48 protein-coding genes and 1 tRNA gene (2 of these 49 running past the window's edge) are annotated in these 56,656 nt (G+C 70.5%); 26 read left to right on the top strand and 23 right to left on the bottom strand.

The features are described from left to right. Together DES41_RS00725 and DES41_RS00720 are read left to right on the top strand one after the other, a co-directional pair. Positions 1-975: the 3' portion of an iron-containing alcohol dehydrogenase gene (locus DES41_RS00725; RefSeq protein WP_114465015.1), read on the top strand. It extends 171 nt beyond the left edge of the window; the window shows 975 of its 1,146 coding nt (coding positions 172-1,146); its start codon lies beyond the left edge, outside the window; its stop codon occupies positions 973-975. Further along, a complete protein-coding gene (locus DES41_RS00720) occupies positions 956-3,067 on the top strand; it encodes a molybdopterin-containing oxidoreductase family protein (RefSeq protein WP_245965529.1) in 2,112 nt (703 codons plus the stop codon). The genes DES41_RS00725 and DES41_RS00720 overlap by 20 nt, the downstream gene beginning before the upstream one ends. A 321-nt stretch (positions 3,068-3,388) precedes the next feature. On the opposite strand, the gene DES41_RS00715 is transcribed toward DES41_RS00720, so the two are convergent. Next, positions 3,389-3,473: transfer RNA gene (locus tag DES41_RS00715), tRNA-Leu, on the bottom strand. 42 nt (positions 3,474-3,515) lie between these two features. Between DES41_RS00715 and cysM the strand changes: the two genes are divergently transcribed. The 3 genes from cysM to DES41_RS00700 all read left to right on the top strand — a co-directional run bounded on the left by cysM (position 3,516) and on the right by DES41_RS00700 (position 5,269). Next, positions 3,516-4,418 (top strand): cysteine synthase CysM, encoded by a 903-nt coding sequence (gene cysM / locus DES41_RS00710; RefSeq protein ID WP_114465011.1) that lies wholly within the window; start codon positions 3,516-3,518, stop codon positions 4,416-4,418. 66 nt (positions 4,419-4,484) lie between these two features. Beyond that, entirely contained in the window at positions 4,485-5,000 is a 516-nt protein-coding gene (locus DES41_RS00705) for an NUDIX hydrolase (RefSeq protein ID WP_114465010.1), read from the top strand. Positions 5,001-5,041: 41 nt separating this feature from the next. Further along, positions 5,042-5,269 carry a sulfurtransferase TusA family protein gene (locus tag DES41_RS00700; RefSeq protein WP_056661115.1) on the top strand — a complete coding sequence of 76 codons (228 nt, stop codon included), beginning with the start codon at positions 5,042-5,044 and terminating at the stop codon, positions 5,267-5,269. 36 nt (positions 5,270-5,305) lie between these two features. On the opposite strand, the gene galU is transcribed toward DES41_RS00700, so the two are convergent. Together galU and DES41_RS00690 are read right to left on the bottom strand one after the other, a co-directional pair. Further along, positions 5,306-6,208, bottom strand: coding sequence for a UTP--glucose-1-phosphate uridylyltransferase GalU (galU, locus tag DES41_RS00695; protein ID WP_114465008.1), 903 nt, complete (start codon positions 6,206-6,208; stop codon positions 5,306-5,308). Between the two features lie 105 nt (positions 6,209-6,313). Then, positions 6,314-9,193 (bottom strand): valine--tRNA ligase, encoded by a 2,880-nt coding sequence (locus DES41_RS00690; RefSeq protein ID WP_114465006.1) that lies wholly within the window; start codon positions 9,191-9,193, stop codon positions 6,314-6,316. Positions 9,194-9,459: 266 nt separating this feature from the next. On the opposite strand from DES41_RS00690, the gene sodC reads away from it, so the two are divergent. Then, on the top strand, positions 9,460-9,981 hold the full coding sequence (gene sodC / locus DES41_RS00685; protein ID WP_114466763.1) for a superoxide dismutase family protein: 522 nt from the start codon (positions 9,460-9,462) through the stop codon (positions 9,979-9,981). Positions 9,982-9,996: 15 nt separating this feature from the next. Here the strand turns inward: sodC and DES41_RS00680 are convergent, their stop codons facing one another. Genes DES41_RS00680 through DES41_RS00650 form a run of 7 tightly spaced genes read right to left on the bottom strand, consistent with a single transcriptional unit; the run spans position 9,997 to position 18,468 of the window. Continuing rightward, on the bottom strand, positions 9,997-10,482 hold the full coding sequence (locus DES41_RS00680; protein WP_114465004.1) for a MarR family winged helix-turn-helix transcriptional regulator: 486 nt from the start codon (positions 10,480-10,482) through the stop codon (positions 9,997-9,999). Between the two features lie 17 nt (positions 10,483-10,499). Beyond that, the gene (locus DES41_RS00675; protein ID WP_114465002.1) at positions 10,500-12,209 is read right to left on the bottom strand and encodes an acyl-CoA dehydrogenase family protein; all 1,710 of its coding nucleotides are present in this window, start codon (positions 12,207-12,209) and stop codon (positions 10,500-10,502) included. Positions 12,210-12,233: 24 nt separating this feature from the next. Further along, positions 12,234-13,940: a tannase/feruloyl esterase family alpha/beta hydrolase gene (locus DES41_RS00670; RefSeq protein ID WP_114465000.1), complete on the bottom strand. Its 1,707-nt coding sequence runs from the start codon at positions 13,938-13,940 to the stop codon at positions 12,234-12,236. 31 nt (positions 13,941-13,971) lie between these two features. Then, positions 13,972-14,961 carry a tripartite tricarboxylate transporter substrate-binding protein gene (locus DES41_RS00665; protein WP_114464998.1) on the bottom strand — a complete coding sequence of 330 codons (990 nt, stop codon included), beginning with the start codon at positions 14,959-14,961 and terminating at the stop codon, positions 13,972-13,974. A 35-nt stretch (positions 14,962-14,996) separates the two neighbouring features. Beyond that, positions 14,997-15,770, bottom strand: coding sequence for an SDR family NAD(P)-dependent oxidoreductase (locus tag DES41_RS00660; protein ID WP_114464996.1), 774 nt, complete (start codon positions 15,768-15,770; stop codon positions 14,997-14,999). A gap of 10 nt (positions 15,771-15,780) precedes the next feature. Further along, positions 15,781-17,670, bottom strand: coding sequence for a feruloyl-CoA synthase (locus DES41_RS00655; RefSeq protein WP_114464995.1), 1,890 nt, complete (start codon positions 17,668-17,670; stop codon positions 15,781-15,783). A 24-nt stretch (positions 17,671-17,694) separates the two neighbouring features. Continuing rightward, positions 17,695-18,468, bottom strand: a complete 774-nt coding sequence (locus tag DES41_RS00650) for a crotonase/enoyl-CoA hydratase family protein (RefSeq protein ID WP_114464993.1) — start codon at positions 18,466-18,468, stop codon at positions 17,695-17,697. 103 nt (positions 18,469-18,571) lie between these two features. Between DES41_RS00650 and DES41_RS00645 the strand changes: the two genes are divergently transcribed. The 8 genes from DES41_RS00645 to DES41_RS00610 all read left to right on the top strand — a co-directional run bounded on the left by DES41_RS00645 (position 18,572) and on the right by DES41_RS00610 (position 27,025). Beyond that, the gene (locus DES41_RS00645; protein WP_114464991.1) at positions 18,572-19,438 is read left to right on the top strand and encodes an amidohydrolase family protein; all 867 of its coding nucleotides are present in this window, start codon (positions 18,572-18,574) and stop codon (positions 19,436-19,438) included. Positions 19,439-19,542: 104 nt separating this feature from the next. Next, a complete protein-coding gene (locus tag DES41_RS00640) occupies positions 19,543-20,334 on the top strand; it encodes a 2-keto-4-pentenoate hydratase (RefSeq protein WP_114464989.1) in 792 nt (263 codons plus the stop codon). A 51-nt stretch (positions 20,335-20,385) separates the two neighbouring features. Then, positions 20,386-21,159, top strand: coding sequence for a peroxide stress protein YaaA (gene yaaA, locus DES41_RS00635; RefSeq protein WP_114464987.1), 774 nt, complete (start codon positions 20,386-20,388; stop codon positions 21,157-21,159). A 23-nt stretch (positions 21,160-21,182) separates the two neighbouring features. After that, entirely contained in the window at positions 21,183-22,046 is an 864-nt protein-coding gene (locus tag DES41_RS00630) for a 2OG-Fe(II) oxygenase (RefSeq protein WP_114464985.1), read from the top strand. Further along, a complete protein-coding gene (queF, locus tag DES41_RS00625) occupies positions 22,033-22,878 on the top strand; it encodes an NADPH-dependent 7-cyano-7-deazaguanine reductase QueF (RefSeq protein ID WP_114464983.1) in 846 nt (281 codons plus the stop codon). Before DES41_RS00630 ends, queF begins: the two co-directional genes overlap by 14 nt. 126 nt (positions 22,879-23,004) lie before the next feature. After that, positions 23,005-24,249, top strand: a complete 1,245-nt coding sequence (locus DES41_RS00620) for a PEP-CTERM sorting domain-containing protein (RefSeq protein WP_114464981.1) — start codon at positions 23,005-23,007, stop codon at positions 24,247-24,249. An 89-nt stretch (positions 24,250-24,338) separates the two neighbouring features. Next, entirely contained in the window at positions 24,339-24,902 is a 564-nt protein-coding gene (locus DES41_RS00615; protein WP_147282783.1) for a biliverdin-producing heme oxygenase, read from the top strand. After that, positions 24,899-27,025: a GAF domain-containing protein gene (locus tag DES41_RS00610; RefSeq protein ID WP_114464977.1), complete on the top strand. Its 2,127-nt coding sequence runs from the start codon at positions 24,899-24,901 to the stop codon at positions 27,023-27,025. Before DES41_RS00615 ends, DES41_RS00610 begins: the two co-directional genes overlap by 4 nt. A gap of 12 nt (positions 27,026-27,037) precedes the next feature. Here the strand turns inward: DES41_RS00610 and DES41_RS00605 are convergent, their stop codons facing one another. Beyond that, a complete protein-coding gene (locus DES41_RS00605) occupies positions 27,038-28,936 on the bottom strand; it encodes a bifunctional metallophosphatase/5'-nucleotidase (RefSeq protein ID WP_114464975.1) in 1,899 nt (632 codons plus the stop codon). 88 nt (positions 28,937-29,024) lie between these two features. On the opposite strand from DES41_RS00605, the gene DES41_RS00600 reads away from it, so the two are divergent. The 4 genes from DES41_RS00600 (at position 29,025) to DES41_RS00585 (ending at position 30,950) form a co-directional block, all read left to right on the top strand. Further along, entirely contained in the window at positions 29,025-29,876 is an 852-nt protein-coding gene (locus DES41_RS00600) for an alpha/beta fold hydrolase (RefSeq protein WP_114464973.1), read from the top strand. A 92-nt stretch (positions 29,877-29,968) separates the two neighbouring features. After that, positions 29,969-30,208 carry an antitoxin gene (locus DES41_RS00595; protein WP_114464971.1) on the top strand — a complete coding sequence of 80 codons (240 nt, stop codon included), beginning with the start codon at positions 29,969-29,971 and terminating at the stop codon, positions 30,206-30,208. Next, a complete protein-coding gene (vapC, locus tag DES41_RS00590; protein ID WP_114464970.1) occupies positions 30,196-30,612 on the top strand; it encodes a type II toxin-antitoxin system tRNA(fMet)-specific endonuclease VapC in 417 nt (138 codons plus the stop codon). Before DES41_RS00595 ends, vapC begins: the two co-directional genes overlap by 13 nt. Beyond that, positions 30,609-30,950 (top strand): DUF2845 domain-containing protein, encoded by a 342-nt coding sequence (locus DES41_RS00585; RefSeq protein WP_114464968.1) that lies wholly within the window; start codon positions 30,609-30,611, stop codon positions 30,948-30,950. The genes vapC and DES41_RS00585 overlap by 4 nt, the downstream gene beginning before the upstream one ends. Positions 30,951-30,958: 8 nt before the next feature. Here the strand turns inward: DES41_RS00585 and DES41_RS00580 are convergent, their stop codons facing one another. Genes DES41_RS00580 through DES41_RS00545 form a run of 8 tightly spaced genes read right to left on the bottom strand, consistent with a single transcriptional unit; the run spans position 30,959 to position 41,281 of the window. Continuing rightward, positions 30,959-31,489 (bottom strand): hypothetical protein, encoded by a 531-nt coding sequence (locus DES41_RS00580; RefSeq protein WP_114464966.1) that lies wholly within the window; start codon positions 31,487-31,489, stop codon positions 30,959-30,961. A 2-nt stretch (positions 31,490-31,491) separates the two neighbouring features. Next, positions 31,492-32,139 carry an isochorismatase family protein gene (locus tag DES41_RS00575; RefSeq protein ID WP_114464965.1) on the bottom strand — a complete coding sequence of 216 codons (648 nt, stop codon included), beginning with the start codon at positions 32,137-32,139 and terminating at the stop codon, positions 31,492-31,494. Then, positions 32,136-33,338 (bottom strand): isochorismate synthase, encoded by a 1,203-nt coding sequence (locus tag DES41_RS00570; RefSeq protein ID WP_211332864.1) that lies wholly within the window; start codon positions 33,336-33,338, stop codon positions 32,136-32,138. The genes DES41_RS00575 and DES41_RS00570 overlap by 4 nt, the downstream gene beginning before the upstream one ends. Next, positions 33,329-37,261: a non-ribosomal peptide synthetase gene (locus DES41_RS00565; RefSeq protein ID WP_114464963.1), complete on the bottom strand. Its 3,933-nt coding sequence runs from the start codon at positions 37,259-37,261 to the stop codon at positions 33,329-33,331. The genes DES41_RS00570 and DES41_RS00565 overlap by 10 nt, the downstream gene beginning before the upstream one ends. Next, positions 37,258-37,494 (bottom strand): phosphopantetheine-binding protein, encoded by a 237-nt coding sequence (locus tag DES41_RS00560; protein ID WP_114464962.1) that lies wholly within the window; start codon positions 37,492-37,494, stop codon positions 37,258-37,260. The genes DES41_RS00565 and DES41_RS00560 overlap by 4 nt, the downstream gene beginning before the upstream one ends. 3 nt (positions 37,495-37,497) lie before the next feature. Further along, positions 37,498-39,138, bottom strand: a complete 1,641-nt coding sequence (locus DES41_RS00555) for a (2,3-dihydroxybenzoyl)adenylate synthase (RefSeq protein WP_114464960.1) — start codon at positions 39,136-39,138, stop codon at positions 37,498-37,500. Further along, positions 39,135-40,358, bottom strand: a complete 1,224-nt coding sequence (locus DES41_RS00550; protein ID WP_211332863.1) for an MFS transporter — start codon at positions 40,356-40,358, stop codon at positions 39,135-39,137. The genes DES41_RS00555 and DES41_RS00550 overlap by 4 nt, the downstream gene beginning before the upstream one ends. Positions 40,359-40,360: 2 nt before the next feature. Next, positions 40,361-41,281 (bottom strand): alpha/beta hydrolase, encoded by a 921-nt coding sequence (locus DES41_RS00545; protein WP_170168059.1) that lies wholly within the window; start codon positions 41,279-41,281, stop codon positions 40,361-40,363. A gap of 249 nt (positions 41,282-41,530) precedes the next feature. On the opposite strand from DES41_RS00545, the gene DES41_RS00540 reads away from it, so the two are divergent. Genes DES41_RS00540 through DES41_RS00525 form a run of 4 tightly spaced genes read left to right on the top strand, consistent with a single transcriptional unit; the run spans position 41,531 to position 45,328 of the window. Next, positions 41,531-42,640: an ABC transporter substrate-binding protein gene (locus DES41_RS00540; protein WP_211332862.1), complete on the top strand. Its 1,110-nt coding sequence runs from the start codon at positions 41,531-41,533 to the stop codon at positions 42,638-42,640. Further along, complete coding sequence (locus tag DES41_RS00535; RefSeq protein WP_114464954.1) at positions 42,637-43,698, top strand: FecCD family ABC transporter permease; 1,062 nt, start codon at positions 42,637-42,639, stop codon at positions 43,696-43,698. The genes DES41_RS00540 and DES41_RS00535 overlap by 4 nt, the downstream gene beginning before the upstream one ends. Then, positions 43,695-44,489 (top strand): ABC transporter ATP-binding protein, encoded by a 795-nt coding sequence (locus tag DES41_RS00530; RefSeq protein WP_114464952.1) that lies wholly within the window; start codon positions 43,695-43,697, stop codon positions 44,487-44,489. Before DES41_RS00535 ends, DES41_RS00530 begins: the two co-directional genes overlap by 4 nt. Next, on the top strand, positions 44,486-45,328 hold the full coding sequence (locus DES41_RS00525) for an alpha/beta hydrolase (RefSeq protein ID WP_170168058.1): 843 nt from the start codon (positions 44,486-44,488) through the stop codon (positions 45,326-45,328). The genes DES41_RS00530 and DES41_RS00525 overlap by 4 nt, the downstream gene beginning before the upstream one ends. Before the next feature lie 51 nt (positions 45,329-45,379). Here the strand turns inward: DES41_RS00525 and DES41_RS00520 are convergent, their stop codons facing one another. Both DES41_RS00520 and DES41_RS00515 read right to left on the bottom strand, forming a co-directional pair. Further along, positions 45,380-46,828 carry a YncE family protein gene (locus tag DES41_RS00520; RefSeq protein ID WP_114464948.1) on the bottom strand — a complete coding sequence of 483 codons (1,449 nt, stop codon included), beginning with the start codon at positions 46,826-46,828 and terminating at the stop codon, positions 45,380-45,382. 187 nt (positions 46,829-47,015) lie between these two features. Continuing rightward, positions 47,016-48,236 carry a Y-family DNA polymerase gene (locus DES41_RS00515; protein ID WP_114464946.1) on the bottom strand — a complete coding sequence of 407 codons (1,221 nt, stop codon included), beginning with the start codon at positions 48,234-48,236 and terminating at the stop codon, positions 47,016-47,018. Between the two features lie 100 nt (positions 48,237-48,336). On the opposite strand from DES41_RS00515, the gene DES41_RS00510 reads away from it, so the two are divergent. From DES41_RS00510 to DES41_RS00500, 3 genes are all read left to right on the top strand, one after another. Beyond that, the gene (locus DES41_RS00510; protein ID WP_114464944.1) at positions 48,337-49,992 is read left to right on the top strand and encodes an acyl-CoA dehydrogenase family protein; all 1,656 of its coding nucleotides are present in this window, start codon (positions 48,337-48,339) and stop codon (positions 49,990-49,992) included. Positions 49,993-50,036: 44 nt separating this feature from the next. Beyond that, positions 50,037-52,274: an NADP-dependent isocitrate dehydrogenase gene (locus DES41_RS00505; protein WP_114464942.1), complete on the top strand. Its 2,238-nt coding sequence runs from the start codon at positions 50,037-50,039 to the stop codon at positions 52,272-52,274. 72 nt (positions 52,275-52,346) lie between these two features. Continuing rightward, positions 52,347-53,294, top strand: a complete 948-nt coding sequence (locus DES41_RS00500; protein WP_114464940.1) for an MYG1 family protein — start codon at positions 52,347-52,349, stop codon at positions 53,292-53,294. An 18-nt stretch (positions 53,295-53,312) separates the two neighbouring features. Here DES41_RS00500 and DES41_RS00495 read toward each other — a convergent pair whose 3' ends face one another. Together DES41_RS00495 and DES41_RS00490 are read right to left on the bottom strand one after the other, a co-directional pair. Beyond that, positions 53,313-54,245, bottom strand: a complete 933-nt coding sequence (locus DES41_RS00495; protein WP_114464938.1) for an exopolyphosphatase — start codon at positions 54,243-54,245, stop codon at positions 53,313-53,315. A 113-nt stretch (positions 54,246-54,358) separates the two neighbouring features. After that, a complete protein-coding gene (locus tag DES41_RS00490; protein WP_114466760.1) occupies positions 54,359-54,844 on the bottom strand; it encodes a MarR family winged helix-turn-helix transcriptional regulator in 486 nt (161 codons plus the stop codon). Between the two features lie 84 nt (positions 54,845-54,928). On the opposite strand from DES41_RS00490, the gene DES41_RS00485 reads away from it, so the two are divergent. Then, a protein-coding gene (locus DES41_RS00485) for an FAD-binding monooxygenase (protein WP_114464936.1) crosses the window boundary here: on the top strand, positions 54,929-56,656 show its 5' portion. It continues 174 nt past the right edge of the window; 1,728 of the gene's 1,902 nt are visible here — the first part of the coding sequence; it begins with the start codon at positions 54,929-54,931; its stop codon lies beyond the right edge, outside the window.

Here is a 56,656-nt window from a genome sequence, read left to right as displayed (position 1 = left end):
GGCGTGGCCGTGTTCGCCGAGACCCCGCCCAACCCGACCGAAGAGGCGGTGGAGGCCGCCACCGCGTGCTACCGCGCGCATTGCTGCGACGGCCTGGTCGCCATCGGAGGCGGCTCGCCGATCGACCTGGCCAAGGGCGTCGCGCTGATGGCCACGCACGAAGGTCCGCTCGCGCACTACGCCGGCATGGCGGCGATGCCCCTCATCGGCGCACACGCCGCACCGATCGTCGCCGTACCGACCACCGCCGGCACCGGCAGCGAGGTCGGACGCGGTGCGCTGATCCGCTTGCGCGACGGCCGCAAGCTGGTGTTCGTGAGCCCGCACCTGCTGCCCAGGCGTGCGCTGTGCGACCCCGACCTCACGCTCGGCATGCCGGCCGCGCTGACCGCCGGCACCGGCATGGACGCGCTCACGCACTGCATCGAGACCTTCCTGTCGCCGCGCATCAACCCGCCCGCCGAAGCCATTGCGCTCGACGGCGCTGCACGCGCGTGGCGCTGGATCGCGCGCGCCGTGGCGCATCCCGACGACCGGCAGGCGCGCTGGGAAATGATGATGGCCGGCATCCAGGGCGGCCTGGCGTTCCAGAAGGGCCTGGGCGCGGTGCATGCGCTGGCGCACCCGCTGGGCGCGCTCACGGCGCCGTCGCTGCACCACGGCACGGTCAACGCCGTGCTGTTGCCGGCGGTGCTGCGCTTCAACGCGGCCCACGTGGGCGACAAGTACGTGCGCCTGCGCGCCGCCTTCGGCCTGGGCGTCGACGCGGATCTGGCCGAAGCGGTGCGCGCGCTCAACCAGCGGCTGGGCCTGCCCGCAAGCCTGCGCGCCATGGGCGTGCCAGCCGATGCGCTGGAGCAGGTCGTTGGCGGCGCACTGGCCGACCACTCCACCCCCACCAACCCGCGCCCGCTGACGCGCGAGGACCTGGCGGCGCTCTTCATGGAGGCCTTTAATGAGCCGTACCGATCTTGACCCGGGCATGGAAGTCACGGTGCACGGTACCTGCCCGCACGACTGCCCCGACACCTGCGCCATGCTGATCACCGTGCGGGACGGCGTCGCCACCAAGGTCAAGGGCGACCCGGCGCACCCGACCACGCAGGGCGTGCTGTGCACCAAGGTTTCGCGCTACCTCGAACGCACCTACAGCCCCGACCGGGTGCTCCATCCGATGCGCCGCGTCGGAGGCAAGGGCCCCGGCCAGGGGCGCTTCGAGCGCATCGGCTGGGACGAGGCGCTGGACACCATCGCCACGCGGCTGCAGGCCATCGCCGCCGACGATCCGCAGGCCATCTTCCCGTACGCCTACTCGGGCACCCTGGGCCTGGTCCACAACTTCGGCATGCCGCGCCGTTTCTTCCACCGGCTGGGCGCCTCGCTGCCCGAGCGCACGCTGTGCGCCACCGCCGGCCGCATGGGCTACAACACCGTGGTCGGAGCGCAGATCGGCACCGACATCACGCATTTCGCCGAGTCGCGGCTCATCCTCCTGTGGGGGACCAACCCCATCACCTCGAACCTGCACCTGTGGACGCGCATCGCCGAGGCGCGCCGCAACGGCGCGCGGGTGATCGCCATCGACCCCTACCGTTCGCAATCGGCCGAGAAGGCGGACTGGCACCTGGCGCCGCTGCCCGGCACCGACGGGGCGCTGGCCTTCGGCCTGATGCACGTGCTGATCGCCGAGGACCTGCTCGACCACGACTACATTGCGCGGCACACGCTCGGCTATGAGGCCCTGGCGGCGCGCGCTGCCGCCTTCACGCCCGAAGTGGTGGCCGGCATCACCGGGCTGGCGGCCGACGACGTGCGCCAACTGGCGCGGCAGTACGGTGGTGAGCGTGCATCCGCCATCCGCGTCAACTTCGGCCTGCAGCGCCATGCCGGTGGCGGCAACGCGGTGCGCGCCATCGCCTGCCTGCCAGCGCTCACCGGTGCATGGCGCGAGCCTGCGGGCGGCGTGCTGCTCGACAACGCAGGCGCGCATGCGCCCGACCTGGCCGCGCTCGACGGCCGGCACCTGCTGCCCGACCCGCCGCCGCGCAAGGTGAACATGGCGCAGATCGGCAAGGCGCTGACCGAGCTGAACGACCCACCCATCAAGGCCCTGTTCGTCTACGCCTCCAATCCCATGGCCGTGGCGCCCAACAACACGCTGCTGCGCCGCGGCATGTTGCGCGAGGACCTGTTCACCGTGGTGCACGAGATCTTCCTGACCGACACCTGCGACTACGCCGACATCGTGCTGCCCGCCACCACGCAGCTGGAGCAATTGGACGTTCACCGCCCCTACGGAACGCTCTACACCATGCTCAACGAACAGGCCATCGCGCCGCTGGGCGAAGCTGTGTCGAACGCGGAGCTGTTCCGTCGGCTGGCGGCGCGCATGGGTTTTGACGAGGCCTGCTTTCGCCAAAGCGATGAGGAGATCGCGCGCGAAGCGCACGACCTGACAGCGCCGGTCAATGCGACGCTTGACTTCGACTCGCTGCGCCGCGACGGCTGGCGCCGACTCGACCTGCCCGAACGCTTCGCGCCTTTTGCCGATGGCAACTTCCCCACTCCCTCGGGCCGCTGCGAGTTCGAAAGCGCATCGGCTGCGGCGCAGGGCTGGAGCGCCGTGCCAGAGTTCATCCCGCCACGCGAGTCCGTACTGGGCAATCCCGCGCTTGCGGCGCGCTTTCCTTTGATGCTCCTCACGCCGCCAGCGCGCCACTACCTGAACTCGAGCTTCTCCTCCATCGCATCGCTGGCGCGCGAGATCGGCCCACCGTGGGTAGAAATCAATCCCGCGGACGCTCAAGCACGCGGCATCGTGCACGGCGATCGCGTGCGCGTTTTCAACGCGCGCGGCGCTTTCGAGGTGGATGCCCGCGTGGTGGAAAAAGTGCGCCCTGGCGTGCTGGTGGCGCCATCGATCTGGTGGCAAAAGATGTCTGCCGATGGCGAGAACGCCAACGCCGTCACGTCCGACGGGGCGGCGGACATAGGGCAGGGCGCCACCTATTACGACACCGCGGTGGAGGTGGCAAGGTGGGATCGGGCGACACCATCTTGTTGCTAGAAGGGGCCGACTCGTCCAGGTCCGTCAAGCCGTACTGCGCGTCTGTGCCATGGGCTCGTGACGCGACGACGGCCTCAAGGCTGGGCGAGGGAGTACTTCTTTGCCGCTGGCTGCGGCGGTCCTAATCTTTGGATCGGTGAGCGATCCCATGGGTGTCCCCGGAGGCTGAAGTCGGCGAAAACCTCAGTCTGGGAACACTTCTGGGACACGCAAACGGGGGACCTGAAGAAGCGGCTGGAGCCGCTTGAACCATCTTTTCTCTGCTAAGTCCGTGATTTCAAGGGACTTTGAGACGTGGTGAATCGCCTTGAACGAAAGCGATGGTGCCCGGGGCCGGAATCGAACCGGCACACCTTTCGGTGGGGGATTTTGAGTCCCCTGCGTCTACCAATTTCACCACCCGGGCATAGCCGCCATGGGCAGCCTGAAATTATGGCACAGTGCAGACATGCAATACCCGACGATTGAAGATGCCATCGGCCGAACGCCGCTCGTGGCATTGCAGCGCATCGGCGCTGCGGACAACGAGGCGCGCGGCAATGTGGTGCTGGGCAAGCTCGAGGGCAACAACCCGGCCGGCTCGGTGAAGGACCGGCCCGCGGTGTCCATGATCCGGCGTGCCGAGGAGCGCGGCGACATCAAGCCCGGCGATACGCTGATCGAAGCGACCTCGGGCAACACCGGCATCGCGCTGGCGATGGCCGCGGCGATCAAGGGCTACCGCATGGTGCTGATCATGCCGGAGGATCTCTCGATTGAACGTGCGCAGACCATGAAGGCCTTCGGCGCCGAGCTGCTGCTGACACCCAAGAGCGGCGGCATGGAATACGCGCGCGACCTGGCCGAGCAGATGCAGCGCGATGGCAAGGGTCGCGTGCTCGACCAGTTCGCCAACGCCGACAACCCGCGCATCCACTACGAGACCACGGGGCCCGAACTGTGGGAGGCCACGCAGGGCCGCATCACGCATTTCGTGAGCGCCATGGGTACGACGGGCACGATCACGGGCGTGTCGCGCTTCCTCAAGGAGAAGAACCCGGCGGTCCAGGTCATCGGCGCCCAGCCCAGCGAGGGCTCGCGCATCCCCGGCATCCGCAAGTGGCCGCAGGAGTACCTGCCCAAGATCTACGACCCTTCGCGCGTCGACGAGACGGTCAACGTGAGCCAGGACGACGCCGAGGAGATGTGCCGGCGCCTGGCGCGCGAGGAGGGCATCTTCGCGGGCATCTCGGCCGCCGGCGCCTGCTGGGTCGCCCAGCAGATCGCGCAGCGCGAGCAGAACGCGACCATCGTGTTCGTGGTCTGCGACCGGGGCGACCGCTACCTGTCCACCGGCGTGTTTCCGGCCTGATCGCCGCCCGGCCGCCCGAAGGCGGTCAGCATCGTTGCGCGAAGCGCAAGGTATTCAAGGATAAGCATGGCGGACTTCAAGTTTTGCCCCCAGTGCGCCAACGCATTGGAGTGGATCACCTCGCTGGAAGACGGTGGTGCCAAGGAACGCCTGCGCTGCGTCTCCTGCGGTTACACCCACTGGAACAACCCGACGCCCGTGCTGGCCGCCATCATCGAGTACGAGGGCAAGGTGCTGCTGGCACGCAATGCCGCCTGGCCCGGCAAGATGTACGCGCTGATCACGGGCTTCATGGAGGCCGGCGAGTCGCCCGAGGAGGGCATCCGCCGTGAGATCCAGGAGGAAACCGCGTTGGAAGTGAGTGCGCTGGACCTGGTCGGCGTCTACGACTTCCAGCGCATGAACCAGGTCATCATCGCCTACCACGCGCAGGCGCATGGCGAGGTGCGCCTGTCGCCCGAGCTCGTGGACTACCGGCTCTATGCGCTGGAGGATGTGAAGTGCTGGCGCGCGGGCACCGGCCAGGCCTTGGCGAAGTGGCTGCTCTCGCGCGGCATCACGCCGCAGTACCTGGAGCGCTGACTAGAATCCGCCGCATTTCGAGGAGCCCCATGGACAACGACATCAGCATCGACAAGGAAATCGATACCCGCGGCCTGAACTGCCCGCTGCCCATCCTCAAGGCCAAGAAGGCGTTGAGCGACATGGACAGCGGCAAGCTCCTGCGCGTGGTGGCCACCGATCCGGGCTCGATGCGCGACTTCCAGGCCTTCGCCAAGCAGACAGGCAACGAACTGGTGCAGCAGAGCACCGTCGGCACCGAATTCATCCACGTGCTGCGTCGGCGCTGAGGCCCGGCGCCCCGGTCCGGGCGCCGGTCGCAAGCCTCAGATCGAGAGGGACTTCAGGTACTCGCGGAAGCCCTTGCTGACTTCCGGGTGCTGCAGGGCCAGCTCCACCGTGGCTTCCAGGAAGCCATGCTTGCTGCCGCAGTCGAAGCGCTTGCCCTCGTACTCGAAGGCATGCACGATTTCGGTGTTCAGCAGGCCGGCGATGCCGTCGGTCAGCTGGATCTCACCACCGGCGCCGCGCTCCTGGTTGCGGATGTGTCCGAAGACGGCAGGCGTCAGGATGTAGCGCCCTGCCACGCCCATGCGCGAAGGGGCGGATTCAGGCGCCGGCTTCTCCACCATGTGGCTCACGCGGGTGAGGCGGCCGCCTTCGATGTTGGTGATCTTCTCGCCGGCCACGATGCCGTAACGGCGCACCTGCTCCAGCGGCACTTCCTGTACCGCCAGCAGCGAGGTGCCCAGGCGGCTGAACGCATCCGTCATCTGCGCCAGCACAGGCGTGCCGCCGGTCGGCCCAATCATCAAATCGTCGGCCAGCAGCACGCCGAAGGGCTCGTTGCCGACCAGGTGTTCGGCGCACAGCACGGCATGGCCCAGGCCCAGCGAGCGCGGCTGGCGCACGAAAGAGCAGTTCATGTCGTCCGGCGCGACCGAGCGCACCAGGGCCAGCAATTCCTTCTTGCCGGCGGTTTCCAATTCGCTTTCGAGTTCGTAGGCGGTGTCGAAGTGGTCTTCGATGGCACGCTTGTTACGCCCGGTCACGAAGATCATCTGGCGGATGCCGGCTGCGTAGGCTTCCTCGACCGCATACTGGATCAGCGGCTTGTCCACCACCGGCAGCATTTCCTTGGGCTGGGCCTTGGTTGCGGGCAGGAAACGCGTGCCGAGACCCGCGACGGGGAAAACGGCTTTGGTGACGGTCTTCTGGTAGCTGGACATGGTGATGCGAATCTCTTTCTAAGGAGGATTGGGAAGCCAAAAAAAGCACGGCAGCGTACCGCAAATGGAAGCAAGGCATATGCCATCCAAAGCGGTCGGCTGCTGTCAGCCCAATCGTACAAGTTGCGCGTGAAGCCTCTGTAACGTGGCGGAGAACTCGGCCACGCGTTTTTGCTCTTGTTGGATGACGGCCGGCGGTGCCTTGGCCACGAAGGCCTCGTTGGACAGCTTGGCGCTGGCCTTGGCGATCTCGCCCTCGATGCGTGCCGCTTCCTTGCCCAGGCGGGCCTTCTCGGCCGCCACATCGACCTCCACGTACAGCGCCAGCCGGGCCTCGCCCACGACCGCCACGGGGGCGGACTGGGCTGCCGCCTGCCAGGCGGCTTCGTCGTCGAACACCTTGACCTCGGCCAGCTTGGCCAACGCCTGCAGCACCGGCGCAGCGCCGCGCATGAACTCGGCATCGCCCACCACGTAGAGCGGCATCCTGGTGGCCGGCGAGACGTTCATCTCGCCACGCAGGTTGCGGCAGGCGTCGACCACCGAGCGCAGCCTGGCCACATGGGCGATGGCCGCCTCGTCGATCTTGGCCGGCTGCGCCTGCGGATACTTCGCCACGCTGACCGAGGGGCCGGGCAGGCCGGCCACGGGCGCGACCTTCTGCCACAGCGCTTCGGTGATGAACGGGATGATGGGGTGCGCCAGCCGCAGGATGGCCTCGAGCGTGCGGATCAGCGTGCGCCGCGTGGCGCGCTGCTCGGCCTCGCCGCCGTTCTGGATCTGCACCTTGGCGATCTCCAGGTACCAGTCGCAGAACTGGTTCCAGACGAAGTCGTAGAGCGCGTTGGCCACGTTGTCCAGGCGGTACTCGGCGAAGCCCTTGGCGATCTCGGCCTCGACCTGCTGCAGCACCGAGCTGATCCAGCGGTCGGCCTGGCTGAAGTGCATGTAGCCGTGGAACTCGCCGCCGGGCTGGCACTGCTCCTTCGTGTGCTCGGCCAGGCCGCAGTCGCGCCCTTCACAGTGCATCAGCACGAAGCGCGTCGCGTTCCAGAGCTTGTTACAGAAGTTGCGGTAGCCCTCGCAGCGCTTGCTGTCGAAGTTGATGCTGCGGCCCAGCGAGGCCAGCGCCGCGAAGGTGAAGCGCAACGCGTCCGCGCCGTAGGCCGGGATCCCCTCGGGAAACTCCTTCTCGGTGTTCTTGCGCACCTGGGGCGCGGTCTCGGGCTTGCGCAGGCCGGTGGTGCGCTTGTCCAGCAGCGGGGCGAGCGCGATGCCGTCGATCAGGTCCACCGGATCGAGCACGTTGCCCTCGGACTTGCTCATCTTCTTGCCCTGCGCGTCGCGCACCAGGCCGTGGATGTAGACGTGCTTGAACGGCACGCGGCCCGTGAAGTGCGTCGTCATCATGATCATCCGGGCGACCCAGAAGAAGATGATGTCGTAGCCCGTCACCAGCACGGTGGAAGGCAGGTACAGGTTGTAGTCGTCGGTGGGAGCGTCGGTCTGCGCGGGCCAGCCCATGGTGCTGAACGGCACCAGGGCCGAGGAGTACCAGGTGTCCAGCACGTCCTCGTCGCGGCGCAGCGTTTTACCCGGTGCCTGGGCCTGCGCTTCGGCCTCGCTCGTGGCCACGTAGACCTTGCCGTCCTCGTCGTACCAGGCGGGAATCTGGTGGCCCCACCAGAGCTGGCGGCTGATGCACCAGTCCTGGATGTTGCCCATCCACTGGTCGTAGGTGTTGACCCAGTTCTCCGGCACGAAGCGCACCTCGCCGCTCTTGACGGCGTCGATGGCCTTTTGCGCGATGCTCTTGCCCGTCGGGTCCTGTTCCGACACCTTGGTCATGGCCACGAACCACTGGTCGGTCAGCATCGGCTCGACCACCTCGCCCGTGCGCGTGCAGATCGGCACCGTGAGTTTGTGCTTCTTGGTCTCGACCAGTGCGCCGATGGCGTCCAGGTCGGCCACGATGGCCTTGCGTGCCACGAAGCGGTTCAGGCCGCGGTACTTCTCTGGCGCCTCGTCGTTGATGGTGGCCTGCAGCGTCAGCACGCAGATCATCGGCAGCTTGTGGCGCTGGCCCACGGCGTAGTCGTTCACATCGTGCGCGGGCGTGACCTTGACCACGCCGGTGCCGAAGGCCTTGTCGACGTAGTCGTCGGCGATGACGGGGATCTCGCGGCCCACCAGCGGCAACACCACGGTCTTGCCGATCAGGTGGGTGTAGCGCTCGTCCTCGGGGTGCACCATCACGGCCACGTCGCCCAGCATGGTCTCGGGCCGCGTCGTCGCCACGGTCAGGCTGCCCGATCCATCGGCCAGCGGGTAGGCGATGTGCCAGAGCGAGCCGTCCTTCTCCTCGCTCTCGACCTCCAGGTCGGACACGGCGGACTGCAGCTTGGGGTCCCAGTTCACCAGCCGCTTGCCGCGGTAGATCAGGCCCTGCTGGTACAGCTTCACGAAGGTATCGGTCACCACCTTCGAGAGCTTGTCGTCCATCGTGAAGTACTCGCGGCTCCAGTCCACGCTGTCGCCCATGCGGCGCATCTGCGTGGTGATGGTGTTGCCGGACTGGTGCTTCCACTCCCAGACCTTGGCCGTGAACTGGGCGCGGCCCAGGTCGTGGCGGCTGATGCCCTGCTCCTGCAGCTGGCGCTCCACCACGATCTGCGTGGCGATGCCGGCGTGGTCGGTGCCGGGCACCCAGGCCGTGTTGAACCCGGCCATGCGGTGGTAGCGCGTCAGCGCATCCATGATGGTCTGGTTGAAGGCATGGCCCATGTGCAGCGTGCCCGTGACGTTGGGCGGTGGCAGCTGGATCGCGAAGGAGGGGGCTTTCGCATCCGGCACGCCGGTGCCGCGCACGCCCGCGGCGCCAAGGCCACGGCGTTCCCACTCGGGGCCCCAATGCGCCTCGATGGCGGCGGGTTCAAAGGACTTGGACAGTTCGGCCAGGCCGGGTTGTTCGGGGGTGTCGCTCATGGGAATCCAGACGGGAGGCGTGCCCTGCAAGGGCGCTGCGGGGCGAGAACGCGAAGGCGCGGATTTTAGAGGCTGTCTGCCAGGCCAGGCCGGCCGGTTCCGGCATCCAGCGGATGCACGATGCAGGCTGCGTGCGGGGCTGCAGCGCATGGGTACCATGCCGCCAGCCAGGCGGCGCTGTCGCAGCACTTGCGCAGGCCGCGCAGGGCGGGCGCCGCCGCTCGGCCATTCTTCTTCAACGTGACGACCCCGGAGATTTGATGATGATGAAACCCATGCTGCTTGCCGCCGGCGCGCTGGTGGCCGCTTCGACGGCCATCGCCGCCGAGATCACGGTGCCGCTCGGCATCGCCGAGAAACAGGGCCCGGGCGCCGATGTGGGCACGGTCCGCATCGTCGAGACCGCGTACGGCCTGGCCTTCTACCCCACGCTCAAGGGCCTGCCGCCGGGCCTGCACGGCTTCCATGTGCACGAGAACCCCTCGTGCGCGCCCACCGAGAACGCCGGCAATGCCGTGCCGGCGGGCGGCGCTGGCGGGCACCTCGACCCTGCGGGCACCAAGAAGCACGGCGAGCCCTGGGGCGATGGCCACCTGGGCGATCTGCCGCCCTTGTTCGTCGCGGCCGACGGCAGCGCCACCGCACCCGTGCTGGGTCCGCGCCTCAAGCTCGCCGATGTGCGCAGGCGCGCGCTGATGGTGCATGCGGGCGGCGACAACCACGCCGACCATCCGGCCCCGCTCGGTGGTGGCGGTGGGCGCATCGCCTGCGGCGTGATCGGCGACTGAGCCAGCGCTCGGCGCTCAGCGCTCGGCGCGCAGGTAGAACTTCTGCAGCAGCCGCTGCACGGTCGTGCGTTCTCGCTCGGTGAGGCGGCCGGCCAGTTCGTTCTCCAGTTCCACGACGACCTTCTCGGTCTCCTGCGCGAGCGCATGGCCGGCCTCGGTGAGGTGCAGGCCGACGGCGCGGCCATCGCGCGGGTGGGGCCGGCGTTCGATGAGGCCACGCCGGTCCAGCGCGGCGATCAGGTTCACGAAGTTGGGCGGCAGGATGTCCAGCGTGGCGCAGAGCTGGCGCGAGGTCGCACCGGGGTTGTGCGCAAGCAGCGCCAGCACCGAGAAATCGGCCTGCGTGAGCCCGTAGGGCGCCATGCGTTCGAAAAACACGCCGCCGATGGCGATCGCGGCACGGCGCGCGTTGTAGCCGATCAGGCCTTCGAGCACGCTGGTGTCCAGCGGCTCGGCGTTCGTGGGGGCAGGGGGTGCGGAGGTCTTGCGTGCGCGGGCCATGCGGGCGATTGTGGCGTTCAACCCGCAGCCGCCTGGGCCACGGCCTGCGCCGCCTGCTTGACCATGGCCAGCCGCATGTCGAATTCGGGCAGCACCCAGCGCCGGAACGCGGCGGCGGGCTGGCTCCAGCGCACATCGTCCGGCGCCTGCGCCGCGATGCGCGCCCAGGCCCAGGCCAGCAGGGCCAGCGCGGTCACGCGCAGGAAATCGTCCGCCACCTCGTAGGCCAGCCGCGGCCGGGCCTGGGAGGCCAGCGCCACGCTGGTGGCCAAGTAGCGCAGCTGGGCCAGGCGGCGCTGGGCGTCCGCGTCGGCTTCGCGCGCGGCGTCGAGCTCGTCGCGCAGTTCCAGCAGCAGGGCCGAGAAATCGGCGCCAGCGTCGGGCAGCACCTTGCGCACCAGCAGGTCGATGGCCTGGATCTCGTTCGTGCCCTCGTAGAGCATGGCCACGCGCACATCGCGCACATGCTGCTCGATGCCCCATTCCCGCACGTAGCCGTGGCCGCCGAACACCTGCAGGCAGGCGCTCGCGCCCTCGAAGCCCTGCTGCGTGCAGGCCGCCTTGAGCACGGGCGTGGCCAGCGCGCACCAGCGCTGGGCTGCGGCCCGGGCCTTGGGATCCTCGGCATGGCGGGCCAGGTCCAGTCGCAGGCCGGTGCGGTAGGCCAGCAGGCGCGCGCCGTCGATCCAGGCGCGCTGGGTGTCCAGGATCCGCGCGATGGCCGGGTGTTCGGCGATCGGGCTGGGTTCCGTGCCCTGGGCGCCCGGCGCGCGCATCTGCCGGCGCTCCGCCGCGTAGGCATGCGCCTTCTGCCAGGCCGCATCCAGCATGCCGATGCCTTGCAGCGCCACATGCAGCCGGGCCGCGTTCATCATCACGAACATGGCGGCGAGGCCGCGGCCGGCCTCGCCGATCAGCCAGCCCGTCGCCTCGTCGAAGCGCATCGCGCAAGTGGGGCTGCCGTGCAGCCCCATCTTCTCCTCGATGCGCTCGCAAAACACCGCATTGCGCGCGCCGCCTTCCAGCAGCTTGGGCACCAGCGCCAGCGACAAACCCTTGGGGCCGGGTGGTGCATCGGGCAGCCGGCACAGCACCAGGTGCACGATGTTGTCCGCCAGGTCGTGCTCGCCGCCGGAGATGAAGATCTTGCTGCCGTCCACACGCAGCGTGCCGTCGGCTCGCGGCACGGCCCGGGTGCGCACCAGGCCCAGGTCGCTGCCGGCATGCGCTTCGGTCAGGCACATGGTGGCCAGCCATTCGCCGGTGGCGAGCTTGGCCAGGTAGCGTTCGCGGAGTTCCGGGCTGCCGTGGTGCTTGAGGCACTCGTAGGCGCCGTGCAGCAGGCCCGGCGCCATCGTGAAGCCCTGGTTGGCGGCCGACAGCCATTCGTACAGCACCGCCTCGAGCACGGCCGGCAGGCCCTGGCCGCCATGGGCTGCATCGGCCGACAGTGCCGGCCAGCCGGCCTGCCAAAACGCCTGGTAGGCGGCACGGAAGCCGGGCGGTGCCGCGACCGCGCCGGCTTCGAAGCGGCAACCGACGGCGTCGCCCGCGCGGTTCAGCGGTGCGATGGCCTCGGCCACGAACTTGCCAGCTTCTTGCAGCACCTGGTCCGCCAGCGCATCGTCCACCTCGGCGAAGGCCGGCAGGGCGCGCCACTGCTCCCCCGCGCCCAGCACCTCGTGCAGCAGAAAGCGGGTGTCGTCGGGGCGGGGCAGGTAGTCCATGGCGGTCCGGTGCGGGGAGAGGCTTTACTTGCAGCTGAAGCTGCTGGCGAGTTCCAGGCTGCCGCTGCCGTTGTAGCGGGCGACCTGGGGGTAGGGGCACAGCGGGCGGCTGCGGTCGGCGGCCCAGCCCGCGGGCACATCGGCGTTCACGCCGCCGGCATTGCCGGCACCGCGTGCGCTGGCGACGATGCGGTCCGGGGCCACGCCCTTCTCGACCCAGTCCACCAGCGCGGCCACCATGTCGAACTGGTCGGTGGCCGGGCCGCCGCTGCAGTGGTTCATGCCGGGCACCAGGTACAGGCGAGCGAAGTTGGAGGCATCGCCGTCATTGTCCTGGCGCAGCGCGTCGTACCAGCCCACCGAATCGTCGCTCGAGAAGATCGGGTCCGACGTGCCGTGGTAGACCATGAGCTTGGCACCGCGGTTCTTCAGCGCCGGCAGCTTGCCGGGGTTGGGCGGCGTCATGAAGGCCAGCGCTTTCTCGGTGTAGGTGGCGTCGGTCGCCTGGATCCTGGCCAGCATGGTGTCCACGTTGCCGGTCAGCGTGAAGTTGGGGCCGTTGAAGCCGGCGCGCGCCTCTGGCGGCACCTGCCAGACGAAGGCCACGGCACCCGAATCCAGGTTCAGCGAGTTGTTGAACTTCCACCCTGCCCAGCCGCCGGTGTGCACGCCGGCGTCGTACGGGAAGCTGGTGTAGATCTTCGTGCCGGTCGACGTGGTGGCGCCCTTGAACAGCTGCGCGATGGTGGTCTTCTGGGCCGCGCTCAGGCAGGTGCCGTCGCGCGCGCCGCTGCAGGTCGGCACGTCGCGCGCCAGGTCGAACGCGGTCTGGCAGGCCGCGGTGTCCTGCACCAGCCCGTCGGTGGCGCCGTCCAGCGCATCGCATTTGCCCAGCACGGCCTGGCTGACCAGCGTGCGTTCGGTTTGCGTGAAGCCGGTGCCGAGGTCGCCCGGCGTGGTGGCGAGCGCGGCATAGCCCTGGGCGCCCTTGATGTTGGCGATGGCCGCCAGTGGCAGCCGCGTGCCGGGATTGCCGGCGATGATGCCGTCGTACTGGTCGGCATAGCGCGATGCGGCCACCATGGCGTGGCGCCCGCCGTTGGAGCAACCGCCCAGGTAGGAGCGGTCCGGGGCCTTGCCGTAGGCGGTCTGGATCGCGCTCTTGGCCATGGGCGTGAGCTTGCCGACGGCCTGGTAGCCATAGTCCAACCGGGCTTGCGGATCCAGCCCGAAGAAGGGGCCGAGCGTGCCGGCGTGGCCCGCATCGGAGCTCAGCACGGCGAAGCCCTTGTTCAGCGCGTTGTCCAGCGGTCCGCCACCACCGATGCCGCCGGCCGCGGTGCCGATGCTGCCGTCCAGGCCGCCATTGGCCTGGTAGAAGAAGCGCCCGTTCCAGGCCTTGGGCATGCGCATTTCGAACCCGATGGCGTAGCTCTGGCCGTCCACCGCGCTCACGCGCTCGTACATGCGACCGGTGACGCGGCAGTGCTCGGCCACGTCCTTGCCGGCGATCTTGAGCGCGCCGGCAGCGATCGATTCGGCCGCCGTGATGGTGGTGTTCGCGAAAGCGATCTTGCCCGCCAGGTCCGTGCAGGACTGCAGCGTGCCGGCCTGCGCCGCCGAGAGCTGCGGCAGGTCGTCGTCGCCCGAGCCGCCGCAGGCGCCCAGCAGCAGGGCCGGGGCCAGCGCGGCGGCCAGGGCCAGCTTGGGGCGGTGGATGTTCTTCGTCATCGTGTGTCTCCTCCAGTGGATGGGTGGTGGGTCAGGATTCGGCCGTGAAGCCGATCTGCTTGACGAGCGGACCCCAGCGCTCGAACTCTGCCTTCTGGTCGGCCGCCATCTCCTGCGGAGTGCTGCCGTGCGCCACCAGGCCGACGATGGCCAGCGCGTCGATGACGGTCTTGTCCTTGAGCGCCGTGGTGATGGCGGCGTTGGCGGCGGCGATGGTGGCGGCCGGTGTCTTGGCCGGCGCGTAGAAGCCGAACCATTCCTCCGAGGTCACATCGGGGTAGCCGAGTTCGATGAAGGTCGGCACGTCCGGCAGGAAGGGCGAGCGCTTCTTGCCCGAGGTGGCCAGCACGCGCACGCGGCCGCTCTTCATGTACTGCAGGTAGTCGCCGCTGGGGTTCATGGCCGCCGCGATCTGGCCGCCGACCAGGTCGGTGATGCTGGGCACGGTGCCGCGGTAGGGCACGTGCTTGAGGTCCACCGCTGCGCGGATGCCCAGCAGGGCGCCCAGCAGGTGCGGCATGGAGCCTGCGCCCGGTGTGCCGTAGCTGGCCTTGTCGGGGTTGGCCTTGGCCCAGGCCAGGAAGTCCTTGAGCGTCTTCACCTCCGCCGGCACGGCCGGGCCCACGGCCAGGCCGTGGAACATGATGGCGCCGATGGAGACCTGCGTGACCTCCTCGGGCTTGTAGCTCAGCTTGGGGTAGATGTACGGGTACACGGCCAGCGCGGAGACCGGCGCCAACGTCAGCACCGAGCCGTCGGCCACGGCCGCCTTGAGCGATTCCACGGCGATGCGGCCACCCGCACCGGGCTTGTTCTCCACATAGCCCGGGTTCTTGCTGTAGGGCGTGCCGCCCAGCTTCTCGGCCACGCGGCGGGCCACGCTGTCGCCAGCGCTGCCGGGCGGAAAGCCGTACATGATCTTGACCTGGTCCAGCGCCTGCGCGAGCGCGGACAGCGGCGACAGCGCGCCGAGGGCGGCGGCGCTGCCCAGGGCTTGCAGGAAATGGCGGCGGTGTTGCATGGTGGTGTCTCCTCGGGGTGAATCGGCAGGGTGGATCAGCGCGGGGCCATGCGCAGCGCGCCATCCAGACGGATGACCTCGCCGTTCAGGTGGCCGTTGGTGACGATGTGGCAGGCCAGTTCGGCGAACTCCGAGGGCTTGCCCAGGCGTGGCGGGAACGGAATGGCAGCGGCCAGCGAAGACTGCACGGGTTCGGGCAGCTCCAGCAGCAAGGGCGTGGCGAAGATGCCTGGCGCCACGGTGCAGACGCGGATGCCGTGCTGGGCGAGATCGCGCGCCATTGGCAGCGTCATGCCGACCAAGCCGCCCTTGGACGCGCTGTAGGCCTGCTGGCCGACCTGGCCGTCGAAGGCCGCGACCGAGGCGGTGAACACCATCACGCCGCGCCCTTCGCCATCCTGGCCGTCCAGCGGATCGAGCCTGGCGCAGCGTGCCGCGAACAGCCGGCTGATGTTGTAGGTGCCGATCAGGTTGACGTGGATCACCTTGGCGAAGTCTTCGAGCGGCGCGGCCTGGCCGTCCTTGCCCACGATGCGCTTGGCCGAGCCGATGCCGGCCACGTTCATCAGGATGCGGGCGGGGCCGTGCGCTGCGGCGGCTGCGTCGAGTGCGGCCTCCACGCTCGCGGTGTCGGTGATGTCGCAGGCATGGGCCGTGCCGCCGATCTCGGCCGCCACCTGCTGCGCGCGTTCGAGGTTGCGGTCCAGCACCGCGACCTTGGCGCCCAGGCGCGCCAGTTCGCGGGCCGTGGCTTCTCCCAGTCCCGATGCGCCGCCCGTGACGAGTGCGGCCTGTGCTTGGATCTTCATGTGTCGGTCCTCAACGGGGAATGATGGTATGGGGCAGGGTGCCGCCGTGCAGGGCCTGCACGGCCGCGTCGCGGTGCTTGAGCACGGCGCGCTGGTTGATCGAGCCCTTGTCCGTCACCTCGCCCTTGTCGATGGACGGCGGCTCGGCCACCAGCACGGCGCGCGCAATGCGGTTGGCGCTGCCCGTGGCGTCGGCCGCGAGCTTGTTCAGCACGTGCTGGAAGTGCGCCTGTACCGCGTGGTGCTGCACCACCTCCTGCATGGGCGCATCGGCCGGCAGCCGGGCCAGCTCGCGCACGGCCTGGGTCGGGAAGATCAGCGCGCCGACCTCCTTGAGGTTGATGCCCGTCAGCACTGCGTCCTGCACATAGGGTGCGCCGTAGGCCGTGATCTTTGCGCGCATCGGCCCCACGCTCACGAAGGTGCCGGTGGCCAGCTTGAAATCCTCGGCGATCCGCCCGTCGAAGCGCAGGCCCACGTGCGGGTTCTGCGCATCGATCCACTCCACGGCGTCGCCGGTGCAGAAGAAGCCTTCCTCGTCGAAGGACTCGTGCGTGGCGTCGGGCATGCGCCAGTAGCCCGGCGTCACGTTGGGGCCGCGGTAGCGGATCTCCGTCTTGCCGTCGGTTGGCACGAGCTTGAGCTCCATGCCCGCGGCCGGCAGCCCGAGGTCGCCCGTGGCCACCTCCGGCCGCGTGATGTACAGCGCGAACGGGCCGGATTCGGTCATGCCCAGGCCCGTGCCCATCACCAGGCGCTCGCCGATCTCGGCCTCCTGGATGCGGTTGAGCTTGTCCCACAGGGCCTGCGGCAGCGCCGCGCCGGCATAGAAGAACATGCGGGCGCGCGACAGCAGCTTGCTGCGCAGCACCGCGTCGGTCTCCATCGCGTCGGCGATGGCCTCGAAGCCGGTGGGCACGTTGAAGTAGACCGTGGGTGCGATCTCGCGCAGGTTGCGCAGCGTCTCGGCGATGCCGGCCGGCGTGGGCTTGCCCTCGTCGATGTAGAGCGTGCCGCCGTTGTCCAGCGCGATGCCGATGTTGTGGTTGCCGCCGAAGGTGTGGTTCCAGGGCAGCCAGTCCACCAGCACGGGCGGCTCTTCGCCCAGCGCAGGGATGGATTGGCGCATCTGCTGCTGGTTGGCGCACCACATGCGGTGCGTGTTGATGACGGCCTTGGGGTTCTTGGTGGAACCCGAAGTGAACAGGAACTTGGTGATGGTGCCCGGGTGAATGTGGGCCATGGCCTCGTCCACGGCGGGCGTGGCTTCGGTGGCCAGCAGCGCGGCCAGCGGCGTGCTGGCGCGGCCCGGCAGCGCGCCTTCGCCCAGCACCACCTCCACCTCGGCCGGCACGGTGGCGGCGATGGCCGCCGCATAGCGCGCGTCGCTCGCGAACACCAGGCCCGGCGTCAGCGTGCCCATCACATGGCGCAGCTTCTCGAAGTCCTTGCTGACCAGCGCATACGGCGGCGACACGGGGCAGTGCGGAATGCCGACGAGCAGGCAGCCGAAGGCGACGAGCGCGTGGTCCAGGCTGTTCTCCGCGAGGATGGCCACGGGCCGCTCGGCCGACAGGCCGCGCGCCAGCAGGGCCTGGCCGATGGCGCGGGCCTTGGCCAGCATCTCGCGGTACGAGACATGCAACCAGTCGCTGCGCTGGCCGTCCGCCAGCCTGGCGCGTTGCGCCATGAAGCTGCGCTCGGGCGCGGCCTCGGCCCAGTGCAGCAACCGGTCGGTCATGCGGTGCGCGTAGGGCGCCAGCGGCGTCTCGGCCTGCACGTAGCGCACGCCATCGGCGGTGGTGCGCACGCTGGCGCGGGTCACGCCGAAGGCCAGCGCGCGGTATTTGGGCAAGGCTGCGCCCTGGCTGCTGGCGGCAGCCGCTTCGATCTGCGTCATGTCTTCCTCCGAAAAGGTGGGGAATCAGTCTTTCGAGACTTTGGCGGCGCGGCCTTCCAGGAAGGCGCGCACGCGTTCCTTGGCTTCCGGTGCGTCCTGGGCGATGCCAGCCATCAGCGCTTCGGTGAACAGGCCGTGGTCGGCGGGCTGTTCGGCGATGCGGGGCAGGGCGTGCATCAAGGCGTAGTTGGTCAGTGGTGCGTTGGTGGCGATGCGCTGCGCGAGCTCGATGGCCTTGGGCAAAGCCTGGCCTTGCGGCACCAGGTACTGCGCGAAGCCGGCGCGCTCGCCCTCTTCGGCCTTGTAGACGCGGCCGGTCATCATCATGTCGGTCATGCGCGCCACGCCGATCAGCTTGGGGATGCGCACCGAGCCGCCGCCACCGACGAAGATGCCGCGCGTGCCTTCGGGCAGCGCGTAGAAGGTGCTCTCGTCGGCCACGCGGATGTGGCAGGCGCTGGCCAGTTCCAGCCCGCCGCCGACGACGGCGCCGTGCAGGGCCGCCACCACCGGCACCGGGCCGGACTGCACGCAGTCCAGCGCCTGGTGCCACATGCGCGAATGCAGCACACCCTGGCCGGCATTGCGCTCCTTCAGTTCCGACAGGTCGAGCCCGGCGCAGAAGTGTTCGCCGGCACCGCCGATGACCACCGCGCCCACGCCTTCGGGCAGGTTCTGGAAGGTGTCGCGCAGCGCGAGGATCAGCCCGTCGTTGAGCGCGTTGCGCTTGGCGGCGCGGTTCAGCCGCACGATGGCGATGGCGTCCTGGCGTTCGAAGGAGAGGTCGGGGTGGTTCATGATTGCGTCCTGGGAATGGATCGATTATGGTTATGAAAAATAACCAAATCAAGGCAAAATCGACCGCCGGATTGCTGGTACTTACCCCTAGACGGAGACCTTCGTGGACTGCACCAACCTCATCGCCATCGACACCCACACGCACGCCGAGATCAGCTGCTGGAACCCCTTCGACAACTATGGCGAGGAGTACGACCGCGCCGCCGACAAGTACTTCCGCTCGAGCCGCCGGCCGACGATCCAGGAGAGCATCGACTACTACCGCGAGCGCAAGATCGGCTTCGTGATGTTCGGCGTCGACGCCGAGTCGCAGCTGGGCCGGCGCCGCATCCCGAACGAGGAGATCGCCGAGGCCGCGCAGAAGAACAGCGACATCATGATCGCGTTTGCCAGCATCGACCCGCACAAGGGCAAGATGGGTGCGCGCGAGGCGCGCCGGCTCGTCGAGGAGCACGGCGTGAAGGGCTTCAAGTTCCACCCGACGGTGCAGGGCTTCCACCCCTACGACAAGATGGCCTGGCCAATCTACGAGGTCATCGCCGAACACAAGCTGCCGGCCATCTTCCACACCGGCCACAGCGGCATCGGTTCGGGCATGCGCTGCGGCGGCGGCCTGCGGCTCGAGTACAGCAACCCGATGCACCTGGACGACGTGGCGATCGATTTCCCGGACATGCAGATCGTCATGGCGCACCCCAGCTTCCCGTGGCAGGACGAGGCGCTGTCGGTGGCCACGCACAAGCCCAACGTGTGGATCGACCTCTCGGGCTGGAGCCCCAAGTACTTTCCGAAGCAGCTGATCCAGTACGCCAACACCCTGCTCAAGGACCGCGTGCTGTTCGCCAGCGACTGGCCGCTGATCTCGCCGGAGCGCTGGCTCAAGGATTCGGAAGAAGCGGGATTCAAGCCTGAAGTGATGCCGGGGATCTTGAAAGGCAATGCGATGCGGCTGCTGGGCTTGGCCGCTTGAGCGCCAGGACGAGGGGCCCCGCTTGCGGGGATCGGCCCAGCGGAGGCGGCCCAGGCGTCGACAATGCGGCATCTGCACCCGTACAACCGCACGGAGACGCCGGGATGAATCCCCAGACCCTGCTTCAGCACTACGACAGCGCCGCGCCCTGGCCGGCCGAGCACGGCATCGCGCCCGACCTGGCTGCGGCCTACCAGAGCGCGCTGGCCGTGCGCGCCCTGCGCAGCGCACGTGGCGAGCAGCCGCGTGGCTACAAGGTCGGCTTCACCAACCGCACGATCTGGCCGCGCTACGGCATCCATGCGCCGATCTGGGGCACGGTCTGGGACAGCACGCTGCAGTTCTGCGAAGGCGAGGGCCAGGTCGATCTGGCCGGCACCGTCCACCCGCGCATCGAGCCCGAGATCGCGTTCGGCCTGGCCGCCACGCCGCCGGCCGGCGCCACGCTGGAGCAGCTCTTCGCCAGCATCGACTGGCTGGCGCCCAGCTTCGAGGTGGTGCAGTCGCACAGTGCCTGGAAGTTCGCGAGCGCGGCCGAGCCCGTGGCCGATGGCGGCCTGCATGCGCGGCTGCTGGTGGGGCGGCGCACACCGGTGCGCCAGCTGGCCGACAGCGGCGCGGCGCTCGATGCGCGGCTGGCCGCGGCGCGCCTGCAGCTGTTCGAGGGCGAGCGCCTGGTCGACGAAGGCCTGGGCGCCCATGTGCTGGACGGCCCGCTGCACGCGCTGCTGCACTTCGTGCTGGAACTGCAGGCCTGCCCCGGCGCGCCCGTGCTGGCAGCCGGCGACGTGGTCACCACCGGCACCTGGACAGACGCCTGGCCCATCGCCCCCGGGCAGCGCTGGTCCACGCGCATCACGGCGCCGTTCGACACGCTGTCACTGGCGCTGCGCTGAGGGTTTTGGTGCGTGCCGGATAATTTCCGGCTGCACCTTTTCCTGCCACGCATGCTGTTCCTGCTGTCACCCGCCAAGTCGCTTGACTACGAGACCCCCGCCACGCCGGTCTCGCCCACCCAGCCGCTGTTCGCCGAGCAGACGGCCGAGCTCATCGGCGTGCTGCGCGAGAAGTCGCCGCAGCAGATCGCCGAGCTGATGGATCTGAGCGACGCCCTGTCTGCGCTCAACGTGGCGCGCTACCAGGCCCACAGCCCGCGGTCCACGGCGCGCAACTCCCGTGCGGCCGTGCTGGCCTTCGATGGCGACGTCTACGGCGGGCTGGATGCGCGCGCCATGCCGTTGGATGACCTGCGCTGGGCGCAGAAGCACCTGCGCATCCTGTCGGGCCTGTACGGCGTGCTGCGCCCGCTGGACCGCATGCAGCCCTACCGGCTGGAGATGGGCACGGCGCTGGCCACCGCGCGCGGTAGCAACCTCTACCAGTTCTGGGGCCCGCGCCTGGCCGAGTACCTGGACGGCGAACTGGCCGGCAGCAAGCACCCGGTGGTCGTGAACCTGGCCTCGCAGGAGTACTTCAAGGCCGTGGACCGCAAGGCCCTGCAGGCCCGGGTCGTCGAGTGCGTGTTCGAGGAGTACAAGGCCGGCGGCTACAAGGTCGTCAGCTTCTTCGCCAAGCGCGCCCGCGGCCTGATGGCCCGCTACGCCATCACCCACCGCATCGCCACGCCGGCCAAGCTGCGCCAGTTCGACCTGGAAGGCTATGCCTACGACGCCGATGCGTCCGAACCGAACCGCCTGGTCTTCCGGCGCCGCGCCGGCTGAACCCCGCAAAGCAAAGGAGTCGCATGTCCGCCAACGCACCGACCCAGGCCATCACGCCGCAGCTGCGCCAGTGGATCGTGGAGCAAGCCCAGTCCGGCCATGCCCCCGATGCGGTGCTCAAGGCCATGCGCGATGCCGGCTGGGAAGAAGGCGTGGCCATCGAGGCCATGGAGAGCACCCTGCGCGAACACCTGGAGCAGGGCGCGCTGGCGGCCGGGCTGCCGCCCGCGACCACCGTGCCCGAACCCGCGCTCGACGATTCGCCGCTGTACCTGCAGGCCGAGGACCGCCGCGTGCACGTGTTGAGCGCCCAGCTGCAACCCCGCATCGTGGTGTTCGGCAGCCTGCTGTCCGATGCCGAATGCCAGGCGCTGATCGACCTGGCGAGCCCGCGCATGGCGCGCTCGCGCACCGTGGCCACCAAGACCGGCGGCGAGGAGATCAATGTCGACCGCACCAGCGACGGCATGTTCTTCCAGCGCGGCGAGACCGAACTCATCGAACGCATCGAGCTGCGCATCGCCGCGCTGCTGCGCTGGCCGCTGGAGAACGGCGAGGGCCTGCAGATCCTGCGCTACGGCCCCGGCGCCGAGTACAAGCCGCACTACGACTACTTCGACCCGGCCGAGCCCGGCACGCCCACCATCCTCAAGCGCGGCGGCCAGCGCGTGGGCACGCTCATCATGTACCTGGGCGAGCCGGAGCGCGGCGGCGGCACGGTGTTCCCCGATGTGCACCTGGAAGTCGCGCCCAAGCGCGGCAACGCCGTCTTCTTCAGTTATGACCGGCCGCACCCGAGCACCCGCACCCTGCATGGCGGCTCACCCGTGCTGGCCGGAGAAAAATGGATCGCCACCAAGTGGCTCAGAGAACGTGAATTCGCCTGACCAATCCCCCCTCGGCAAGGCCTCGCCCTATGCCGACCAGTACGACGCATCGCTGCTGTTCCCGATCCCGCGCGCCGGCAAGCGCGCCGAGATCGGTGCTGACGGTGCCTCGCCCTTCTTCGGCGCCGACCTGTGGACGGCCTATGAGCTCAGCTGGCTCAACACGCGCGGCAAGCCGCAGGTGGCGCTGGTGCACTTCACCATCCCCTGCGAGACGCCCAACATCGTCGAGAGCAAGTCCTTCAAGCTCTACCTGGGCAGCTTCACGAACACGGTGCTGGAGAGCGTGGACGAGGTGCGCGCACGCCTGCGCACCGACATCTCCGAGGCCGTCTGGCGCGGCAGCGACACGCCGGCCACGGTCGGTGTGCGCGTGCTGATGCCCGAGCAGTTCGACCAGCAGCCCATCCACGAGCTCGACGGCCTGAGCCTGGACCGGCTCGACCTGGAATGCACGCACTACCAGCCCGCGCCCGAGCTGCTGACGGCCAGTTTCGACGAGTCGCCCGTGACCGAGGTGCTGAGCTCCAACCTGCTCAAGAGCAACTGCCTGGTCACCGGCCAGCCCGACTGGGGCAGCGTGCAGATCAGCTATTCGGGCCCGCAGATCGACCAGGCCGGGCTGCTGCGCTACATCGTGAGCTTTCGCAACCACAACGAGTTCCACGAGCAGTGCGTGGAACGCATCTTCATGGACATCTGGCGCCGCTGCCGGCCGGTCAAGCTGACCGTCTATGCGCGCTACACGCGGCGCGGCGGGCTGGACATCAACCCCTGGCGCACCAGCCATCCGGGCGCGGTGCCGGCCAACGTGCGAACGGCGCGGCAGTAGCGCTCGCCAGCGCTCGCCAGCGCTGGCCCGCATATGCAGAACATATGCGGAGCAGCGGTTTCGGGTATTTGATCTGTCCGGGGGGCCGCCCTAGCATCGGCGCCCCAACGACACGGAGACAGATCCATGAACCGCACCACCGCGCGCGCCAAGCTGCGCGCCCTGGCCCTGCCGGCCCTGCTGGCCTGCGCAGCCGCCCAGGCCGAACCCATCAGCGTGCTGTTCGTCGGCAACAGCTACACCTTCGGCCGCGTCGACCCGGTGATGGGCTACAACGCCGCCAACGTGCGCGACCTCACGGCGCCGATGGCGGCGGCCGACAGCACCGGCAGCAACGCCTTCGAGCCCCATCCCTGGGGCGGTGTGGCGGGCATCTTCAAGCAGCTGACGGTGCAGGCCGGGCTCAACTACCAGGTGGCGCTGTCCACGCGCAACGCGGCTTCGCTGCGCGGCCACTTCCTCAACAGCAACCCGGCCGGCTGGGACCTGCGCGGCAACGTTGCCAGCCAGGCCTGGAGCAAGGTGGTGCTGCAGGAGCAGAGCGACGAGCCGCTGCCCAAGCAGGCGGGGCTCGCGTCCAACCCGGCCTACTTCAACACCTACGTGAACCTGTTGGAGAACTACATCCACCAGGGCCAGGACCTGGCGTACCGCGAGCGCGAGCTGATCGGCGGCAGCAACGCCGCCTGTGCCGCGATCACGGGCGCCTCTGCCGGCACCTGCGGCAACCTGCGCGAGATCCCGGCCAACCCGAATGCCAGCGCCGACACCGAGGTCTACCTGTACCAGACCTGGGCGCGGCCCAACCTCGTCAACGCACCGTTCACCACGGTGACCGATCCCGTGACCGGCGCCATCAGCTTCACGGACACGCCGGCCACCTCGTTCTATGCCTCGCTGCAGGACATGGCGGTCGACTTGCGCGATGCCTATGCCAAGGCGGCACTGGACGCCGGCGCCGACGGCAGCGGCGGCATCACCGCCGTGGCGCCAGTGGGCGATGCCTTCATGCTGGCGCTGGCCATGGGCGTGGCCACCGCCAACCACTACGCGCCGGATGCCGGCAGCGATGGCCTGCCCGACCTGTGGTGGGACGACGGCACGCACGCCAGCCTGTACGGCTCCTACCTGAGCGCGCTGACGCTGTACGGCACGCTGACCGGCCTGGACCCAGCCGCCTTCGGCGGCGCCGAGATCGCCGCGCGCGACCTGGGCATTTCCGGGCGCGACGCTGAGTTGCTGCAGCGCGTGGCCAGCCTGCAGCTGGGCTTCGCGCCCGGCAACGAAGTGCCCGAACCCCCGTTGCCGGCGCTGCTGGGCGTGGCCGCGGCGGGATGGGCGCTGGCGCGGCGGCGCCGGCCCATCAAATGACGTAGGGCGCCGCAGGGCGCGGCATTACCATCGGCCCCCTTCACCGTTCCATCTCGCCCGGGGGCGATTCTTCCTTGTCAAACGACGCCATGCCGGCGGCTGCAGCGGGTGATCCCGTGCAGGCGCTGCGCAGTGCCACGCAGGCGCTGCACGCTCGACTGGACAGCCAGCTGCCGCTGGCCCAACCAGCCGATGCCACCCAATCCCTGCACCACTACCACGAGCACCTGCGCGTGCTGCACGGTTGGCTGTCGGACCTCACGCCGCTGCTGCAACGCGCCGGCTGGGGGCAGGGCCTGCTCGAGCCACTGCGCGCCGACCTGGCCGATGCCGGCCTCGCCGGTGCGCCCGCCGGCCGGGCCAGTCCGCCGCCGGACAGCGCGGCCGCGGCCTGGGGCGTGGCCTATGTGGTCGAGGGCTCGCAGCTCGGCGGCCGCGTGCTGCACCAGCGCCTGCGCCGCGCCGGCGTCGCCGCGCCGCTGCGCTACCTGCAAGGCCGCGGTGCCGCCACCGGCGCGCACTGGAACAGCTTCCTGCAGGCGCTGCGCGCCGCGCTCGTGGCGCCGGCCGACGTCGCCGCCGCCAGTGCCGCGGCCTGCTGGGCGTTCGAAGACCTGCTGGGCCGATTTCGGCAGGAGGAGCTGATCCCATGAATGCGCGCGCCGAGCCGCTGGGCCTGTCCAACTGCGACCAGGAACCCATCCACATCCCTGGCCGTGTCCAGTCCCATGGCGTGCTGCTGGTCTTCGGTGCCGACGGCTGCCTGTCGCACCGCAGTGCCAACGCCGTCGACATGCTGGGCGCTGCCGCGCCGGCGCTCGGCCAGCCGCTGGCGCAGACCTGCTTCGTCTCCGACGCCGCCATGCACGGCCTGGTCCAGGAATGCCTGGCGGCCGAGGCCGACGAGTCGCAGCCCGTGGCCATCGAGGTGGCGCTGGCCGGCCGGCATTTCGAGCTGATCGGCCACCGCCAGGGCCCTCAGCTGCTGCTGGAGCTCGAACGGCTGGGCGAGGAGGCCGCGCTGCTCGCCGACGACGCCTTCAAGGGCCACAGGGCACTGGTGCGGCTCAAGCGCCAGCGCAGCATGGACGACCTGCTGGCCGTGGCCGTGCAGGAGGTGCGCGCGCTGACCGGCTTCGACCGCGTGATGGCCTACCGGTTCCGCCACGACGACAGCGGCGACGTGGTGGCCGAGGCGCGCGACCCCGCGCTGGAGCCTTTCGTGGGCCGCCGCTACCCCGCCAGCGACATCCCGGCCCAGGCGCGCCGGCTGTACCTGCTCAACACCTTGCGCACCATCGTCGACGTGGGCAGCGTCGCCGTGCCCATCGAGGCGCTGGACGCGGCGGCCGCGCCGCTGGACCTCTCGCACAGCGTGCTGCGCAGCGTCTCGCCGGTGCACATCGAGTACCTCACCAACATGGGCGTGGCCGCGTCCATGAGCATTTCCATCGTCGTGCAGGGCCGGCTCTGGGGCATGCTGGCCTGCCACCACATGCGCCCGCGCCACGTGCCCTACCGCGTGCGCAGCGCCTGCGATGTACTGGCCCATGTGCTGGCGGCCGACGTGCAGACCGCACTGGCGCGGGCCAGTGCCGCGCGCGTGGCCGCCGCCGCCGCCACGCGTGCGCGCGCCATCGAGACCTTGCTGCATGCCGAGGACGGCGTGCAGGCGCTGGCGGGCGAGGCCGAGGCCTTGACCGGCATGCTGGAGTCCCATGGCCTGGTGCTGGCCGAGCGCGGCCGCGTGCTGGCGGCCACGGGCGTGGCGCCCGAGGCCGCGCGCGAGCTACTGCCCTTCCTGGCCGCGCAGGCGCCGCTGCACGGCGGCCTGTGGCTCTGCGACAGCCAGGACGGCATGCCGGCCGCACTGCGCGACGCCCTGGGCGGCTGGTGCGGCCTGCTCGCGCTGCGCTTCTCCGATGCGGCCGACGGCTGGCTCGTGCTGCTGCGCAAGGAGGAGGTCGAGACCATCGCCTGGGGCGGCCGGCCCGAGAAGGAATACAGCCATGGCCCGCTGGGGCCGCGGCTCACGCCGCGCGGCAGCTTCGACGTCTGGAAGGAAACCGTGCGGGGCCGCTGCGTGCCCTGGAGCGAGACCGACCTGGAGATCGCCCGGCCCCTGCTCAGCGAACTGGCACGCGCCAGTGCCGCGCGCAGCGCCGACCTGGACCGTGCGCGCAGCCACCTGCTGGCGTTGCTGAGCGCGGGTGTCGGCGGTGCCATGCCCGACCCCGTGGACCCCCAGCCCGCCGGCAGCCGCATGCAGCGCCTGGTGGCCCAGGTGCTGGACGCGGCGCACGTGCGCGGCGGCGCGGCTCTGGATCTGGCACTGGCGCCGGTGGATCTGGCCCAGCTGCTGCATGCCGTGCTCGTGGAGACGCAATCGGTCCAGCCGGCGCAGCGCTTCATCCGCGAGGTGCCGCGCAGCCTGGTGCTCTACGGCCATGCGGCGCGGCTGCGCCAGCTGCTGGCCTGCCTGGTCGGCAATGCCGCGCGCCACGGCGCGGCGGACGAGGCGGTGGTGGTGCAGTTGCGCCGCGAAGGCGAAGCCGTGGTGCTGGATGTCAGCAACGTGGCGCCCGAGATCGCGGCCCCGGTGCTGGCCGCGCTGTTCGACCCCTTCCACCCCGGGGCCGCCGGGCTCGGGGCCGGCGGCGATGGCCTGCGGCTGGGCCTGTACATCGCGCGGCAGATCGCGCGCGCGCATGGCGGCGATCTGGAACACGCCTACGCCGAGCCCTACGTGGTGTTCACGCTCCGGCTGCCGGCGTAGGCCGGCACGGGTTCAGTTCAGGCCGACGAAGCTTTTGGTGCTGTATAGGTCGTGCGAGAGGCGGCCCAGCAGCGGCAGGCCCGTCGTGCCGTCCTTGGGCAGTGCCTCGATGTAGCTGAAGAACACGTCGGCGTCGAGCACGCCGATGTCCAGGCGGCGCGCGGCCGGCACGGCCGCCAGCGTCCTGTAGCCGTCGCCACCGGTGGCGTTGAAGCTCAGCACGAACAGCTTGTAGGTCTTGGCCGGGTCCAGTGCCACCCAGTTGCCGGTGCCGTTGTCGCGCACCTCGATGCCGCTCGCGCGGCTGCCGTTGGCGGCGCTGGCGTTCACATCGAAGCGCATGCCGCCCGTGTAGGGGTAGGGGCCAGTCGAGCCGCCCGGGCCGTAGACCGCTTGCAGGCCGTCTTCCAGCATGCCCTTGACTTCCTGGCCCGTCACGTCGAGGCGGAACAGCATGTTGCCGAACGGCAGCACCTGGATCGCCTGGGCGGCGGTCACCGTGCCCTGCAGCGGCACGCGCACGCCGCCACCGCTTTGCAGCGTGAGGTCTGCGCCACCGTAGCGCGCGTTGGCCACTTCCAGGTAGGCCTGCGCCACAAGCTGCTGGATGTCGCCGCCGCGCACGCTCACGCTGCCCTCGGCGGTGCAGGCCGGGCTGGAGCGGCTGTAGTCGGCCGAGCCGACGCCACCCGGCACGCGGCGCGAGCACAGCTCCTGGGGCGCCACCGCCACCTGGGTCTGGTTGAACACCGCCACCTTGTCCTTGAAGGGCTGCAGCGCGGCGGTGGCCGCGGCCTGTGGGGCCGTCACGCGCAGGAAGCCCGTGGCCGCCACGCTCGCCGCGATGGCCGCGCGCTGGGCATCGGTGGCGGCGGGGGCGGTGAGCGCGGTGCCGATGCGGTAGTCGTTGCCGATCAACACGTGCGGCGTGCCGTTGCAGCTGGTGACCTCGCCCTTGGCGTCGAAGCTGACCTTGAGCTCGCCGACCACCTGCGCGTACTCCCAGGCCTGGACCAGGCAGACGTTCTTGCCGTCCTTGTCGGCCAGGCGCGTGGGGTAGGCGCCGCCCGGCGTGCCCACGCCGGTGGTGGCCAGCGCATCCGGGCCCAGCAGGGTGTGCGAGTCCCCGCCGACGGCAATGTCCACGCCCGACAGCCTGGCGATGACCTCCTGGTCGTAGCCATAGCCGATGTGGCTCATGAGGATGATCTTGTTGATGCCCTGCGCGCGCAGTCTGTCGATCTCGCGCTGCGCGGCCACGGCTTCGTCCTCGAAGCGGGTGTCGGCATCGGGGCTGGAGGAGGCCTTGGTCTTGCCCGCGATCGTGAGGCCCACGATGCCGATCTTCTGGCCGCCCCGCTCCACCACGGTGGAGGGGCTGACCAGGCCCGGCGCGCGGCTGGCGTGCAGTGCCGAGTTGGCGCCGAACTGCACGTTGGCGCTCAGCACCGGCGTCTTGCAGCTGCCGGCGTGCAGGCGGTCGAGGAAGCCCTTGAGTCCCGTGTCGCCCTTGTCGAATTCGTGGTTGCCCAGCGTGAACGCGTCGAAGCAGACGGTGTTCATCATGGCCGCGTCGGCCTCGCCGTCGGCGCCGGCCCGGTTGAAGTACAGCGTGCCTGTCAGCGCATCGCCGGCATGCAGCTTGAGCACGTTGGGCGATTGCGCCGCCAGTTCGGCGATGGCCGCCGTCACGCGCGGGAAGCCGCCGGCGTCCACCGTCACGTCCTGCGCCGCCGTGCCACCGGCCGACAGCTTGAGCGTCTTGGCCTTGCTCTCCAGCGTGGAATGGTGGTCGTTGATGTGCAGGATGGTCAGGTCCAGCGGCTGGCCGTTGTCGTCGGACCCGCCACCACAGGCGGCCACCAGGCTTGCCACCGCCACCGCCGTCAGGCCTTTGCGCCACATCGTCATCGAAGCTCCATCTCGTTCGTACAGGAAGGCCGCATGCTCGCCAGCGTTGGTGACATGGGCATGAAAAGCCCGGCGGTATAAACAGCCGATGAGCGTTCTTCCCGACCCGATTCCGCGGCTGGAGGCCGCGGCCCAGACCCTGCAGACCGCGTGTGGCGACGGCCACATCCTGTGGCACCGCTGGGGCCCGGCCGACGCCGGCGCGCCCGGCCCCGTCGTGCTGCTGCACGGCGGCAGCGGCAGCTGGACCCACTGGGTGCGCAACATCGACGCGCTGCTCGCCGCCGGCCGCCAGGTGCTGGTGCCCGACCTGCCGGGCTTCGGCGATTCGGCGCGCCCGCCCGGCGGCGGCGATGCCGACGACGTGGCACCCGCGCTGGAGCAGGGCCTGGCCGAGCTGCTGGGTGCGCAGCGCTGCGACCTGGTGGGCTTCTCGTTCGGCGGTCTCACGGCCGGCCTGCTGGCCGCAGCCCATCCGCAGCGCGCGGCGCGGCTGGTGCTGGTCGGTGCGCCGGCCATGGGCGTGTCCGACGCAGGCCGCATCGTGCTGCGCGGCTGGCGCCACCTCGAGGACACAGCCGCACGCGAAGCCGTGCACCGCCACAACCTCGGTGTGCTGATGCTGCACCGGCCCAGGGCCATCGACGCGCTCGCGCTGGCCCTGCACACCGCCAACGTGCTGCGCGACCGCATGCAACGCCGCCGGCTGGCCCGCACCGAGGCGCTCAAGGACGCGCTGCAGCAGGTGCGCTGCCCGGTCTGGGCGATCTACGGGCGCGAGGACGTGCTCTACAGCGGACGCATGGACCGGCTGGCCGAGGCCTTCGCGCAGGGCCCCGGCTTCCAGGGGCTGACGCTGGTCGACGATGCCGGGCACTGGGTTCAGTACGAGCGGGCCGATGTGTTCGATGCGGCGTTGGCGCGGGTGCTGCAGGCTTGAGCTGCCCCGGGGCCAACCAGGGCTTTGTGGTGCCGGGTGGTGTTGCTACCAAATGATGGCTACCATTGGTGGCTACCAATACGAGGTGTTGCATGTCCACTGCCGTCGCCAAACTGTTCATGTCCGGCCGCAGCCAGGCCGTACGGCTGCCCAAGAGCCTTCGCTTCGAGGGCGAAGAGGTCGTGGCCAGGCGCTTCGGCAACGGCGTGCTGCTGTTGCCCGTGCAAGCGCCCTGGCAAGTGATGCGCGAGGCGTTGGCCGAGTTCGAGCCAGGCTTTGTCCTCGAGCGCGAACAGCCCGAGGTACAGGAGCGCGAAGCATGGCCGCGTTGAGCGGCGGCCCGCGCTACCTGCTGGACACCAACACCTGCATCTACATCATCAACCGCCGGCCAGCCGAGGTGTTCGTGCGTTTCGAGGCGTTGGAGGTGGGAGAGGTCGGCATCTCCAGCATCACAGGGGCCGAGTTGGCCTTCGGGGTTGCCAAGAGCGGGTCGGATCGCAACCGGCAAGCACTCGACAAATTCCTGGCGCCGCTGGAAGTCTGTGCCTTCGACGAAGCTGCCATGCGGCGCTATGGCAGCCTGCGCAGCCAGCTGGAGCGGCAAGGCACGCCGATCGGTGCACTCGACACCTTGATTGCCGCGCACGCGCTGGCCCTGGGGTGCGTGCTTGTCACCAACAACGCGCGTGAGTTCCAGCGTGTTGCCGGGTTGGCACTGGAGAACTGGGTATGACCCAAGGAGCCGTCGCCATGCTGAAGCTGTCGATCCTGGCCTGTGTGCTGCTGTCCTGGGGCGGCCAGGCCGCCGCCCAATCCCTGCGCTGCGGCCGCGACTTCGCGCAGGTCGGCGAGACGAAATTCGTGATCGAGTCCAAGTGCGGCGCGCCCGCGGCCAAGGACAGCTTTTGCAAGCCCATCGGCATCGCGCCCAGCACCGTCGGCCGGCCGCCGCACGTGGCCTGCGACATGGTGGAGGAGTGGACCTACAAGCCCGGCATCGGGCAGTTCATCACCATCCTGCAGTTCCGCGAAGGGGAGCTGCGGGAGATGAAGTACGGGCCGCGCCAGTAGGAACGCGCTCAGCCGGGCGCAGCGCTGCTGATGTACTCGATGTAGCCCGCGCGGTAGGGCGCGCAGGCGGCCTGCAGCTTGCCGTCCACCTCGGCGCCGACACGCTCGCCGGTCCACAGGTGCGGCGCGACCGAGCCGTCGCTGGCGATCTGCAGCATGCCGATGTTGGTGTGTGTCATCTGGCCGTCGTCGGCCACCACGCCCTGCTGCAGGCACACGCCGATCGGCACCTGGGGCTTGCTGCTGGGCGGCACGATGGCCACGGCCGACAGCTGTCCGGCGATGGGCCGCTCGGGCACCACCAGGGTGCGGATGCCGTCGCGCTGCTGGGCCAGGCTCTTCGCCAGCGCGGCGACCAGCTGCCGCGCCCGGTCCTGCGCGGTGCTGCCGGCGGCGATGCGCTGCATCTCCTTGGCCAGTTCCCCGGGGTAGCGCTGCGCCGCGGGCGGCGACAGCAGCGGGTGGCTGCTCTGGGCCTGGGCGTGCAGGCCCAGCAGCGCTGCGCAAGCGAGCAGCACGGTGCGGTGGCGTGCACGCATGGTCAGGCCCCCGCCAGCAGTTGCGCGGTGGTCAGCACCTGGCCGCAGGTGGCCGCCACCCATTGCAGCGCCATGTCGTGCTTCTCGCGCGAGAAATCGGCCAGCGCGTCGGCCACGAAGAAGGGTTCGATGTCGCGCTGGAAGGCTTCGGCGGCCGTGCACAGGCAGCCGATGTGGGCGTAGACGCCCGTGATGACGAGCTGGTCGCGGCCGCGCACGCGCATCAGCGTCTCCAGGTTGCTGCGCTGGAAGGCGCTGTAGCGGTGCTTGGTCAGCACCTGGTCGCCGCTCTGGGGCCCGAGCGCGGCGACTATCTGCTCGTGCTCGGCGGTGGCGCGCATACCAGGGCCCCAGAGTTCGGCCTGCAGGCCGCGGTCGCGCCGGTCCTGGTTGCCGTGCTGGGCTGTGTAGAACACCGGCACGCCGGCCGCGCGGGCCCAGGCCAGCAGCTGCGCGAGATGGGCCACGGCGCTCTGCAGGGGCTCGGCCGCGGGCGGGAAGGCCGCGAGGAAGTAGTCCTGCATGTCGTGCACCAGCAGCGCGGCGCGCGCAGTGTCCAGGCGCCAGGGTGCGCGCGAGGGGGGCAGTTCGTCGGCGCGCGGCAGCGCGTAGGCGGGGATGCTGGGCAGGCGGCGTGGGGTGTCGGTCATCGGTCGTGGGGGAACAGCGCGGGGGCGATGCCCAGCGCATGGAGCATGGCGTTGAATTTTGCGCGCGTTTCGGCGGCCTCCGATGCGGGCGAGGAGTCGGCGACGATGCCGGCGCCGGCGAACAGGCGGGCCGTGTGGCCTTGCACGCGGGCGCAGCGCAGCGCCACATGCCAGGCGCCGTCGCCTGCGGCATCGCACCAGCCGACGGCGCCCGCGTAGAAGCCGCGTGGCACGGTTTCCAGCGCGGCGATGGCCTCGGCCGCCGCGTCGCGCGGTGTGCCGCAGACGGCGGGCGTGGGGTGCAGCAGGGCGGCCAGCGCGGCGCTGGAGGCCAGTGGCAGGCCGTCGGCGGACGCGTCCTTGAGCTCGCCCTCGATGCGCGTGCCCAGGTGCCACATGCTGGCCGTGGCGTGCAGCGCGGGTGTGGCCGGCACGCGCAGCTGGCGGCACAGCGGCGCCAGCAGATCGGCGATGGCCTGCACCACGTAGCGGTGCTCGCCCAGGTCCTTGGCGGAGTCGCGCAGGGCCGCAGCACGGGCTTCGCTGGCCGCCAGGTCGGGCCCGCGCGCGGCCGAGCCGGCCAGCGGCTCGCTCGCGATGACGGCGCCGCGGCGCGAGAGCAGCAGTTCGGGCGTGGCGCCGACCAGCCAGGCCGGTGCGGCGTCGGCCTCGACCGGCAGGGGCAGCACGTAGCGCAGCACGCCAGGGTCGCCGGCCAGGCGCCGGGCCAGCCACCAGGGGCTGATGGGCGTGGTGCTGCGCGCGTCCAAGGTGCGGGCCAGCACGACCTTGTGCAGGCCGCTGCCAGCCTGCAGGCGCTGCACGGCCTGGGCGACGGCGGCCGCGTAGCCGGCGCGCGTGGGTTCGTCTTGCAGCGACCAGCCCTGCGGTGCAGCGGCTTGGCCGGCCATGCAGTGCAGCCAGGCGGATGCGGCGTCGGCGTCGTGCACGCGGCGCGGTGCCAGCAGGTGCGCTGGCGCGTGGCGGTCGAAGGGCAGGGCGCCGACCAGCCTGGCATGGGGTGCGGCGCCGGCGAAGTGCCGCGCCACCGCGCTGCCCAGCTGCGCGGCCGGCACGGCCAGCTGCGCCTGCACGCCTTCGCTGAGCAGGCCGCCGCCGTGCGACAGCAGCAGCATGCGCGCGCGGCCGTCGGCGGCCTGTTCGGCCGGCCTGGAGAGGTCCTCGCGCATCATGCCCATTGCGCCATCCTGGCCGCGAGCAGCGGCGCGATGAGTGCCGTGGCCTCGGCGCCCGTCATCTGCGCGTGCATGAGCGGTACCTCCAGCATGTCCACGCGCTCGGCGTAGTCCAGCCAGCGCGCGGCCTGCAGCTGCGGCTTGCCGGCATGGTCGCGCGCGGCGCGCACGTGGGTCAGCGTGCCGGCCATGCGGCTGTGGCGGTGCTGGCGGATCAGGCGGTTGGTGTCGGTCACCACGCGCACCACGCCCTCGAGTGCGGCGGCGGGCAGGTTGCCGAGCGCTGTGTCGCCGGCGCGCAGGAAGTCCACGACCTTGTCGCGCGTGTCGAGCTCGGGGTGGCCCTCAGGGTCGTAGCCGGCGATCGCCAGCAGCGCGCGCAGCGCCTGCAGCGGCGAGGGTTCGGGCTCGTCGCGCCAGCAGTCGGCCGGGTAGGCGTCCAGCAGCGCGACCAGTCCGACCTGGCGCCCCATCTGCTGCAGGGCCACGGCCATGGCCTGCGCGAGGATGCCGCCGACCGACCAGCCGGCCAGGTGGATGGGCCCCAGCGGCTGGAGCGTGGCCACGCGCACGGCGTAGTCCTGGGCCAGCGTGGCGATGCCGTCCGGCAGCGGGTGCTCGGGCGCCAGCGCGGGCGATTGCAGGCCCCAGACGCTGCGCGAGGGTGCCATCTCGGCGATGCTCCGCGCCAGCAGCCGGTAGCCCCAGGCGATGCCGCCGGCCGGGTGCACCACGAAGAGCGGCGCCTGCGCGGCATCGCCTGCCGCCAGCCGGATCAGCGGCTTGAGCCCGCTGTCGAAGCGCACGGCCTCGCCGTCGATGGCGGCGGCCAGCGCGGCCACCGTGGGGGTCTCGAACAGCGAACCCAGGCCCGGGTTGCGGTGCCAGCGTTCCTCGATCTGCAGCAGCAGCTGCACGGCGGAGAGCGAGTCGCCGCCCAGGCTGAAGAAGTCGGCCTCGGCCCCCACGGCCGTGCCGGCGGGCAGGCGCAGCAGTTCGGCGAACAGCGCGGCGATGGCCTCTTCGGTGGCGGTCTGCGGCGCGCGGCCGGCCGCGGCACCGTCGGCAAAGCGCGGCGCCGGCAGGGCCTGGCGGTCCAGCTTGCCGTTGGCGGTGACGGGCCAGTCGGACAACACCACGGTGGCCGCAGGCAGCATGTAGTCGGGCACGCGCGCGGCGAGGCGCTCGCGCAGCTGCCCGGCGGAGGCCGCGGCGCCGTCGGCGCTGAGCTGCACGTAGGCCACCAGGCGCTTCTCGCCCGCGCTGTCCTCGCGCAGCATGACCTCGGCCCGCGTGACCAGGCCGGTGGCGTGCAGCGCGGCCTCGACCTCGCCGAGCTCGATGCGCAGGCCGCGCAGCTTGACCTGGTGGTCGCTGCGGCCGAGGAAGACCACGGCGCCGTCTTCGGCACGCCAGCGCGCCAGGTCGCCGGTCTTGTAGATGCGCTCGCCAGCGCGGCGCGGGTCGGGCAGGAAGCGCTCGGCCGTGAGGTCGTCCCGGCCCAGGTAGCCGCGCGCCAGCTGCACGCCGCCCAGGTAGAGGTCGCCGGCCACGCCCGGCGGCAGCGGGCGCATCCGCGCGTCCAGCACATACAGCCGCGTGTTCCACACCGGCAGGCCGATGGGCACGGGGCGGCTGTGGTCGTCGGCCGAGGCGGGCCACCAGCTCACGTCCACCGCCGCTTCGGTGGGGCCGTAGAGGTTGTGCAGCGCGCTCGTGAGCGTGGCGTGCAGCCGGTCGCGCAGCGGTGCGGGCAGTTCCTCTCCGCTGCAGAAGATGCGCTGCATCGTGAGGCCGCGCGCGGCCGGGTGCGCAAGGAAGGCCGCCAGCATGGACGGCACGAAGTGGCAGGTGCCGATGCGCTGCGTGCGGATGATCTGCGCGAGCGCGGCCGGGTCGCGGTGCGCCTCGGGCGGCGCGATCACCAGCGTGCAGCCGGTGATGAGCGGCAGGAAGAACTCCCAGACCGAGACGTCGAAGGTCGCGGGCGTCTTTTGCAGGATGCGTTCTTCCGGCGTGAAGCCGTAGTGCTGGCGCATCCATTCCAGCCGGTTGACGATGGCCCGGTGTTCCACCAGCACGCCCTTGGGTTCGCCCGTGGAGCCCGAGGTGTAGATCACGTAGGCGGCGTCGCCCGGGGCCGGTGGGGCGTCGAGCGCGGCGTCCGGCTGCTGCGGCCAGTCGGCCGTGCGCAGGCGCGGCAGCAAGGGTGGCAGGCGGGCCGCGTCCTCGGCGCGCACGAGGGCGCAGACGGGCTGGGACAGCGCGACCACGCGCGCCAGCCGCTCGGGCGGATGGGCGAGGTCCAGTGGCAGGTAGGCGCCGCCGGCGCGCAGCACGGCCACGAGCGCGATGAGCAGTTCCAGCGATCGCGGCAGCGCCACGGCGACGAGGCTGTCGCGGCCGACGCCGCGCGCGCGCAGCGTGAGGGCCAGCGCGCGCGAGCGCTGCTCCAGCTGGGCGTAGCTCAGCGCCCGGCCTTCGAACTCCAGCGCAGCCGCCCCGGGCCGCGCGGCCATCTGGGCCTCGATCAATGCCGCCAGCGTGGTGCTGGGCACGGCATGGTCGGTGGCGTTCAGCGCGAACAGGTGGCGCTGGGCCTCGGCGGGGCTGGCCAGCGGCATGTCGTCCACGGACACGGCGGTCAGCGCGGCGCGCAGGAAGTGCGGCAGCCGCGCCAGATGGCCGGCCACGCTGGCTGCGCTGTAGAGCGCGGGGTTGGCCTCGATCTCCAGCTCGAGCTGCTGCACGCCGTCGCCACGGAAACCGATGGTCAGGTCGTCGATCGGGCCGGTGCCCAGGATCTCGAGCCGCGTCGCCAGGCCCGGCAGCACCAGCGGCTTGTAGAAGGGCTGGACGTTGATCAGCGCGGCATGCAGCCGGCGCTGGCCGCCCAGCAGGTTGAGGTCGCGGCGCAGCTGCTCGCTGCGGTAGCGGCCGTGGCGGCGCGCGCGCGTCTGCGCGCGCACGAGTTGCTCCGTGAAGTCGGCGAGCGGCTGGCCCGGCGTGGCGCGGACGGCCAGCGGCAGCACGTTCATGGTGGTGGCGCTCGCGCGCGAGGCCGCGCTGCCGAGCCGGCCCATGAACGGGATGCCCAGCACCGTGGCTTCGGCCGTGGCCATGCGCAGGCAGTACAGCCCAGTCCAGGCGGTCAGGAGGTCGGGCCAGCTGGTGTCCAGGGCCTGGGCCTTGGCCAGCAGCGCGGCGCGCAGGTCGGCGTCCAGTGGCGCGCTGAGACGGTGGCAGGTGTGGGCGGCGTGGGCGCGGCCTCCTGCTGGATTCCCCAGGCCCGCCACCTCGGGCATGGGCGTGAAGGCGTCGCGCCAGAAGGCGGCGTCCTGGGCGCGCCTGGGCGAGGCGCGGTAGGCCGCGTCCTCGGAGACCAGTTGCGCGAACGCGGCCAGCGGCGCACGCGCAGGGGCCTGGCCCAGGGCTTCGGCGTAGAGCTCGGCCAGGCGCTGGCTCCACAGCGCCATGCCGTAGCCATCGCTGGCCAGGTGGTGGGCGCGCTGGTACCAGCAGTGGCGGGTCGGGGAAAGGCGGTACAGGCGCTGCACGGCCAGTGCGTCGCGCGTGGGATCCAGCGGCGTCTGCATGTCCGCGCCCATGGCAGCCAGCGCGCGATCGGCGGCGTCGGCGTGGGCCGAGAGATCGATGGTCTGCAGGACGGGCCGGCGGGCCGGGTCGATCCACTGCCGCGGGCCGTCGGGCGTGTCGCGCAGCGCGAGCGCGAGCGACCCGCACTCGGCCGCGGCCTGTTCGGCGGCGGCCGCGAAGGCGGCCACATCGAGCGGGCCATCGATCCATAGCGCGTGGCCGCAGTTGAAGGCGGGGTTGGCGGGGGCCAGCTGCTGGGCGTACCACAGGCCGCTCTGGGCCTCGGTCAGCGGCCAGGGGGCGGCGCCGTGCGCGCTCTGCGCCGTCATGCCTGGCGCTGCTGGACCAGGTTCCACCAGCCGTTCAGCGTGGTTTCCGCGCCGATTTCCGACATGTCCAGTTGCAGGCCGGCCTCGTTCCAGCCCAGCACGAGGTTGAGCAGGCGCATGGAATCCAGGCCCCAGTCCATGAGGTTGTCGTCCAGGCCGATCTCGGCGGGGTCTTCGCGCAGCATGCGGGCCACGTCGGCGCGCATGCGTTCCAGGGTCAGGGCTTCAGGCATGGGTCACTTGGCCTCGTTGGCCAGAAATTCGGCGCGCAAACGGGCGCGCAGTTCCTTGCGGCTGGTCTTGCCGACAGCGGTCTGGTCGAAGGCCGCCACGAACACGATCTGGTCAGGAATCTTGAAGGCCGCCACGCCGCGCGTACGCATCCAGGCCTTGATCTCGGGCGGGCGCGGCTTGTCGTCACTGCGCGGGATCACGAAGGCGCAGATGCGCTCGCCCAGGTAGTCGTCGGGGATGGAGACCACGGCCACGTCGAACACCTGCGGGTGCGCGAGCAGGTGGTCCTCCACCTCTTCGGCGGAGATCTTCTCGCCGGCGCGGTTGATGTGGTCGTGCGCACGGCCCTGCACCACGAGGTAGCCGCCCGGTTGGCGCAGCACCATGTCGCCGGTGCGGTAGAAGCCGTCGGCCGTGAACGATCGCGCGTTGGCGGCGTCGTCGTTGTGGTAGCCGCGGATGGTGTAGGGGCCGCGCGTGAGCAGGTAGCCGACTTCGCCATCGGGCACGGGCTGGCCCGCGTCGTCCACCACCAGCACCTCGTCGTCGGGGCTGATCGGGCGGCCCTGCGTGCCGAGGATGGTGTCTTCGTCGTCGTCCAGTCGCGTGTAGTTGACCAGGCCCTCGGCCATGCCGAACACCTGCTGCAGCTTGACCGGCAGGCCGGCCACCACGCGTCGCGCGGCCTCGGGCGTGAGCTTGGCACCGCCGACCTGGAGCACGCGCAGGCTGCTGAGGTCGTGCGGCGTGCTGGCCGCGGCCTGGGCCCACAGCAGCGCGAGCGGCGGCACGAGGCCGGTGTCGGTCACGCGTTCGCGTGCGATGAGCGCGAAGGCGGTCTCGGGCGCGGGCGAGGGCGACAGCACCACGGTGCCGCCGGCATGGAACACGCCCAGCGCGCCCGGCGAGCTCATCGGGAAGTTGTGCGCGGCCGGCAGCGCGACCAGGTAGACCGAATCCTGCGTGATGCCGCAGATGGCGTTGGAGGCGCGGAAGCTGTAGATGTAGTCGTCGTGCGTGCGCGGGATCAGCTTGGACAGGCCCGTGGAGCCGCCCGAGATCTGCAGGAAGGCGACGGACTGCGGGTCCGGGTCTTCCCTGGGCAACAGGGCCGGGTCGCCGGCCAGGCTGGCGAGCGCGGTGAACTCCTCGGCCTCGCCGACCACCACGACCTCGCGCAGGCCCAGGTCCAGCTCCAGGAGCTCGCGGGCCAGCGTGCGGTAGTCGAAGCCGTCGTACCGGTCGGCCACCACATAGCCCGCGGCCTGGGCCTTGCGCACGAAGTGCGCGATCTCGGTGCTGCGGTGCGCGGGCAGCGCATAGACCGGCACCAGGCCGGCGCGGAACAGGCCGAACACGACGGCGTAGAAGGCGGCGATGTTGCCCAGCTGCACGACCACACGCTCGCCCGGTCGCAGGCCGCGCGCCAGCAGGCCGGCGGCAATGGTCTCGGCGCGGCGGTGCAGCTCGGCATAGGTCCAACGCTCGTCGCCACCGACGATGGCGGTGCGCTCGGCGAAGCGGTGGGCACGCTCGCGCAGCAGGGCGGGGAAGGTCTCGCCGCGCCAGTGGCCGGCGGCGCGGTAGCGCGCGGCCAGGTCGGCAGGCCAGGTCTGGCGCAGGGGGATCAAGGGGTCGGTCATGCGGTGGTCGCGCGCCGCAGGCGCACGTGAGAGAACAGGGCCAGTGCCCACAGCGCGCCACCGACCAGCAGGTAGGGCAGGGCGGGCGAGACGCGGTAGAGCAGGGTGCCGAGGAGGGGCCCCAGCACCATGCCCAGGCCTTGGGCGGCCGACAGCGTGCCGGCAGCGGCGCCCTGCTCGTGCGGCTGCACGGCGTTGGCGGCCATGGCCTGGAAGTTCGGGAAGATCAGGCCCATGCCGAAGGCCATCACGCCGTAGCTGGCCAGCAGCATGCCTTGCGACTGCACGGCCGCCACGCTGGCGAAGCCACAGCCGGCGATGGCCGCGCCCAGCACGATCCAGCGCGCCAGCGGCACCGTCTTGAAACGCATCACGCATTGCTGCGAGACGATGAGTGCGCAGCCCACGCAGGTCAACGCGAGGCCGGCCACGCGTGCGCCCTGGTCCACGGGCAGGGCCAGCCGGTCGATGGCGAAGAAGCCGACCAGCACCTGGGCGATGGCGACCGAACCCATGGCCGCAAAGCCGGTCAGCGCGGCCACGCGCAGCCGGGCGTCGAGCAGGCCCATGGGCTTGGCGCCGGGCGGGCGCTGCGCGGCAGCGGGCCTGCCGCCCGGCAGCAGCAGCCAGACCGCGGCCAGCGCGATGACGGGCAGTGCGGCGGCGGCGTACAGCGCGAGCGAGAGGTCGTGGCCGGCCAGCCAGCCGGCGGCGGCGGGGCCCAGCACCAGGCCCATGGCGTTGGCCGAGCCCAGCTTGGCCATGGCGACAGGGCGTTCGCGCGGCAGCGTATGGTCGGCCACCACGGCGGCGGCGGTCGGCGGCACGGCGGCGTAGAAGGCGCCGATCATGGCGCGCGCGCCGACCAGCAGGGCCAGTGCGGCCAGGCCGCCGATCTTCTGCCGCAGCGCGAGGTCGATGCCCACCGCCAGCGCCCAGTAGGCCAGGGCGAAGGCGGCGAAGCCGATCAGCAGCACGGGCTTGCGGCCGCGCCGGTCGCCCACGCTGCCCCACCAGCGCGCCAGCAGCATCCACAGCAGGCCGCCGGCCGTGACCGACAGGCCGGCCACCCACTCGGGCAAGCCGAGCCGGCGCACGATGGGGCCGACCACGGCGACGAAGGCCATCATGGCCATGGTGCCCGTGAGCGCGGCGAACACCAGCGGCCCCATGGGCGGCGGCGTGGCAGGGACGGCGGTGGAAGGGGAAGTGGCGTCCATGGTCAGGCGGCGGCGAAGGCCAGCGTCGGCGGGATCGAGGCCTGCCGCATCGGGCCATGGCCGACGCCCGGGAAGGATTGGAAGCGCACGTCCAGGCCGGCGCGCCGGCCCTGGCGTTCGGCCATCTTCGGCGTGGCGTCGCTGAGCATGGCGCGGCGGCTGCGGGCCTCCTCGTCCATGCCGGGCCGTTGTGAGCGCGTGGCTGTGCCGGCGCCGCCGGCCATCAGCAGCAGCTGGGTGGGCCGGCCGCCCGGCAGCGGCCGCGCGCGTTCCTCGATTGACAACAGGTGGCCGTCGTGCCACCAAAGCGAAGGATCGGCCGCGGCATAGCGTGCGAACAGCTGCGGCCGCGTGAACAGCGTGTACAGCGCAAGCAGGCCGCCGTAGGAATGGCCCCAGAGCGTGGTGCGCGCCGGGTCGCAGGGCGCGTGCTGGCCGATGGTGGGCAGCACCTGCTGCGCGACGAGGTCCAGGAACAGGTCGGCGCCGCCGGCCGGGCGCTGGCGCTGGGCGTCGTCCCAGGTCGGGCTTTCGCCGGGCACGGGCGGGGTGTAGTCGAAGGCGCGGGCCGTGACGTCCAGGTCTTGCTCCGTCTCGTAGCCGAGCGCGGCGATGGCCAGCGGGCTGGTCTCGGCCTGGCGCGCCAGCGGGGCATCGGTCAGCGCGCTGAAGGCGGCATTGCCGTCCAGCATCACCAGCAGCGGGTAGCCTGCAGCTGGCGGCCTGGCAGGGGGCAGCAGCAGCTGCACGCGGTAGCGGCGCTGGCCGTCGGCCGACGAGAGACCGAACTGCGCGCTGCGGCGGGGGCTTGCGGCCGGGCCGGCCATTGCGCAGGCTTGCAGGCCGGTGCCGGCCAGCGCCAGCAGCAGGCTGCGGCGCGGCAATGGCGGCGAATGGCTGGGGAGGGCGGCGAGGTCGGACAAGGGATGTGAAGGAGCCAGCGCGCCGGGCAGTTCCAGCGCCAACGCGGTCTGCACGACCCCGCCCGAGCAGGTGGGTTCAGCAGCCAGATGCGAATGATTTGTAGTAGTAGATTCTAGGCGCCGACGATGTCCATCGGCCCGATCAGGCCTTTGCTTCGCAATACTTTGCATTGGCGTAGGGCCGGTGGCGGCGGTGCAAGCAGGGCCTGTGGCAACATCCGCGGTTTGCCTCGTAGATAGGAATCGTTCTTGAAAACTAGCCTGTACCGCGTCATCCTGGCCTGCGGCCTGGTGCTGGCCGCCCTGGTCGTGCCCGTCGGTGTGGCCGGCGCGGCGGAGCTGACCGACCTGAACGGCCGCAAGGTGAGCGTGGCTGACCAGGTGCGCAAGATTTCCATCGACGATGGCCGCTTCCTGGTCGCGCTGTCGCTCATCCAGCCCGACCCGGTGCAGTGGCTGTCGGCCTGGCCGCGCGACGTGCACCGCATCGGCGAGGCGACCTACGCACAGTTCCTGGCCAAGTTCCCGGCGCTGCGCAGCGTGCCGCAGGTTGCCTCCTCGGCCGGCAGCTTCAACCTGGAGGCCGTGCTGTCGGCCGCGCCCGACGTGGCCGTGGTCTCGGTCGGCTCGGGCCCCACCGAAGCGCAGACCGCGCAGCTCAAGGCCGCCGGCATCCCGGTGGTCTTCATCGACTTCTTCGACAACCCGTTCAAGAACCAGGAGCCCAGCCTGCGCATCCTGGGCCAGCTGACGGGCGGCCAGGCCAGGGCCGAGGCCTTCATCGCATGGCGGCGCGCGCATGTGGACAGGATCGCGCAGCGCGTGGCCAGGCTCGCGCCGAACGCGCGGCCCACGGTGTTCCTCGAAGCCCATGCGGGCATGACGGGCGACTGCTGCAACTCGCCCGGCAAGGGCAACATGGGCGAGTACATCGACTTCGTGGGTGGCCACAACATCGGCGCGGACGTGCTCAAGGCGCCGACCGGCAAGCTCAACATCGAGTACGTGATGTCGCGCGACCCGCAGGTCTACATCGCCACCGGCGGCGCGCACCTGGAGAAGGCCGGCGGGCTGGTGCTCGGGGCGGGCTACGACGCTGCGCGCGCACGCGCCTCGCTGGCGGCGGTGGCGCAGCGCCAGGGCATCGCGACGCTCTCGGCCGTGAAGACCGGGCGGACCTTCGGCCTGGCGCACCAGCTCATCAACTCGCCCATCGACATCGTGGCGATCGAGGCCTTCGCCACCTGGATCCATCCCGAGCTGTTCAAGGACGTCGACCCGGCGAAGACGCTGGCCGAGATCAACAGCAGGTTCCTGGCCGTGCCCTACCAGGGCGCCGGCTGGACCAGCCTGAAATGAGCGCGACCTTGCCCGTGCGCGCGGGCGATGTGCTCGCGGCCTACCGGCGCCTGGTGGTGCGCCGCATGCTGATCGTGGCGGGCCTGGCGGTGCTGTGCGTGGCCGCGTTCGCGCTCGACCTCGTGACCGGCCCCTCGTCGCTGACGGCCGCCCAGGTTCTGGGCGGCATCTTCTCGCCCGAGACCCTGAGCCCGCCGCAGCAGGCCATCGTCTGGCAGGTGCGCCTGCCCTATGCGCTGATGGCCGTGCTGGTCGGCGCCGCGCTGTCGCTGGCCGGCGCGGAGATGCAGACCATCCTGAACAACCCACTGGCCAGCCCCTTCACGCTGGGCGTGTCGTCGGCCGCCTCGTTCGGCGCGGCCCTGGCCATCGTGCTGGGCATCAGCCTGCCGTTCGTGCCGCTGCAGTGGATGGTGCCGCTCAACGCCTTCCTGTTCGCGTTCGGCTCGGTGCTGCTGCTGCAGCTGATGGCGCGGCGGCGCAGCGCGGGCGTGGAGACCGTGGTGCTGCTGGGCATCGCGCTGGTGTTCGCGTTCAACGCGCTGGTGGCGCTGGTGCAGTTCCTGTCCTCGCAGGAGGCGCTGCAGCAGCTGGTGTTCTGGAGCATGGGCTCGCTCTCGCGCGCGACCTGGGGCCATGTCGGCGTGCTCGCCGCGGTGCTCGCGCTGGTCGTGCCGTTCTCGCTGCTGGCGGCCGGGCGGCTGACCTCGCTGCGCCTGGGCGAGGACCGTGCCCGCAGCTTCGGCGTGGACGTGGGCCGGCTGCGCTTTCTCGCGCTGCTGCGCGTGAGCCTGCTGGCCGCGACCTCGGTGGCCTTCGCCGGCACCATCGGCTTCATCGGCCTGGTCGGCCCGCACATGGCGCGGCTGCTGCTGGGCGAGGACCACCGCTTCCTGCTGCCGGCCAGCGTGCTCTGCGGCGCGCTGATCATGTCGCTGGCCTCGGTGGCCAGCAAGACGCTGGTGCCGGGCGCGATCATGCCGGTGGGCATCGTCACGGCCATCGTCGGCGTGCCGGTGTTCCTGTTCCTGATCTTCCGCAGCAAAGATCGCGCATGAAGCAGCACGGTGCATTGCAGGTGCGCGGCCTGGCCACGGGCTACCGCGAGCGCCAGATCATCCAGGGCCTGGACCTGCCCGACCTGCGCGCCGGCGAGGTGCATTCCCTGGTCGGCCCCAACGCGGCGGGCAAGAGCACGCTGATGCGCGCGCTGGCCGGCCTGCAGCCGGCGCGGGGTTCGGTGCGGCTGGGCGGCGAGGAGCTCGTCGGCCTGCCGCTGGCCGAGCACGCGCGCCGCGTGACCTACATGCCGCAGACCCTGCCGCAGGGCGTGGCGCTGTCGGTGCTCGAAAGCGTGCTGGGCGCCTTGCAGGCATCCAGCACCGGCCATCCCGGCGGCGACAGCCACGCGGCCGCGCAGCGGCGCGCCGTGGCCGTGCTCGAACGCGTGGGCATCCTGCGGCTGGCAATGGAGGGGCTGGACCACCTGTCGGGCGGCCAGCGCCAGCTGGTCTCGCTGGCGCAGGCCCTAGTGCGCGAGCCGCACGTGCTGCTGCTCGACGAGCCCATCAGCGCGCTCGACCTGCAACACCAGCTGCGTGTGATGCGGCTGGTGCAGGAACTCGCGCGCGAGCGGGGCATGATCGCCATCATGGTGCTGCACGACCTGCAGATCGCCGCGCGCTGGTCCGACGGCATCGTCATGCTGGCGCAGGGCGCGGTGGTGTCCACGGGCGCGCCGGCCGAGGCCATCACGCCGGCCTCGCTGGCCCAGGTCTACGGTGTGCAGGCGCGCGTGGAGCACTGCTCGGGTGGTGGCTTGCAGATCATGGTGGACGACGTGCTGTGAGCGGCGACTGGCTGGCATTCGAACTGCCGGGCGCGCGGACGCGCCGCTGGCCGGCCCGGGCCAATGGCCAGGCCTACCGCATCAGTGTCTGGGTGCCGCCCGGCACGCCGCCGCCTGGTGGCTTTCCAGCCATCTGCGTGCTGGACGCCAACGCGTTGTTCGGCACCTTCGTGGAACTCGTGCGCCGCTCCAGCCGGCGCCCCGATGCGACCGGCATCGTGCCGACCGCGGTGGTCGGCATCGCGCACGACGGCGACGAACTGTTCGCCGAGGCGCTGCGCCGGCGCGACTTCACGGCCGGCCCGGCGGCCGGCGAGCCCGCGCCGGCCGCGGGCAGCGTGGGCGGCGCACCGGCGTTTTTGTCCTTCATCGCCGACGAACTGATGCCGGCGCTGCGCGCCGAGCTGCCGCTGGACGCCGCCCGCCAGGCGCTGTTCGGCCATTCGCTCGCCGGCCACTTCGTCCTGCAGGCGCTGGCTGCGCGGCCCCAGGCCTTTCGCACCTGGGCGGCTGTCAGCCCCTCGGTCTGGTGGGACGAGGCGGGCCTGCGCGCGGCCCTGGCGGCGGCGTTGCCGGGCCAGCCGGACCTGCGCGTGTTCATGGCCGCCGGCGCCTGGGAGGACGAGGTCCCGCCGTGGCAGCGCCAGCACCCTGGCTACGAACAACTGGTCGCGCGCCGGGCGCAGCGCCGCATGGTCGGCAGCGCCCAGGCGCTGGCCGAAGACCTGCAGGCCTGGCTGGGCGCGGACCGGCTCGCGTTCCGTGTCTTCCCCGACGAGGACCATGCCTCGGTGGTCATGGTGGCGGCGCAGCGCGTGCTGCGCTTTTGCGGCGGCTGACAGCAAAAACGCCCCGCAGAGCGGGGCGTTCTTCAGGAGCCAGGATGCCGCTCAGCGCACCGTGATGCGGCCGATGCGGTCGCCTTCGCCGTCTTCCGAGCCACGCGCCTTGTTGACCGTGAAGGCCGTGCCCTTGCCGTCCAACGCGATGTGGTTGGGGAAGCTCCCCACGTCCAGGTTGCCGAGGATCTTGCCGTCCGCGTCCAGGATGGTCACGGTGTCGCTGGCGCGGTTGGCCGCGTAGGCGACGCGCTTGACCGGGTCGAACGTCACGTTCAACGTGCCAGCGCCGACCTTCACGTCGTGCAGCGTCTTGCCGGTCTTGGCGTCGACGATGACCACGTTGTCCGAGCCCTGGGCCGCCACGAAGATGCGGTCGGTCTGGGCGTCGTAGGCGATGCCCGAGGCCGACACGGCGGTCTCGACCGCGAACACCTTCTCCACCTTGTCGGCCTTGGTGTCGATGATGGCCACCTCGCCGCCGCCGCTGACGACGAACAGGCGGCTCGTGGCGGTGTCCAGCGCCAGGCTCATGGGCGAGAAGTCCTTGGCGTTGGGCCCGCGCAGCGTGCTCTGGACCGGGATGTTCTTCAGGAAGGCCGGAGTCTTGGTGCTGAACACGGCGATCTGCGGCTCGCCGACCGGCGTGGCGTAGGCCTTGCCCTGCACGCCGTCGACCAGCACGTCGCGCGCATGCGGCACCACGCCGGGCTCGAACTGCTTGACGATGGCCAGGTCCGACTGGCGGTACACGGCCACGGTGTTCTGGCGCGTGTTGGTGACCCAGACATTGCCGTTGGCATCGTCCACGCCGATGCCGTAGACCGCGTACAGGCCGGGCAGGGCGTTGGCGGCGGGGGCCGGCGCGCCGGGGCGGGCCGGTGCTGCGGGGGCCGCGGGGGCCGTCACACGCTGCTCGATGGCCAGCGTCTGCGCGTTGACCTTCACGAGTTCGCTGCGCGTGACCGGCGGGCGGCCGACGGCCGAGGTCACGAACACGCGGTCGGTCCTGGCCGAGTAGCCCGCCTGGTACAGGCCCGGCACCAGCGTCTGCGACTGCACGCTGAAGCGTTCCTGCCCCGACAGCGGCACGTCCGGCGAGATCTTGAGCGGCACCAGCAACGAGGCGGGCGGGTTGGTGGCGCTGGCCACCAGCGCATAGCGGCCCGGCTCGGCGGCGGCGGGCAGCACGAACTGCGTGCGGAACTTGCCGTCCTTGTCGGCCGTGGCGGTCTGGCCGAGTTCGGCGCCGCCGTAGCTCAGGCTGACCTTCTGGCCGGGCTTGAAGTCGCTGCCGGCCAGCGTCACGGGCTTGCCGGCCAGCACCACGGGCGTGTCTGCCAGGCTGACACGGCCCTTGAACGCGGCAGCGTCTTGCGCATCGAACCGCGGGCCCGAGGCGCAGGCCGCCAGGCCCAGTGCCATCGACACGGCCAGCACGGTCTGCACAGGACGACCCCAGACGGCGAAGGTGTTGGCGGCAGGACGTCGGTTGTTCATGCAATCTTCCTTGTGGTTGAGAAAAAACGGGGTGCGGGCGCCAGCGGCGACGCGGTCATCGCCCCAGGCCGGGCAAGCTCGTGAAGCGGATGAGAATGATTTGTATTGGCCGTGGATTCTAGAGGTGGCGTCGGCCGTCACCGGGGCGAATGCCCTGACTTCGCAATTCTTTGCAATGGGCGCGGGCTCAGAAGAGCTGGCCCGTGGTGTCCACCATCTCGGCGCTGTCGGCCAGTTCGCCGGGCCTGGCCAGCGTGCCGACGCGCACGCCGAGCAATCGCAGGCGCCGGTCCAGCGTCACGCGCTTCAGGCACTGCCCCGCCGCCTGGCGGATCTGCCGCGCATCGGCGGTGTGCACCGCGATGGTCTGGTCGCGCGTGGCGATCTTGAAGTCGTCGAAGCGCAGCTTGATGCCGATGGTCTTGCCGACATAGCCCTTGCGCTGCAGATCCTCGGCCACCTTCTCGCACAGCTGCGTGAAGATGGCCGAGAGTTCGGCGCGGTCGCGCACGGCGTGCAGGTCGCGGTCGAAGGTGGTCTCGCGGCTCATGGAGACGGGCTCGCTCTCGGTCACCACCGGCCGGTCGTCGCGGCCCCAGGAGGCCTCGTGCATCCAGGCGCCATAGGCCCGGCCGAAGTGCTCGACCAGCCAGGCGCGCTCCTTGGCCGCCATCTCGCCGATGGTCGTGATGCCCAGCGCCTGCAGCTTGGCATCGGCCTTGGGGCCGATGCCGTTGATCTTGCGCGCCGGCAGCGGCCAGATGCGGCTCTGGAGGTCGGCCGCGTGCACGATGGAGATGCCCTTGGGCTTGTCGAACTCGCTGGCCATCTTGGCGATGAGCTTGTTCGGCGCCACGCCGATGGAGCAGGTCAGGCCGGTGCGCTCGAAGATGGTGCGCTGGATCAGCCGGGCCAGCACGCGGCCGCCTTCGCGTTGGCCGCCGGGCACCTCGGTGAAGTCGATGTACACCTCGTCGACCCCACGGTCTTCCATGAGCGGCGCGATCTCGAGGATGGTGCTCTTGAAGATGCGCGAGAAGCGCCGGTACTCGTCGAAGTCCACCGGCAGCAGGATGGCCTGCGGGCACAGCTTGGCGGCCTTCATCATGCCCATGGCAGAACCCACGCCGAAGGCGCGCGCAGGGTAGGTGGCGGTGGTGATGACGCCGCGGCCCACGTAGTCGCCCAGCCGCGGAAACTCCGCCACGGGCAGGTTCTCCTGCTGCGCCAGCACGCTGTCGGCCCGGCGCCGGCCGCCGCCGATCACGACGGGCAGGCCCTTGAGCTGCGGGTAGCGCAGCAGTTCGACGGAGGCGTAGAACGCATCCATGTCGAGGTGGGCGATGCGGCGGGGCAGGGGCGCAGGCGGGGTCAAGCCCGCAAGCATACGTGCTGGCGGTGGGGCCATTGCGGCGGTATACAGTGGCGGGTTTTGGGCCGATTGGCACAGGGGGCGTCGGCCCTGTCGCTATCATCGCCCCCGACCCCACCCCTCGGAGCCTATTTCCATGACGTCCGACCCGGACCTCGTTGACGCTGCCCGCCGCCTGCTCGATGGCCTGCAGGCCTCGTTCGACGCCGCCGTGCAGGCCGTGGCGCGGCGCTGTGGCAGCGCTGGCCGGCTCGACCCGGCTGCGCTGGATGCGGCCCAGGGGGTGTCCTACGAACTGGCCTGGGCCAGCGCCGAGCTGCTGGCCGCGCGCACCGTGCTGCAGGCGCCGGCCGCCGCCGGCCTAAACCGCGCGCTGGCGCTGCTGTTCGCCACGGAGGCGATGCGTGCCGTGCAGGGGCGTCTCGAATCCGTCGCCATCGACGCCGACCTGGACGGCGCCCCGCTGCGCGCCTGGGCTGCCGACCCGCAATGGCCGGCGCTGCGCCGGGCCGCGGCCGGCCCCGCCGCGCTGACGGCTGCCACCCACGCACTGGCCGCGGCCGAGACCGAGATCGGCCCCGTCACGGTCAGCGAGGAGGTGGCCATGGCGCGCGACGCGTTCCGCCGCTTCGGCTCGGAGGTGGTCGCGCCGCTGGCCGCCGAGATCCATGCACACGACCTGACCATCCCCGAGACCATCCTCGGCCCGCTGCGCGAGATGGGCGTGTTCGGCCTGTCCATCCCGCAGGCGTACGGCGGCAGCGCGCCCGGCCAGCACGACGACACGGCCATGATGATCGCCGTGACCGAGGCGCTGTCCGAGGCCTCGCTGGGCGCGGCCGGCAGCCTGATCACGCGGCCCGAGATCCTGTCGCGCGCGCTCCTGGCGGGCGGCACCGAAGAACAGAAGCAGGCCTTCCTGCCCAGGATCGCTGCCGGCGAGCCGCTCTGCGCGATCGCGATGACCGAGCCCGACCACGGATCGGACGTGGCCAGCCTGGCGCTCAAGGCCACGCGCGTCGCCGGGGGCTGGCGCCTGGACGGTGCCAAGACCTGGTGCACCTTCGCCGGCAAGGCCGGCCTGCTGATGGTCGTGGCGCGCACCAACCCCGACAAGGCGGCCGGCTACAAGGGCCTGTCCATCCTGCTGGTCGAGAAGCCCTCGACCGAGAACCACGCCTTCGACTTCCAGCCGCAAGGTGGCGGCCGCCTGCGCGGCAAGGCCATCCCCACCATCGGCTACCGCGGCATGCATTCCTACGAGCTCGCGTTCGAGGACTTCTTCGTGCCCGACAGCCACGTGCTGGGCGGCGAGGCGGGCCTGGGCAAGGGCTTCTACTTCAACATGGCCGGCATGGTCGGCGGGCGCATGCAGACTTCGGCGCGCGCCACCGGCGTGATGCGCGCCGCGCTGCGCGAGGCGCTGCACTACACACAGGACCGCAAGGTCTTCGGCCAGCCGCTCATCGGCTTCCCGCTGACCCAGTCCAAGCTGGCCCACATGGCTGCGCGCCTGGCGGCCTGCCGCCAGACCGCCTACGCCGTCGGCAACCGGCTCGAGGCCGCCGACGGCCGCATCGAGGCCGCGCAGATCAAGCTGCTGGCCTGCCGCTCGGCCGAACTGCTCACGCGCGAAGCCCTGCAGCTGCACGGCGGCATGGGCTACGCCGAGGAGACGCCCGTGAGCCGCTACTTCGTGGACGCCCGCGTGCTGTCCATCTTCGAGGGCGCCGAGGAGACTCTGGCGCTCAAGGTCATCGCCCGCGGCCTGTTCGAGAAGGCACTGGCCTGACCGCCCCCTTTTTTCACCGTTTCACCACCGCCTAGGAATCCGTCATGGCAGAGACCAAACCCAAGATCATCTACACCCTCACCGATGAGGCGCCGCTGCTGGCGACGCATTCCTTCCTGCCGATCGTGCAGGCCTTCGCCGCACCGGCAGGCGTCGAGGTGGAAACCAGCGACATCTCGGTCGCCAGCCGCATCCTGGGCCAGTTCCCCGAGCTGCTGACGCCGGAGCAGCGCGTGCCCGACAACCTCGGCGAGCTGGGCAAGCTCACGCTGAAGCCCTCGGCCAACATCATCAAGCTGCCCAACATCAGCGCCTCGGTGTCCCAGCTCAAGGCCGCCATCAAGGAGCTGCAGGACAAGGGCTACAAGATCCCGGACTACCCCGAGAACGCCCAGACCGACGAAGAGAAGGACATCCGCGCGCGCTACAACAAGTGCACGGGCTCGGCCGTGAACCCGGTGCTGCGCGAAGGCAACTCCGACCGCCGCGCACCCAAGGCGGTGAAGGAATACGCCCGCAAGAACCCGCACAGCATGGCCGACTGGAGCCAGGCCTCGCGCTCGCACGTCTCGCACATGCACGGCGGCGACTTCTACCACGGTGAGAAGTCGATGACGCTGGACAAGGCGCGCGACGTGAAGATGGAGCTCATCACCAAGAGCGGCAAGGCCATCGTGCTCAAGTCCAAGGTCTCGCTGCTGGACCGCGAGATCATCGACTCGATGTTCATGAGCAAGAAGGCGCTCGTGGAGTTCTACGAGAAGGAGATCGAGGACGCGCACGCGACCGGCGTGATGTTCTCGCTGCACGTCAAGGCCACCATGATGAAGGTCTCGCACCCCATCGTGTTCGGCCACTGCGTGAAGATCTTCTACAAGGACGCCTTCGAGAAGCACGCCAAGCTGTTCGAGGAGCTGGGCGTCAACGTCAACAACGGCATGGTCGATCTGTACAACAAGATTGCCGCACTGCCGCAGAGCAAGCAGGACGAGATCAAGCGCGACCTGCACGCCTGCCACGAGGGCCGCCCCGAGCTGGCCATGGTCGATTCCGCCAAGGGCATCACCAACTTCCATTCGCCCAACGACATCATCGTGGACGCTTCGATGCCCGCCATGATCCGCAACGGCGGCAAGATGTGGGGTGCCGACGGCCGCCTGAAGGACGTCAAGGCCGTGATGCCCGAATCGACCTTCGCCCGCATCTACCAGGAGATCATCAACTTCTGCAAGTGGCACGGCGCCTTCGATCCGAAGACCATGGGCACCGTGCCCAACGTCGGCCTGATGGCCCAGCAGGCCGAGGAATACGGCTCGCACGACAAGACCTTCGAGGTGCCCGAAGACGGCGTCGCCAACATCACCGACCTGAACACCGGCGAAGTGCTGCTGTCGCAGAACGTGGAGAAGGGCGACATCTGGCGCATGTGCCAGGTCAAGGACGCCGCCATCCGCGACTGGGTCAAGCTGGCCGTCACACGCGCGCGCAACTCGGGCATGCCGGTGGTGTTCTGGCTCGACCAGTACCGTCCGCACGAGGCGCAGATGATCACCAAGGTCCGCATGTACCTGCACGAGCACAACACCTCGGGCCTGGACATCCAGATCATGAGCCAGGTGCGCGCCATGCGTTACACGCTGGAGCGCGTGGTGCGCGGGTTGGACACCATCAGCGCCACCGGCAACATCCTGCGCGACTACCTGACCGACCTGTTCCCCATCATGGAGCTGGGCACCTCGGCCAAGATGCTGTCCATCGTGCCGCTGATGGCCGGCGGCGGCATGTACGAGACGGGCGCCGGCGGCTCCGCACCCAAGCACGTGCAGCAGCTGGTCGAGGAGAACCACCTGCGCTGGGATTCGCTGGGCGAGTTCCTGGCGCTGGCCGTGAGCCTGGAAGAGCTGGGCATCAAGAACAACAACGCCAAGGCCAAGATCGTGGCCAAGGCGCTGGACGCGGCCACCGGCAAGCTGCTGGACAACAACAAGGGCCCGAGCCCCAAGACCGGCCAGATCGACAACCGCGGCAGCCACTTCTACATCGCGCTGTACTGGGCGCAGGAACTGGCGGCGCAGACGGAAGACAAGGATCTGGCCGCCAAGTTCGCGCCCCTGGCCAAGACGCTGACCGAGCAGGAAGCCGCCATCACCAAGGAACTCCTCGAGGTGCAGGGCAAGCCGGTGGACATCGGCGGTTACTACAAGCTGGACGACGCCAAGGTCGCCGCCATCATGCGCCCCAGCAAGACGCTGAACGACGCGCTGGCGACACTGACGGCCTGAGCGCCAGGGCTTGCGCATGAAGGGCTGGGAGCCGATGCTCCCGGCCCTTTTTTCTTACCCAGGCACGACACGATGCATACCACGACCCGCTCCACCACCATCGCCACGCACAACGGCTCTTTCCACGCGGACGACGTGTTCGGCGTGGCCGTGCTGCGGCTGCTGTTTCCCGAGGCGACGCTGCTGCGCACACGCGACGCCGCGCTGATCGCCGCCGCCGATTACGCCGTCGACGTGGGCGGCGAATGGGACGCCGCCCGCGGCCGCTTCGACCACCACCAGCGCGGCTTCGACGGCGCACGCGCCAGCGGCGTGGTCTATGCCAGTGCCGGCCTGGTGTGGGCTGCGCACGGTCCGGCCCTGGTTGCGCAGCAGTGCGGCGTGACGGAGCCAACGCTCGTCCAGGCGATTGCCGACAGCCTGGACCGCGAACTGGTGCAGCACCTGGACCGGGCCGACACCGGCGCCGCCAATGCCGCGCCGGGGCTGTTCGGCCTGTCGGCGCTGCTGGCGCAGTTCAACCTGCCCTGGGACCGGCGCGGCAGCGCCGCGCAGGACGATGCCGCCGCGCTGGCGCGCTTCGAGCAGGCGATGGGCGTGGTCACGCAGCTGCTGTTGGCCGCGCTCGACCAGCAGCGCGCCCGCCACCAGGGCGCGCAGCAGGTGCGCGAGGCACGGGTGCTGCTGGACGGCCGCGTGCTGGTGCTGCCGCGCGGCGGCCTGCCTTGGCGCGACGTGGCCAGTGCCGAGATGCCGGACCTGTGGTTCGTGGTCTACCCCGACGCCAGCGACGAGCAGCACCAGGTGCATGTGGTGACTGTGGAGCCGCAGTCGTTCACGGCGCGCAAGGATCTGCCGCGCGCCTGGGCCGGCCTGCGCGAGGCCGAGCTGGCGGCGGCCAGCGGCGTGGCCGATGCGGTGTTCTGCCACAACGGCCGCTTCATCGCCGGAGCACGCTCGCTGGACGGCGCACTCCGCCTGGCCGAACTGGCGGTGGCGGCCCCCTTCGATCCGAAGTGAGGCCGCGGCGCGGCGGCTTCAGCCGGCCGCGTTGATCTTGGCGACGACCTCGCGCAGCTTGGCGTCGGCCTGGTCGTTCTCCACCTGGCAGGTGCCGGCGGCCTGGTGCCCGCCGCCGCCGTACTGCAGCATGAGTTCGCCGATGTTGCACTGGCTGCTGCGGTCCAGGATGGACTTGCCCGTGGCCAGCACGGTGTTCTGCTTCTGCACGCCCCACATCACGTGGATCGAGACCTTGGCGCGTGGGAACAGCGCATAGACCATGAAGCGGTTGACGGCCCAGATGGTTTCCTCGTTGCGCAGGTCCAGCACCACCACATCGCCGTGCACCTTGCCGCAGCGCAGGATCTGCTCGCGCGCCTTGCCGGCGTGCTCGTCGTACACGTCCACCCGCTCCTTGACGTCGGGCAACGCGAGGATCTGGTCGATGCTGTGGTCGCGGCAGTAGCGGATGAGGTCCATCATCAGCGCGTAGTTGCTGATGCGGAATTCGCGGAAGCGGCCCAGGCCCGTGCGCGCATCCATCAGGTAGTTCAGCAGCACCCAGCCGGTGGGCGCGAGGATCTCGTCGCGCACGTACTGCGCCGAGTCGGCCTTGTCCACGGCCTCCATCATCTCGTCGGAAATCTTCGGGAATCGCTGCCTGCCGCCGAAGTGCTCGTACACCACGCGCGCGGCCGAGGGGGCGTGGGCGTCGATGATGTGGTTGCTGCCGGCATCCTGGTTGCGGATGGTCTCCGACAGATGGTGGTCGAACGCCAGGTGCGCGCCGGCCACATAGGGCAGGTTGGTCGTGATGTCGCGCCCGCTGATGGCGATCTTGCCGTCCTGCATGTCCTTGGGGTGGACGAACAGGATGTCGTCGATCATGTCCAGCTCGTTCAGCAGCACGGCGCAGACGAGACCGTCGAAGTCGCTGCGGGTGACGAGGCGGTACTTGGGCGTGGGCATGCGCGCTCTCTTTTCGAATGGATAAACGCGCGATTGTGGTGGCCCGTGCGGCAGCCGTCACGGCGCGCAGGGCCTCGCGCTGACGGAAGGCGCGGCGGTGCTGCCGAGCGGTGTCAGCCCTCTGGCGCGGCCGTGTCGTCCACGCCCGCATGGTGGGCGATGACGCGCTGCACCATGTCCATGAAGAGCGTGCGCTCGGCGGCCGTCAGCGGGTCCAGCATGCGCTGCTGCGCCTGCAGCATGGTGGGCAACAGCTCCCGGCGCAGCGCCTCGCCCGCGGCCGTCAGGTGCAGCAGGCGCACGCGCCTGTCCTGCGGCGACAGGCTGCGCGCGAGCAGGGCGCGCGCTTCCAGCCGGTCGACCACGCCGCCGATGGTCGATGTGTCCAGGCTCACGGCGCGGGCCAGCGTGCGCTGGTCGATGCCGGGTTGGTCGGACAGCGTCTGCAGCACCGCATACTGCACGGGGGTGGTGCCCGCGCTGGCCGCTTCCTGCATGAACACGGCGAACGCGATCTGCTGCAGGCGCCGGATGCTGTGGCCGGGCTGCGAGCGCAGGTCGACGTCGGGCGCTGGCTGGCTGGCGCTGGTCTTCTTCATCGCCATATTCTCCCATTGCACAAATCATACGTATGCTGATAATATTGATGCGTACTGAAATTGACCGTGCGCAGGAGATACGCCATGCAGTTCCATCTGGACGGATTCCAACCCGGCGACCCGCGCGTCCTGCCCGCTTCGGCTGCTGCGCAGCTGCCGACGGAGCAGCCGCCGGCCGAGGTCGACGTGCTGATCGTGGGCTGCGGCCCGGCCGGCCTGACGCTGGCGGCCCAGCTGGCCGCGTTCCCCGACATCCGCACCTGCATCGTCGAGGCCAAGGATGGACCGCTGCAGCTGGGCCAGGCCGATGGCATCGCCTGCCGCACGATGGAGATGTTCGAGGCCTTCGGCTTCAGCGAGCGCGTGCTGCAGGAGGCCTGCTGGATCAACGAAGTGACCTTCTGGAAGCCCGGCGCGCAGGACGGCGGCATCGTGCGCCATGGCCGCGTGCAGGACACGCCCGACGGGCTTTCCGAGTTTCCCCACGTGGTGCTGAACCAGGCCCGCGTGCACGACTTCTATCTCGAGCAGATGCGCCGCGCGCCCGGCCGCATGCAGCCGTACTACGGCCGCAGCGTGTCGGCGGTGGCGGTGGACGCGCAAGCGGCAGACCATCCCGTCACCGTGACGCTGGCGCGCGCCGGGGCTGAGCAGTCCGAGACCGTGCGCGCCCGCTACGTCGTCGGTTGCGACGGCGCACGCAGCGCCGTGCGCAAGGCCATCGGCCAGCAACTCGTGGGCGACTCGGCCAACCAGGCCTGGGGTGTGATGGACCTGCTCGCCGTGACCGACTTCCCCGACATCCGCAGCAAGGTGGCCGTGCAGTCCGAACACGGCAACCTGCTCGTGATCCCGCGCGAGGGCGGCTACCTCGTGCGCCTGTATGTGGAGATGGACAAGCTGGGCGAGGACGAGCGCGCCGCCCACCGCGGCATCACGCTGGAGCAGCTGGTGGCCGCCGCGCAGCGCATCCTGCATCCCTACACCCTGGAGGTGAAGGACGTGCCCTGGTGGTCGGTCTACGAGATCGGCCAGCGCATCTGCGCGCGCTACGACGACGTGCCGGCCGAGCGGGCGGACCGGCAGCTGCCGCGCGTGTTCATCGCCGGCGACGCCTGCCACACCCACAGCCCCAAGGCCGGGCAGGGCATGAACGTCTCCATGCAGGACAGCTTCAACCTGGGCTGGAAGCTGGCGGCCGTGCTGCGCGGCCAGTGCGCACCGACGCTACTGCACAGCTACAGCGCCGAGCGCCAGGCCGTGGCCCAGCAGCTCATCGACTTCGACCGCGACTGGGCACGCATGTTCAGCGACCGGCCCGCCGAGGGCGGCGCAGGTGGCGTGGACCCCAAGGCCTTCCAGCGCTACTTCGAGCAGCATGGCCGCTTCACGGCTGGCGTGGGCACGCAGTACCCACCCTCCGTGGTGTGCGGCGACGCCACGCACCAGGCGCTGGCCAGCGGTTTCGGGGTCGGCACGCGTTTCCATTCCGCGCCCGTGGTGCGCGTGGCCGATGCCAGGCCCCTGCAACTGGGCCATGTGGCGCGTGCCGACGGCCGCTGGCGGCTGTACGCCTTCGCCGCGGCCGACGACCACCGGGACCCCGGCACCGGCCTGCGCGCGCTGTGCCGCTTCCTTGCCGAAGCGCCGGACTCGCCGCTGCGCCGCCACACGCCGGCTGGCCAGGATCCGGACGCCGTGTTCGACCTGCGCGCCGTGTTCCCGCAGCGGCACGACGAACTCGCCCAGGAGACCATGCCGGCGCTGCTGCTGCCGCGCAAGGGCCGGTACGGGCTCGTCGACTACGAGAAG

This window comes from Pseudorhodoferax soli, assembly GCF_003337555.1.
GTDB lineage: Bacteria > Pseudomonadota > Gammaproteobacteria > Burkholderiales > Burkholderiaceae_C > Pseudorhodoferax > Pseudorhodoferax soli.
The sequence above is the reverse complement of the archived record's forward strand: the minus strand, read 5'-3'. Positions and strand labels throughout refer to the sequence as shown.

Coding starts and splice junctions, on each gene's coding strand:
- DES41_RS00675 (WP_114465002.1), bottom strand. CDS start 12,209: ATGGACTACCTGCCCCGCCCCGACGACACCCGCTTTCTGCTGCACGAG.
- DES41_RS00720 (WP_245965529.1), top strand. CDS start 956: ATGAGCCGTACCGATCTTGACCCGGGCATGGAAGTCACGGTGCACGGT.
- DES41_RS00630 (WP_114464985.1), top strand. CDS start 21,183: ATGTCCGCCAACGCACCGACCCAGGCCATCACGCCGCAGCTGCGCCAG.
- DES41_RS00560 (WP_114464962.1), bottom strand. CDS start 37,494: ATGCCTGAAGCCCTGACCCTGGAACGCATGCGCGCCGACGTGGCCCGC.
- DES41_RS00615 (WP_147282783.1), top strand. CDS start 24,339: ATGCCGGCGGCTGCAGCGGGTGATCCCGTGCAGGCGCTGCGCAGTGCC.
- DES41_RS00500 (WP_114464940.1), top strand. CDS start 52,347: ATGCATACCACGACCCGCTCCACCACCATCGCCACGCACAACGGCTCT.
- cysM (WP_114465011.1), top strand. CDS start 3,516: ATGCAATACCCGACGATTGAAGATGCCATCGGCCGAACGCCGCTCGTG.
- sodC (WP_114466763.1), top strand. CDS start 9,460: ATGAAACCCATGCTGCTTGCCGCCGGCGCGCTGGTGGCCGCTTCGACG.
- DES41_RS00530 (WP_114464952.1), top strand. CDS start 43,695: ATGAAGCAGCACGGTGCATTGCAGGTGCGCGGCCTGGCCACGGGCTAC.
- DES41_RS00705 (WP_114465010.1), top strand. CDS start 4,485: ATGGCGGACTTCAAGTTTTGCCCCCAGTGCGCCAACGCATTGGAGTGG.
- DES41_RS00640 (WP_114464989.1), top strand. CDS start 19,543: ATGAATCCCCAGACCCTGCTTCAGCACTACGACAGCGCCGCGCCCTGG.
- DES41_RS00520 (WP_114464948.1), bottom strand. CDS start 46,828: ATGAACAACCGACGTCCTGCCGCCAACACCTTCGCCGTCTGGGGTCGT.
- DES41_RS00510 (WP_114464944.1), top strand. CDS start 48,337: ATGACGTCCGACCCGGACCTCGTTGACGCTGCCCGCCGCCTGCTCGAT.
- DES41_RS00660 (WP_114464996.1), bottom strand. CDS start 15,770: ATGAAGATCCAAGCACAGGCCGCACTCGTCACGGGCGGCGCATCGGGA.
- DES41_RS00575 (WP_114464965.1), bottom strand. CDS start 32,139: ATGACCGACACCCCACGCCGCCTGCCCAGCATCCCCGCCTACGCGCTG.
- DES41_RS00535 (WP_114464954.1), top strand. CDS start 42,637: ATGAGCGCGACCTTGCCCGTGCGCGCGGGCGATGTGCTCGCGGCCTAC.
- DES41_RS00650 (WP_114464993.1), bottom strand. CDS start 18,468: ATGAACCACCCCGACCTCTCCTTCGAACGCCAGGACGCCATCGCCATC.
- DES41_RS00605 (WP_114464975.1), bottom strand. CDS start 28,936: ATGACGATGTGGCGCAAAGGCCTGACGGCGGTGGCGGTGGCAAGCCTG.
- DES41_RS00490 (WP_114466760.1), bottom strand. CDS start 54,844: ATGAAGAAGACCAGCGCCAGCCAGCCAGCGCCCGACGTCGACCTGCGC.
- DES41_RS00585 (WP_114464968.1), top strand. CDS start 30,609: ATGACCCAAGGAGCCGTCGCCATGCTGAAGCTGTCGATCCTGGCCTGT.
- DES41_RS00570 (WP_211332864.1), bottom strand. CDS start 33,338: ATGGGCATGATGCGCGAGGACCTCTCCAGGCCGGCCGAACAGGCCGCC.
- DES41_RS00580 (WP_114464966.1), bottom strand. CDS start 31,489: ATGCGTGCACGCCACCGCACCGTGCTGCTCGCTTGCGCAGCGCTGCTG.
- DES41_RS00690 (WP_114465006.1), bottom strand. CDS start 9,193: ATGAGCGACACCCCCGAACAACCCGGCCTGGCCGAACTGTCCAAGTCC.
- DES41_RS00620 (WP_114464981.1), top strand. CDS start 23,005: ATGAACCGCACCACCGCGCGCGCCAAGCTGCGCGCCCTGGCCCTGCCG.
- DES41_RS00670 (WP_114465000.1), bottom strand. CDS start 13,940: ATGACGAAGAACATCCACCGCCCCAAGCTGGCCCTGGCCGCCGCGCTG.
- galU (WP_114465008.1), bottom strand. CDS start 6,208: ATGTCCAGCTACCAGAAGACCGTCACCAAAGCCGTTTTCCCCGTCGCG.
- DES41_RS00565 (WP_114464963.1), bottom strand. CDS start 37,261: ATGACGGCGCAGAGCGCGCACGGCGCCGCCCCCTGGCCGCTGACCGAG.
- yaaA (WP_114464987.1), top strand. CDS start 20,386: ATGCTGTTCCTGCTGTCACCCGCCAAGTCGCTTGACTACGAGACCCCC.
- vapC (WP_114464970.1), top strand. CDS start 30,196: ATGGCCGCGTTGAGCGGCGGCCCGCGCTACCTGCTGGACACCAACACC.
- DES41_RS00595 (WP_114464971.1), top strand. CDS start 29,969: ATGTCCACTGCCGTCGCCAAACTGTTCATGTCCGGCCGCAGCCAGGCC.
- DES41_RS00680 (WP_114465004.1), bottom strand. CDS start 10,482: ATGGCCCGCGCACGCAAGACCTCCGCACCCCCTGCCCCCACGAACGCC.
- DES41_RS00665 (WP_114464998.1), bottom strand. CDS start 14,961: ATGCAACACCGCCGCCATTTCCTGCAAGCCCTGGGCAGCGCCGCCGCC.
- DES41_RS00555 (WP_114464960.1), bottom strand. CDS start 39,138: ATGACCGACCCCTTGATCCCCCTGCGCCAGACCTGGCCTGCCGACCTG.
- DES41_RS00655 (WP_114464995.1), bottom strand. CDS start 17,670: ATGACGCAGATCGAAGCGGCTGCCGCCAGCAGCCAGGGCGCAGCCTTG.
- DES41_RS00505 (WP_114464942.1), top strand. CDS start 50,037: ATGGCAGAGACCAAACCCAAGATCATCTACACCCTCACCGATGAGGCG.
- DES41_RS00515 (WP_114464946.1), bottom strand. CDS start 48,236: ATGGCCCCACCGCCAGCACGTATGCTTGCGGGCTTGACCCCGCCTGCG.
- DES41_RS00550 (WP_211332863.1), bottom strand. CDS start 40,358: ATGGACGCCACTTCCCCTTCCACCGCCGTCCCTGCCACGCCGCCGCCC.
- DES41_RS00600 (WP_114464973.1), top strand. CDS start 29,025: ATGAGCGTTCTTCCCGACCCGATTCCGCGGCTGGAGGCCGCGGCCCAG.
- DES41_RS00610 (WP_114464977.1), top strand. CDS start 24,899: ATGAATGCGCGCGCCGAGCCGCTGGGCCTGTCCAACTGCGACCAGGAA.
- DES41_RS00495 (WP_114464938.1), bottom strand. CDS start 54,245: ATGCCCACGCCCAAGTACCGCCTCGTCACCCGCAGCGACTTCGACGGT.